This is a genomic window from Bacillus sp. FSL R12-0074 (assembly GCF_038005725.1).
Taxonomy (GTDB): Bacteria; Bacillota; Bacilli; order Bacillales; family Bacillaceae_G; genus Bacillus_A; species Bacillus_A mycoides.
Window position 1 is genome coordinate 3,578,467 of record NZ_JBBOTR010000001.1, and the last position, 57,671, is coordinate 3,636,137.

56 protein-coding genes and 1 pseudogene (1 of these 57 running past the window's edge) are annotated in these 57,671 nt (G+C 36.3%); 11 read left to right on the forward strand and 46 right to left on the reverse strand.

The features are described 5' to 3' along the window. Positions 1-196: 196 nt before the first annotated feature. From NSS97_RS18530 to NSS97_RS18600, 15 genes and pseudogenes are all read right to left on the reverse strand, one after another. Positions 197-952, reverse strand: a complete 756-nt coding sequence (locus NSS97_RS18530; protein ID WP_002128564.1) for a sulfite exporter TauE/SafE family protein — start codon at positions 950-952, stop codon at positions 197-199. A 108-nt stretch (positions 953-1,060) separates the two neighbouring features. Next, on the reverse strand, positions 1,061-1,207 hold the full coding sequence (locus tag NSS97_RS18535) for a BC1881 family protein (protein WP_002014405.1): 147 nt from the start codon (positions 1,205-1,207) through the stop codon (positions 1,061-1,063). Positions 1,208-1,373: 166 nt separating this feature from the next. Continuing rightward, entirely contained in the window at positions 1,374-3,101 is a 1,728-nt protein-coding gene (locus NSS97_RS18540) for an S-layer homology domain-containing protein (RefSeq protein ID WP_002128565.1), read from the reverse strand. A 220-nt stretch (positions 3,102-3,321) separates the two neighbouring features. After that, positions 3,322-3,891: a hypothetical protein gene (locus tag NSS97_RS18545; protein ID WP_107886486.1), complete on the reverse strand. Its 570-nt coding sequence runs from the start codon at positions 3,889-3,891 to the stop codon at positions 3,322-3,324. A 53-nt stretch (positions 3,892-3,944) separates the two neighbouring features. After that, positions 3,945-4,979 (reverse strand): NERD domain-containing protein, encoded by a 1,035-nt coding sequence (locus tag NSS97_RS18550; RefSeq protein ID WP_107886485.1) that lies wholly within the window; start codon positions 4,977-4,979, stop codon positions 3,945-3,947. 139 nt (positions 4,980-5,118) lie between these two features. After that, positions 5,119-6,165 carry a GH25 family lysozyme gene (locus NSS97_RS18555; protein ID WP_107886484.1) on the reverse strand — a complete coding sequence of 349 codons (1,047 nt, stop codon included), beginning with the start codon at positions 6,163-6,165 and terminating at the stop codon, positions 5,119-5,121. A gap of 139 nt (positions 6,166-6,304) precedes the next feature. After that, positions 6,305-8,068 carry an ABC transporter ATP-binding protein gene (locus NSS97_RS18560; protein ID WP_044443688.1) on the reverse strand — a complete coding sequence of 588 codons (1,764 nt, stop codon included), beginning with the start codon at positions 8,066-8,068 and terminating at the stop codon, positions 6,305-6,307. Next, complete coding sequence (locus NSS97_RS18565; RefSeq protein ID WP_341113741.1) at positions 8,068-9,819, reverse strand: ABC transporter transmembrane domain-containing protein; 1,752 nt, start codon at positions 9,817-9,819, stop codon at positions 8,068-8,070. Before NSS97_RS18565 ends, NSS97_RS18560 begins: the two co-directional genes overlap by 1 nt. Positions 9,820-9,943: 124 nt before the next feature. Further along, positions 9,944-10,165 carry a YneF family protein gene (locus tag NSS97_RS18570; RefSeq protein WP_001132292.1) on the reverse strand — a complete coding sequence of 74 codons (222 nt, stop codon included), beginning with the start codon at positions 10,163-10,165 and terminating at the stop codon, positions 9,944-9,946. Positions 10,166-10,243: 78 nt separating this feature from the next. Continuing rightward, positions 10,244-10,684 (reverse strand): sporulation inhibitor of replication protein SirA, encoded by a 441-nt coding sequence (gene sirA, locus NSS97_RS18575; RefSeq protein ID WP_002014415.1) that lies wholly within the window; start codon positions 10,682-10,684, stop codon positions 10,244-10,246. Positions 10,685-10,840: 156 nt separating this feature from the next. Beyond that, entirely contained in the window at positions 10,841-12,841 is a 2,001-nt protein-coding gene (tkt, locus tag NSS97_RS18580) for a transketolase (RefSeq protein ID WP_016092115.1), read from the reverse strand. Between the two features lie 301 nt (positions 12,842-13,142). Continuing rightward, a pseudogene (gene phnE, locus NSS97_RS18585) lies at positions 13,143-13,945 on the reverse strand (phosphonate ABC transporter, permease protein PhnE). Then, a complete protein-coding gene (gene phnE, locus NSS97_RS18590; RefSeq protein WP_341113742.1) occupies positions 13,945-14,739 on the reverse strand; it encodes a phosphonate ABC transporter, permease protein PhnE in 795 nt (264 codons plus the stop codon). Before phnE (NSS97_RS18590) ends, phnE (NSS97_RS18585) begins: the two are co-directional and overlap by 1 nt. Then, positions 14,736-15,509, reverse strand: coding sequence for a phosphonate ABC transporter ATP-binding protein (gene phnC / locus NSS97_RS18595; protein ID WP_002033479.1), 774 nt, complete (start codon positions 15,507-15,509; stop codon positions 14,736-14,738). Before phnC ends, phnE (NSS97_RS18590) begins: the two co-directional genes overlap by 4 nt. A gap of 95 nt (positions 15,510-15,604) precedes the next feature. After that, positions 15,605-16,543: a phosphate/phosphite/phosphonate ABC transporter substrate-binding protein gene (locus NSS97_RS18600; RefSeq protein WP_002137777.1), complete on the reverse strand. Its 939-nt coding sequence runs from the start codon at positions 16,541-16,543 to the stop codon at positions 15,605-15,607. Between the two features lie 185 nt (positions 16,544-16,728). Between NSS97_RS18600 and NSS97_RS18605 the strand changes: the two genes are divergently transcribed. Then, positions 16,729-18,312, forward strand: a complete 1,584-nt coding sequence (locus NSS97_RS18605) for a bifunctional metallophosphatase/5'-nucleotidase (RefSeq protein ID WP_341113744.1) — start codon at positions 16,729-16,731, stop codon at positions 18,310-18,312. Positions 18,313-18,352: 40 nt separating this feature from the next. Here NSS97_RS18605 and NSS97_RS18610 read toward each other — a convergent pair whose 3' ends face one another. Further along, entirely contained in the window at positions 18,353-18,592 is a 240-nt protein-coding gene (locus NSS97_RS18610; protein ID WP_002014431.1) for a DUF896 domain-containing protein, read from the reverse strand. A 45-nt stretch (positions 18,593-18,637) separates the two neighbouring features. After that, positions 18,638-19,294, reverse strand: coding sequence for a YneB family resolvase-like protein (locus NSS97_RS18615; RefSeq protein WP_002128580.1), 657 nt, complete (start codon positions 19,292-19,294; stop codon positions 18,638-18,640). Positions 19,295-19,435: 141 nt separating this feature from the next. Between NSS97_RS18615 and lexA the strand changes: the two genes are divergently transcribed. Further along, positions 19,436-20,050: a transcriptional repressor LexA gene (lexA, locus tag NSS97_RS18620; protein ID WP_002087894.1), complete on the forward strand. Its 615-nt coding sequence runs from the start codon at positions 19,436-19,438 to the stop codon at positions 20,048-20,050. Between the two features lie 103 nt (positions 20,051-20,153). Here lexA and NSS97_RS18625 read toward each other — a convergent pair whose 3' ends face one another. The 7 genes from NSS97_RS18625 to hflX form a co-directional block, all read right to left on the reverse strand. Then, positions 20,154-20,957 carry a DUF4097 family beta strand repeat-containing protein gene (locus tag NSS97_RS18625; protein ID WP_341113747.1) on the reverse strand — a complete coding sequence of 268 codons (804 nt, stop codon included), beginning with the start codon at positions 20,955-20,957 and terminating at the stop codon, positions 20,154-20,156. Next, a complete protein-coding gene (locus NSS97_RS18630) occupies positions 20,958-21,500 on the reverse strand; it encodes an HAAS signaling domain-containing protein (protein ID WP_107886480.1) in 543 nt (180 codons plus the stop codon). Then, positions 21,493-21,816 carry a PadR family transcriptional regulator gene (locus NSS97_RS18635; protein ID WP_002066545.1) on the reverse strand — a complete coding sequence of 108 codons (324 nt, stop codon included), beginning with the start codon at positions 21,814-21,816 and terminating at the stop codon, positions 21,493-21,495. The genes NSS97_RS18630 and NSS97_RS18635 overlap by 8 nt, the downstream gene beginning before the upstream one ends. Positions 21,817-22,109: 293 nt before the next feature. After that, the gene (gene glnA / locus NSS97_RS18640) at positions 22,110-23,444 is read right to left on the reverse strand and encodes a type I glutamate--ammonia ligase (RefSeq protein WP_002014472.1); all 1,335 of its coding nucleotides are present in this window, start codon (positions 23,442-23,444) and stop codon (positions 22,110-22,112) included. A gap of 48 nt (positions 23,445-23,492) precedes the next feature. Then, positions 23,493-23,882 (reverse strand): transcriptional repressor GlnR, encoded by a 390-nt coding sequence (gene glnR / locus NSS97_RS18645; RefSeq protein WP_002014475.1) that lies wholly within the window; start codon positions 23,880-23,882, stop codon positions 23,493-23,495. 174 nt (positions 23,883-24,056) lie between these two features. Beyond that, positions 24,057-25,328, reverse strand: a complete 1,272-nt coding sequence (locus NSS97_RS18650) for a methionine gamma-lyase family protein (RefSeq protein WP_107886478.1) — start codon at positions 25,326-25,328, stop codon at positions 24,057-24,059. Further along, positions 25,321-26,592 (reverse strand): GTPase HflX, encoded by a 1,272-nt coding sequence (gene hflX, locus NSS97_RS18655; protein WP_002069969.1) that lies wholly within the window; start codon positions 26,590-26,592, stop codon positions 25,321-25,323. Before hflX ends, NSS97_RS18650 begins: the two co-directional genes overlap by 8 nt. 92 nt (positions 26,593-26,684) lie before the next feature. Here hflX and NSS97_RS18660 point away from each other — a divergent pair, with 92 nt between their 5' ends. Both NSS97_RS18660 and NSS97_RS18665 read left to right on the forward strand, forming a co-directional pair. Further along, positions 26,685-27,308 carry a trimeric intracellular cation channel family protein gene (locus tag NSS97_RS18660; RefSeq protein WP_002014478.1) on the forward strand — a complete coding sequence of 208 codons (624 nt, stop codon included), beginning with the start codon at positions 26,685-26,687 and terminating at the stop codon, positions 27,306-27,308. 99 nt (positions 27,309-27,407) lie between these two features. Continuing rightward, positions 27,408-27,545 (forward strand): hypothetical protein, encoded by a 138-nt coding sequence (locus NSS97_RS18665; RefSeq protein ID WP_165927665.1) that lies wholly within the window; start codon positions 27,408-27,410, stop codon positions 27,543-27,545. A gap of 31 nt (positions 27,546-27,576) precedes the next feature. Here the strand turns inward: NSS97_RS18665 and spoVK are convergent, their stop codons facing one another. Further along, entirely contained in the window at positions 27,577-28,533 is a 957-nt protein-coding gene (gene spoVK, locus NSS97_RS18670) for a stage V sporulation protein K (RefSeq protein ID WP_002014481.1), read from the reverse strand. Between the two features lie 113 nt (positions 28,534-28,646). Between spoVK and NSS97_RS18675 the strand changes: the two genes are divergently transcribed. Beyond that, positions 28,647-29,609 carry a tyrosine-type recombinase/integrase gene (locus NSS97_RS18675; protein WP_107886477.1) on the forward strand — a complete coding sequence of 321 codons (963 nt, stop codon included), beginning with the start codon at positions 28,647-28,649 and terminating at the stop codon, positions 29,607-29,609. 116 nt (positions 29,610-29,725) lie between these two features. Next, on the forward strand, positions 29,726-32,890 hold the full coding sequence (locus tag NSS97_RS18680; RefSeq protein WP_341113757.1) for a Gly-Xaa-Xaa repeat protein: 3,165 nt from the start codon (positions 29,726-29,728) through the stop codon (positions 32,888-32,890). A gap of 80 nt (positions 32,891-32,970) precedes the next feature. On the opposite strand, the gene hfq is transcribed toward NSS97_RS18680, so the two are convergent. Then, entirely contained in the window at positions 32,971-33,195 is a 225-nt protein-coding gene (gene hfq, locus NSS97_RS18685; protein ID WP_000813896.1) for an RNA chaperone Hfq, read from the reverse strand. 21 nt (positions 33,196-33,216) lie between these two features. Then, entirely contained in the window at positions 33,217-34,170 is a 954-nt protein-coding gene (gene miaA, locus NSS97_RS18690) for a tRNA (adenosine(37)-N6)-dimethylallyltransferase MiaA (protein WP_044439810.1), read from the reverse strand. A gap of 181 nt (positions 34,171-34,351) precedes the next feature. Between miaA and NSS97_RS18695 the strand changes: the two genes are divergently transcribed. Beyond that, on the forward strand, positions 34,352-34,597 hold the full coding sequence (locus tag NSS97_RS18695) for a hypothetical protein (RefSeq protein WP_002014695.1): 246 nt from the start codon (positions 34,352-34,354) through the stop codon (positions 34,595-34,597). A gap of 62 nt (positions 34,598-34,659) precedes the next feature. On the opposite strand, the gene NSS97_RS18700 is transcribed toward NSS97_RS18695, so the two are convergent. From NSS97_RS18700 to gabP, 8 genes are all read right to left on the reverse strand, one after another. Continuing rightward, the gene (locus NSS97_RS18700; protein ID WP_341113763.1) at positions 34,660-35,625 is read right to left on the reverse strand and encodes an SH3 domain-containing protein; all 966 of its coding nucleotides are present in this window, start codon (positions 35,623-35,625) and stop codon (positions 34,660-34,662) included. Positions 35,626-35,973: 348 nt separating this feature from the next. After that, the gene (locus NSS97_RS18705) at positions 35,974-37,830 is read right to left on the reverse strand and encodes a fructose-specific PTS transporter subunit EIIC (RefSeq protein ID WP_107886475.1); all 1,857 of its coding nucleotides are present in this window, start codon (positions 37,828-37,830) and stop codon (positions 35,974-35,976) included. A 13-nt stretch (positions 37,831-37,843) separates the two neighbouring features. Next, positions 37,844-38,755, reverse strand: coding sequence for a 1-phosphofructokinase (gene pfkB / locus NSS97_RS18710; protein WP_107886474.1), 912 nt, complete (start codon positions 38,753-38,755; stop codon positions 37,844-37,846). Further along, positions 38,752-39,504: a DeoR/GlpR family DNA-binding transcription regulator gene (locus tag NSS97_RS18715; protein ID WP_044439820.1), complete on the reverse strand. Its 753-nt coding sequence runs from the start codon at positions 39,502-39,504 to the stop codon at positions 38,752-38,754. Before NSS97_RS18715 ends, pfkB begins: the two co-directional genes overlap by 4 nt. A 158-nt stretch (positions 39,505-39,662) precedes the next feature. Continuing rightward, complete coding sequence (locus NSS97_RS18720; protein WP_002128630.1) at positions 39,663-40,826, reverse strand: iron-containing alcohol dehydrogenase; 1,164 nt, start codon at positions 40,824-40,826, stop codon at positions 39,663-39,665. 116 nt (positions 40,827-40,942) lie between these two features. Then, positions 40,943-41,485 carry a DUF420 domain-containing protein gene (locus NSS97_RS18725; protein ID WP_000228315.1) on the reverse strand — a complete coding sequence of 181 codons (543 nt, stop codon included), beginning with the start codon at positions 41,483-41,485 and terminating at the stop codon, positions 40,943-40,945. Positions 41,486-41,801: 316 nt separating this feature from the next. Continuing rightward, the gene (locus NSS97_RS18730; RefSeq protein ID WP_078175321.1) at positions 41,802-42,140 is read right to left on the reverse strand and encodes a hypothetical protein; all 339 of its coding nucleotides are present in this window, start codon (positions 42,138-42,140) and stop codon (positions 41,802-41,804) included. Positions 42,141-42,273: 133 nt separating this feature from the next. After that, the gene (gene gabP, locus NSS97_RS18735) at positions 42,274-43,668 is read right to left on the reverse strand and encodes a GABA permease (RefSeq protein ID WP_000360102.1); all 1,395 of its coding nucleotides are present in this window, start codon (positions 43,666-43,668) and stop codon (positions 42,274-42,276) included. Between the two features lie 269 nt (positions 43,669-43,937). On the opposite strand from gabP, the gene NSS97_RS18740 reads away from it, so the two are divergent. Beyond that, entirely contained in the window at positions 43,938-45,020 is a 1,083-nt protein-coding gene (locus tag NSS97_RS18740; protein ID WP_002087965.1) for a chitinase, read from the forward strand. 54 nt (positions 45,021-45,074) lie between these two features. Here NSS97_RS18740 and NSS97_RS18745 read toward each other — a convergent pair whose 3' ends face one another. Beyond that, positions 45,075-46,286 (reverse strand): M20 metallopeptidase family protein, encoded by a 1,212-nt coding sequence (locus NSS97_RS18745; RefSeq protein WP_044439826.1) that lies wholly within the window; start codon positions 46,284-46,286, stop codon positions 45,075-45,077. A gap of 124 nt (positions 46,287-46,410) precedes the next feature. After that, a complete protein-coding gene (locus NSS97_RS18750; protein WP_107886472.1) occupies positions 46,411-47,304 on the reverse strand; it encodes a metallophosphoesterase in 894 nt (297 codons plus the stop codon). 196 nt (positions 47,305-47,500) lie between these two features. Here NSS97_RS18750 and NSS97_RS18755 point away from each other — a divergent pair, with 196 nt between their 5' ends. Both NSS97_RS18755 and NSS97_RS18760 read left to right on the forward strand, forming a co-directional pair. Continuing rightward, on the forward strand, positions 47,501-48,316 hold the full coding sequence (locus NSS97_RS18755; RefSeq protein ID WP_002087973.1) for a formate/nitrite transporter family protein: 816 nt from the start codon (positions 47,501-47,503) through the stop codon (positions 48,314-48,316). A 141-nt stretch (positions 48,317-48,457) separates the two neighbouring features. Next, complete coding sequence (locus NSS97_RS18760) at positions 48,458-48,730, forward strand: HU family DNA-binding protein (protein WP_002033657.1); 273 nt, start codon at positions 48,458-48,460, stop codon at positions 48,728-48,730. A gap of 19 nt (positions 48,731-48,749) precedes the next feature. Here the strand turns inward: NSS97_RS18760 and NSS97_RS18765 are convergent, their stop codons facing one another. The 6 genes from NSS97_RS18765 to NSS97_RS18790 form a co-directional block, all read right to left on the reverse strand. After that, entirely contained in the window at positions 48,750-49,229 is a 480-nt protein-coding gene (locus tag NSS97_RS18765; protein ID WP_044439832.1) for a GNAT family N-acetyltransferase, read from the reverse strand. A 218-nt stretch (positions 49,230-49,447) separates the two neighbouring features. After that, on the reverse strand, positions 49,448-51,868 hold the full coding sequence (locus tag NSS97_RS18770) for a heavy metal translocating P-type ATPase (protein ID WP_044439834.1): 2,421 nt from the start codon (positions 51,866-51,868) through the stop codon (positions 49,448-49,450). Positions 51,869-51,962: 94 nt separating this feature from the next. Beyond that, the gene (copZ, locus tag NSS97_RS18775) at positions 51,963-52,169 is read right to left on the reverse strand and encodes a copper chaperone CopZ (RefSeq protein ID WP_002033654.1); all 207 of its coding nucleotides are present in this window, start codon (positions 52,167-52,169) and stop codon (positions 51,963-51,965) included. A gap of 195 nt (positions 52,170-52,364) precedes the next feature. Then, on the reverse strand, positions 52,365-52,667 hold the full coding sequence (locus tag NSS97_RS18780) for a metal-sensing transcriptional repressor (RefSeq protein ID WP_002014668.1): 303 nt from the start codon (positions 52,665-52,667) through the stop codon (positions 52,365-52,367). Between the two features lie 292 nt (positions 52,668-52,959). Further along, on the reverse strand, positions 52,960-53,187 hold the full coding sequence (locus tag NSS97_RS18785; protein WP_002190443.1) for a hypothetical protein: 228 nt from the start codon (positions 53,185-53,187) through the stop codon (positions 52,960-52,962). A gap of 308 nt (positions 53,188-53,495) precedes the next feature. Further along, positions 53,496-54,566, reverse strand: coding sequence for a helix-turn-helix transcriptional regulator (locus NSS97_RS18790; protein WP_044439838.1), 1,071 nt, complete (start codon positions 54,564-54,566; stop codon positions 53,496-53,498). Positions 54,567-54,653: 87 nt separating this feature from the next. Between NSS97_RS18790 and NSS97_RS18795 the strand changes: the two genes are divergently transcribed. Then, positions 54,654-55,343: a class I SAM-dependent methyltransferase gene (locus NSS97_RS18795; protein WP_044439841.1), complete on the forward strand. Its 690-nt coding sequence runs from the start codon at positions 54,654-54,656 to the stop codon at positions 55,341-55,343. Positions 55,344-55,380: 37 nt separating this feature from the next. Here the strand turns inward: NSS97_RS18795 and NSS97_RS18800 are convergent, their stop codons facing one another. The 3 genes in view from NSS97_RS18800 to NSS97_RS18810 are tightly spaced (at most 16 nt apart) and all read right to left on the reverse strand, a layout consistent with a single transcriptional unit that may run on beyond the window. After that, positions 55,381-56,199, reverse strand: a complete 819-nt coding sequence (locus NSS97_RS18800) for an alpha/beta hydrolase (RefSeq protein ID WP_044439843.1) — start codon at positions 56,197-56,199, stop codon at positions 55,381-55,383. Positions 56,200-56,215: 16 nt separating this feature from the next. Further along, complete coding sequence (locus tag NSS97_RS18805; RefSeq protein WP_002014663.1) at positions 56,216-57,037, reverse strand: ABC transporter ATP-binding protein; 822 nt, start codon at positions 57,035-57,037, stop codon at positions 56,216-56,218. 14 nt (positions 57,038-57,051) lie between these two features. Further along, a protein-coding gene (locus NSS97_RS18810) for a FecCD family ABC transporter permease (RefSeq protein ID WP_044439847.1) crosses the window boundary here: on the reverse strand, positions 57,052-57,671 show its 3' portion. Its footprint extends 403 nt past the window's final position; the window shows 620 of its 1,023 coding nt (coding positions 404-1,023); its start codon lies off the right edge, out of view; the stop codon is at positions 57,052-57,054.

The following is a 57,671-nucleotide window of genomic DNA, read 5'->3' on the forward strand; positions in this document are numbered from 1 at the left end:
TACAATAAACTATTGAATAGAATAGGGCAAAACTTGTTCGCATTTTTAGAAAAGGGATAGGGATATAATTCAAGTAATACTTCGAATACTCGAACTTTATACTCATTATATTAAAGCAAATCCTTTTATATGAGAAATATGAATTACTTACATAATTCATTCGTAAAATATATTAATAGATTTCTATATATTCTCTTTAATCTACTAACAACATACATCCAGCTAATATTGGTGTCATAATCATCGAAAACCTTAGAAGCATGCGAGGTGCATAATTTGTAAACTTAGCTCCTATATATGCTCCTAACATTGTCCCGATTAAAACTTGTACTAATAATACATAATCTAAATACCCTTCCGAACTATATCCAAACCCACCTCCAATTGCGATTGGTAATATAACGAGCATTGTCGTCCCTACAGATTGACGGATTGTTAAACCTAATAGAACCATTAATCCGAGTTGGATAAAAGGTGCTGAGCCAATACCAAATGCACCTGCTAAAATTCCAGTCACCAATCCGAGGAATATACATTTAATCACGTTATCTTTCGAAAGTTCTTTATGCCCTTTTAAAGACGACTGTGATCTTTTTTGAAACATAATCAACCGAATAAACATAAAAATTGCCGATAAAAATAACATACCAGCTGTAAACCAATGCAACAGATGTGCTGGTATTAACGAACCAAACTTTGAACCAATATAGGATCCAAACGCGCCAAATCCCCCAACAACTCCGCCTATTACAAGCACAACATTCCCTTCTCGGTAATGACTTACTACTCCAGATAATGTCGTAAATGCCATCGCAGTTAAAGATGTTGCAAGAGCAACATGAATAGGGATATGGAATACTAGAGTGAGTATCGCGATGATAAATCCTGCTCCCCCTGCTCCGACAAATCCTAATAAAACTCCCATTAATAACATTGTTATAATAATTGCCACATAATTCCCCTCCAATATCCCAATTATCTATCATATACACACTTCTATACAAACAAAAAGCACCCTAAGCGGATGCTCTGACTACTTTTCTTTATTGATAATATGTATTTAATCTTGATTAATTAAAATAACAGCTGGACCAGAAACAACTACTCCGGCCACTTCTATCTTTTCAAATTCCATCACTGTAATAGATATAACCCCTTCTCTTTCCATCAATTCCTTACTCAGGACTTCAGTCGGTATTGATTTCACCGTCCTACCTCCTTTTCATTTTATACAAAATTACAAAAAACTACCCAATGCATCTAAATATATGCATCACCTCCGCTTTCATTCCTTATTCCAGTCAAAATTCACATCCCCTTTCTATAACATATTGAAAAATAAAAAAGCACTCGCCAAAGCGAATGCCTTTCCATTATTTACTCTCTATTACTTTTAACATTCTATTAATAAATGCTGCCGATTCCCCACGTGTTGCAGAACCTTTTGGCATAAACTCATTATTCTCATTCCCTTTTACAATACCTAACCCATAAACACGTTGAACCGCCTGTTTATCATACGCTAAATTTTGATCCGTAAATGGTAATGAAACTAAATTACCTTTTATATTTTTGTATTGCAATGCACGATCAATCATAATAACAGCTTCATCACGTTTAATCGTATCATTCGGAGCAAATATATCATTTCCTCGTCCACTTATAATCCCAGCACTAGCTGCACGATTAATACCATCTACTAACGATGGATGGGCTGTGCTTAAATCTTTGAAATTCGATTTCCCCTCTGGTAATTGCAATGATCTTGAAACTAAATTCGCAAATTCACCACGTGTTACAAGACGTTCTGGCCAGTAAGAACCCTTCCCGTCTCCAACCATAATACCTCTTTTATCTAATTCACGAATATCTGCTTCATACCAACCGCCAGTTATATCATCTTTATGATTCGTATCATAATAAGCTTTCGTTCCCTGCAAAAATGGCTCCCACGCATTATTCCTTATCATAATGGCCGGACAATTCTTTCCGCTCCAAAATTGATGTTTTTTCACATTTTCTAAAGGAATATTTAACTCCCCCATTAAATAGGCTGCTAGTTTGCGAGCATTTTCCACAGCTTTATTATAATCACCATCTTGATTGACAGCAATTTCAATTGCAATTGATTCTCTGTTACCAGTTCCTTCTGCTCCATCTCCAGCATGCCAAGCATTTTCATTTAATGGTAGATGTTGATAAATTTCTTTATCATCTACTGTAAAATGCCAAGATGCTGAACGATCAGTCGTTCCTGTTGCTTGGCTGTATAAATATTGTGCATGGTTTCTAGCATTTGCTCCAACACTATAATTATCTGTCTCATGAATTGTAATGTATTTTGGTTTCATCGCATAACCTGGACGAATATTTTCATTACCTGTTGGTACAATCATTTCCTTTAATGGTACACCGTAAATATCCGTTGTTTTCTCTTCTATTGGTGCAGTATACATAACCGCTGCACGTTTCGTACGAGTTGGAGTTGTACTTTGAATAAGAGATGCTTTTGTACCCTCAAATTTTGCTGAAGGTGCATAAATCCATTTCACCTCATTATCTATTTGGACTTGGAACCACTCTCCAACTTGTCCAATTGCAATAATTGTTTGCGGTTGTAACACTTTCTCGTCTTTATATGAATTAAATGGTGCGGAATATGTAGCTGTCTCTTCATTAATTACTAATTTTTCGTTTGCCAAGTGATAAACTTCCTTAACCTCTACATTTCCTTCACTACTTTGTATCCACCCAGCTCCAGATTCTGTTTGTATATAGTAAGCGTTTCCTTTTTGTTTTTCGGCTTTCACTACTTGATTAGAAAGCTGAACACCTGTCGCTTTTTGTAACTCAGCAGAATCAAATAAAGATGCTGAGCCTATTATATGTACAAAAAAATCTCCTTGTACTTCATTTGTTATTCCTTTGCTCTCTCCACGTCCATCTTCATCTTTCATATGGCTTTCAATACTTTTTAATGCTTGCTCGTCTGTTGAAATCGTTACGGTCTTTTCTACTGTGTCGGCATAGGAAAAACTTGGAATCGTTACCATACTAAATACAATTGATGCAGCTAAAACATTATAAAATTCTTTTTTCATACTAATTATTTAACACGTTTATATCTTAATTCGTGTTAACTTCCCTCCCTAATCTAAAATATTTAAGGCTATCTAGCAGACTTCTAAACTAAATAACCCTTTACAATATAACAAACTCTATCTCATTCGTATAGATAGGAATGACTACTATTTGCCTACTTTTTCTATATTGGAATATAGAAAAGAAGCTATAAAAGATATAGCTTCTCCTCTCACTATTTCAATCTCGTTGTACCTTATACTCTATAACTCTACCATCTTTATCAAATTGCAAAACAAGACATTCACTATCTATAGGAATGAAACCACGTTCATTCCCAAGATAGTACAAAGTAGTAATTCCCTCTGCCCAACTTCTCGTTTTCATAGGGGTCCCTAACAATTTTGTAATTTCCTCGTTTGATTTCCCTATCAATTTATGCTCCTGTAATAGGTCATCTACCATATGTACTCGTTTTTCTTCATAATTTAACCACCGATCCTGATTAAAATTTGAAGTGTATTTATTTATACTTAATTGTACGGTGCATACTAGCAATGGAATGAAACCCACCATAATTATAGTGAACAGTTGTTTCTTACCTTTATCACGTCTTGCCGAAACATGTAAGATAGACTTTTGAATAATAACTAATAAAATAAAAGGCATTACTACCACCAAAATACTCATTACACTCAATGGCACATGAACCATATCTATAACAAAGATAAACACAAGATACATTAATATATACAAACAAAAATAAATGTACAATATTCCCCACAATATAGAGCTTTTACCTTTCTCCACCTAACGCACCTCGCTATTTACACACTTCAAGCCTTGCTCTGCTAATTAAAGTTTCATTTCGAAACATAATTCATCTGACCAATCATATCTCTAATCTTTCTTAGTTCTTGTGCTGTATATATTACTTTACTTGTTAAAACTTCATTTCTGAAAAACGTTACAATTTGCTCTCTATCTTTAAATCTCGGCAATTCTTCATTAGAAAGATCAATAACTTCTTTTCCACTCTCATTTTCAAAATATACAATTGGTTTTACTTTTTCCTTTACAATATCTACTTGCATTTCTTCCAAACAATTATATAAAGTTTGAGATAGCATTTTCGCTTTATACGCTGGATTCCCTTCATTTCTTACTTGCAAAGTTAATGAAGTTCCATCCGTAATAAATTCAAATGTCTCTTCTTTTTCAATTTCATATTGATACTTACCAATTTCCTCAATCATAAATGAATATATACCCGCATTTTCTCTCGTTAAGCCATGGATTAATTTCCCTGTCCATTCTTTCGTCTCAAGTAGATAAATACCAGCTTTACATAAGATAAGGTGATGAATTCGATTATCATTTATGTCACGTTTATCTCTATATTTATTGCGTATCATAAAAACGTTCGGTATAATATGAAACTCTTCTTCTAGTATTATTCCTTGCTCAACGAAACCTCGCTTCATATAATGTAATGTTTCATGCGCATTCACTTCAGCACCATTTTTGGTATATTCTCGTAAATCCGCAATTAAATTTTGAAACATATGTATTTCACTACTATGCTTATCTTGCATTTCACTACGTTCTTTACTATGTTGAACAGCCAATTGATTTTTCATCATACGCATATTTTCAAGTTCTCTAGCTGTATTCACTTGTAAATCATTATATTTTTTCTGTTCCATATTCTTTAAAGTATCCTGTTGTTCTTTATGCCCTGTAATCGTAGCTGCAATCTCATTTTCATACGTTTCAATCGCTTGTTTCTTTTCAAACTCTACTTGCTGACTCTCTGATTCTAACTGTTTATTTTTATAAAACAGTACAAACACTACAGCTAATAATATTAAAATCCCACCTATTAGCACATACTCCATATTATTACTCCTTTATTTCATTTCCGATTATTTTTAAACATATATCAATTACATTATACTATGCTATCAATATATACTTTGTAAAAATTATATATTTTTCATAAAAGGCACCTCAGTCGAGATACCTTTTAAGTTCACTTTATTGTACACCATACTGAATATAACTTGAATCATAGTATACCCATTGATTTGTCCCTAAGCAAAGCCATCCATCTAGCTTACTCCATACTCGATATGATTCACCATGATGTAACTGTCTTATAACATTCCCGTTTAATGATGGAGCATCTCGCAGATTCACATTATCACCAGTAATAGTTGCTACATAATGTTTATACTGAATATAACTTGGATCATTATATACCCACTGATTTGTCCCTAAGCAGAGCCATCCATTTTGTTCTCCCCAAACTTCATATGATTCGCCACGATTCAATTGGCGAATTACACTAGACTGTAAAGATGGTCCACTTCGTAAATTCACATTATGTCCATTAATTACAGCAACTCCGTATACTGGAGTCGCATTATTAGGCGTGGAAACATTACCTCCACCACTTGCTCCATTTCCTTGTAAAGCTTCTAATGAAACAGCTGCTGATACATCACAATTTCCTACACCTGAAATTTGACCAGAATCTGTGTACTGCCATGCTGTCCACTCTGTCCATCCACCAGCATCAGCAGGCGGTATACTAGAATATCTGGAAATCCATAGTGGAATGTCACTTAACCCGCTAATTCCAAATTCATTAATATACCAAACTCCTGTATATAACATTACATTTTTCCCAGTAGCTTGTTTCACATAATTTACGAAACTTCTTGCCCAATTCGATATAGTCGCACCCGTTAAACTACTATTGCTAGTATCCGCTGGCGATTCTAAATCTAAAACAGGGATTAAGTCCGTCTGATTACTCTGTAATATATTCACAAAATATTTCGCTTCTGAAATTGCATCATTTTGTTCTGGATGAGCAAAATGATATGCACCAATTAATACATTCGCATTTCTCGCAGCTTGTACATTTTGAACGAAAGTCGGGTCAATATAGTTCACACCTTCCGTCGCTTTTGCGTACGCCGCTGGAATGCCAGATGACTTCACAGCATTCCAATTAATGTTTCCTTCCCAATGAGACACATCAATAAACGTAATATTTGAACTGGATCTATTTTGCATATAAAAGCTCCTATCAAATTTTGTTATTCTATATACAATATGTACAACTCTAGTTAAAGGACACGACAAACCTCTCACATATTTCGAAAATTTTATTACATTTTAATATCTGAGAGAATAGAAAAAAGACCTTGTAATTTTACAAGGCCTGTTGCAAACTCCCTTTATTTTGTAGCAAGTACATATTGTAGTAAAGTCCTTGTTTACTAAGTAACTCTTGATGTGTTCCGCTTTCTACAATTTCCCCTTCATGCATAACAAATATTTGATCCGCATCTTGGATTGTAGACAATCTATGCGCAATCGCTATCGTTGTTCTACCTTTTCGCATTTGCTGCAATGCCGTTTGGATAGCCTCCTCTGTTTCTGTATCAATATTTGCCGTCGCTTCATCTAACACTAATACTTTCGGATTGGTTGCTATCGTTCTAGCAAAAGCAATTAATTGCCTTTGACCACTAGAAAATGCAGCTCCTCTTTCGACAACTTCTGTATCATACTGCTCTGGTAATTTTTCAATAAACGTATTCGCTTGCACAAACTTTGCCGCTTCCTCTATCTCTTCATCCGTAATCTCTTCATTATACATACGAATATTTTGCTTTACATTTCCAGCAAATAAAAATGCATCTTGCAGCACAAGACCAATTTTCTTTCGAATTTCTTGTTCTTCAAACTGCTCTAAATCTACTCCGTCTATTACAATATTTCCTGATTTAATATTGTAAAATCTCATTAATAAATTCATAATCGTACTCTTTCCGCTACCAGTATGCCCTACGAAAGCAACCGTTTGCCCTGGCTTTACGTGAAAAGATACATTTTTTAAAACATCACGCTTTCCATCATATGAAAAAGTAACATCTTTAAACTGAATTTCCCCGTTAGCTACTCGTGGCTGTTCACTCCCCATTTGAACAGGAGCTAAATCTTTATCATCCATTAAATGAAATACACGCGATGATGAAACAAGCGCTTGCTGGAAGAAAGATAGTTTCATCATCATCTCATTTACCGGCTGGAAGAAACGATGAATATAGTTAACGAAAGCATATAAAACCCCTACTTCAACAGGACTCTTTAAAGCATCGATTCCGAATAAACCAAGTACTAACGCAATTGCTACAATATGAACAAGATCTGTTGCTGGACGTAAAAGTAATGCATCTAATTTCAATGTACGACGTCCAGCACTAAAATGTTTATTGTTCACTTCTTCAAATTCTTTTCTCATCCGCTTTTCTTGCCGGAACACCTGAACAATATTCATACCTTGAATGGACTCATTTAACTTTGCATTTAATATACTCAGCTGATTACGTACCTCTAAATAAAAAGCTGCACTTTTCCGTTGATACAACACCATAATTGCAAACATTACCGGAATTAATATGAGCGAAAATAGCGCTAATTTTACATCTAATAAAAACATCGCTACTAAAATCCCTACTAAAAAGACTACATTTTTCACGAATGTTGATAGTACACTAACATAAAAATCCTTAATCGCTTCTGTATCATTCGTTATGCGAGATACGAGCGTACCAATCGGCGTACGATCAAAGAAGCTTAATGACAATTTTTGAACATGTTCATACACTTCAACTCGCATATCTTGGACAATCTTAAAAGCGATATTTTGAAAGTACAATAAGTCTAAATAAGTAAATAATACTTTTAATAAATGAGCAATAATATACACTACAAATAGGGTTACAAGTGCTGATTGTTCAAAGTTACCTGGCACTAAGTGTTCATCAAGAAATTGTTTAATTAAAAAAGGACCCATCATTTCAGTTACAGTTGCACCAACTAGAAATAAAAATGCTAACGCCAATAACCCTTTATAGGGCCTCATATAAGAAAGCAACCTTCTTAAATCACTCCGTTTTTTCTCAGCCATCATACGCCTCCTTTCTCTACTAATGCCTCTAACTGCTGGCTTTCGTACATTTCTTTATACCAACCATTTTCTTTCATTAATTGTTCATGTGTCCCTCGCTGCATAACCCTACCTTCATCAATAACAAGAATAAGATTTGCATGCTGAATAGCACTTAAACGATGGGCAGTAATAATCGTCGTTTTCTCTGCCCTTTCTCGTTTCAATGCAGTTAAAATAGTTTCTTCTGTTTTTGCATCTACGGCTGATAAACAATCATCTAATATTAAAATTTCAGCATTTGTTAATAATGCACGCGCAATAGAGATTCTCTGTTTTTGACCTCCTGATAGTGAAACGCCCCTTTCACCTACTACAGTGTCATACCCTTCTGGAAATTGAAATATATCATTATGAATACAAGCAATATCAGCAGCTCGGCTAATTTCTTTATATGTAGCATCGGCCTTTCCAAAAGCAATGTTCTCCCCAATACTCGCTGAAAATAAAAAGTGATCTTGCGGTACATATGAAATTGCAGAACGCACACCGTGAAGTGTTAAATCTCGAATATCCCGCCCCCCAACTTTTAATTCACCATTAAAATGATCATACTCTCGAATTAAACATTTTAATAACGTCGTCTTCCCTGCACCGGTACGCCCTACAACTCCTAATGTTTCACCTTTTCTTAAGTTAAAGTAAATATCTTTTAAGTTTAATAGTTCATTCTTTTTATAAGAAAACGAATCAACAGCAAACGAAACATCACCACTTGCTATAGTATTTATAGCATTGTCCCTATTCACTACATCTGAAGTTTGTGAAAGTATTTTCTCCACACGATCATACGAAGCACGTCCACGCTCCATAATATTAAATAGCCATCCAAACGCTAACATTGGCCATACAAGTGTCCCTAAGTACGTTGTAAATGTTACTAATTCCCCTACAGTTAATTCACCTCGTACAACTAATAATGATCCGTAACAAATTGCGATCAAAAATGAAAATCCGACAATTAGGGAAATCGTTGGATCGAATAACGAGTCAATACGTGCAACTAGCATATTTTTATGTACGACATCTTCAGATTTCTTCCGAAACGCTTGTAAATCCTCTTTCTCTTGTCCAAGTGAGCGAATTACCTTCATCCCACTCATACTTTCTTGTACTTTATCATTGATTTCAGAAAACGATTGCTGTGCCTTATGAAATCTTCTATGCAATAAAGTTCCATAATAATTTGTAGAAATAGCTACAATTGGCATCGGAATTAAACTTAATAACGTTAACTTCCAACTAATTGTAAATCCCATCGCTACGAGTACACATCCTCCAACAGCTAATGAATCAACGAGTGTTAAAACACCGGCCCCCGCAGTTTGCTGAATCGCCTGAATATCATTTGTCGCATGTGCCATCAAATCGCCTGTGCGACGTGATTGATAAAAGGATGGGCTCATCTTAGTAAAATGTTCATATAGATTCTTTCGCAGTTGACGAGCTAGTTTTAAAGAAGATCCAAAAATCATAATACGCCATAAGTAACGTAATATATACATCGTAATTCCTACAACTACTAATAGAATAACCCAGTTCAACAATTTTTCAGACGTTAATGTTCCATTATTAATTTCATCTACTACAATGCCCAGTACTCTTGGCGCTACAAGTTCAAGAAGCGCGACACCAAATAACATAATAATTCCGATTATGTACGCTCGTTTTTCTTGCTTAAAAAACCAAGCTAAATTAAAAAACACTTTCATATTTATCCTCCTCCCTTAAAATGAGCGATGTTTTCAGTTTACCAAAAACACAGAATTTTTAAAAGTTTTAAATATCTTTTATAACCAAAAGAAAAGGGCACTCGGTAAGAGTGCCCTTTGGCGCTTATTTCGTTTGTTGCTTGTTCATCGCGCTCATCATTTGATTGATTTTCTTTTGGGAAGGTTTTTGTCCCATTTGCATCATCATCATTTTTAACATTTGTTCGTTAATTGGTGGATTTTTTTGTAAGTAATTCATCATGTATTTGCGGGCAATGAAAAATCCTAACGCCACGCCTGCTACTAGTGCTACTACGCCCACTAGAATACCTAACCACATTGGCATATCTTTTCCTCCTTCATGTTGTCTACCTTACAGTGTACTAAAACCTTTTCAATAAGACAAGATACTATTCGACATTTTTTACACATATGTTCGTACTTGTTTGAGAGGATTTAACCAACCGTACTTTTTATTTTCATAATCCATCGCTAAAAATGTTAACTCACACTTTCTAAGCACCTCAAAGAAAGTTGTTTCCATGGATACATTTCCAGAAGTATTTATTCGAATATATTGTGGTTTCACCATTATTTCTCCGTATTCGGCTCCTGTATAAAGCGTATGAGTATGATTTGTTCTTTCATATTTACCAAGAACACGCAAAGCTTGTTCTAATTTATGATGAATTTTCATTACTTGTAACGGCATCGTAATATACGTCATTTGTTTATATAATACTTTCTTCTCCGAAAGGAACCCAGATTCTGAAAATCGAGCAAATAAATCAAAAAACAAATATTCACGACCAAAGTAAGCTTTCGCAATATCCTCTTGAATTAAATACAATTCATACGTTTTCATTTTTCCCCTCCCGATCTGGACAACCTTTTCCCTACATTATATAAGAGAAGATTTGCAATGATTGTCTGACTACGGAGAGAGAAAAAACTTTTCCTGTCGAAAAAACTCAATTACATAGAAAAATCTCCCCATGCTGGAGAGATTTTTCTAAAATCATTAAAGCATTTCTTTTACTTTACGAACAACGTTCTCTACAGTAAATCCATACTCTTCCATAATCTTCTCACCAGGAGCAGAAGCACCGAATGTGTCAATACCTAGTACATCTCCATCAAGACCTACATAACGGTGCCATCCCATTGTAGCACCCATTTCAATTGCGAAACGTTTCGTTACTGCTTTTGGTAGTACAGATTCTTTGTACTCAGCAGTTTGAGCTTCAAAGCGATCCATAGATGGCATGCTAACAACAGCTGCATCAACGCCGTCTGCTGCTAGAGCTTTTTGCGCTTCGATTGCTAAGCTTACTTCAGATCCAGTTGCAATTAAGATTACATCAGCAGTTTCTTTCTTGCTTGCAGAAACTACATATGCACCTTTTGCTACTTTTTCATAAGTATCGTCTTTTGCACCTTCTAATGTTGGAAGATCTTGACGAGTTAACACTAATGCAGTTGGTGTTTTTGTTGATTCTAGAGCTAGTCTCCAAGCTGCAACTGATTCGTTACCGTCTGCTGGACGAATAACAGAAACGTTTGGCATTGCACGAAGTGCTGCTAATTGTTCAACCGGCTCATGTGTTGGACCATCTTCACCAACAGCGATACTATCATGTGTGAATACATACGTTACAGGCAATTGCATTAATGCTGCAAGGCGAATTGCTGGACGTAAGTAGTCAGAGAATACGAAGAACGTACCACCGTAAGTTTTTAAACCGCCATGTAGTGCAATACCGTTCATTGCTGCACCCATCGCAAACTCACGAACACCGTACCAAATGTTTTTACCGCTGTAATCAGCTCTTGTGAAGTCTTTTTCGTTATTCATATATGTTTTGTTAGAACCAGCAAGGTCAGCTGATCCACCAAAGAATGATGGTACAGACTCTGCAATTGCATTAATTACAGCACCTGAAGAATTACGTGTTGCTGCTTTTGATCCTAATTCATAAGTTGGTAAGCTTTGTTCCCAACCTTCTGGAAGAAGACCGTTCATTGCTGCTTGCAGTTCGTTTGCTAATTCTGGATATGCTTGTGCATATTCACCGAGCATCGTATTCCACGCAGCTTGCGTCGTTTCACCAACATCTTGTACTGTTTTACGGAAGTTGTCATATACTTCTTCTGCTACATGGAAGTCTTGTTCAGCAGTCCAAGCGTATGCTTCTTTCGTTAATTTTGTTTCGTCTACACCAAGTGGAGAACCATGTGAAGCTGATTTTCCTGATTTGTTTGGAGAACCGAAACCAATTGTCGTTCTTACTTCAATTAGCGTTGGGCGTTTTTCGTCAGCTTTCGCTTCTTCAATTGCTTTTGCGATTGCTTCAATATCGTTTCCATCCTCAACACGGATTACTTGCCACCCGTATGCTTTGTAACGATCTTCTACACTTTCAGAGAATGAACGATTTAAATCGCCATCTAATGAAATATCGTTTGAATCGTAAAGTACTACAAGACGACCTAATTGTAAATGAGCAGCTAATGAAGATGCTTCAGCAGAAACGCCTTCCATTAAATCTCCATCACCACAAATAGCGTATGTATGATGATCTACTACATTATACGCATCACGGTTGTATTTAGCCGCTAAATGTCTTTCAGCCATCGCCATACCAACAGCAGTTGCAATACCTTGTCCAAGTGGACCAGTTGTTGCGTCTACACCTGCTGTGTGACCGTACTCAGGATGTCCTGGAGTTTTGCTTCCCCATTGACGGAAGTTCTTTAAATCATCCATTGTTAAGTCATAACCAGATAGATGAAGTAGGCTGTATAGTAACATTGAACCATGACCTGCAGATAATACGAAACGATCGCGGTTAAACCACGTTGGGTTATTTGGATTGTGTTTCATAAATTGAGTCCATAATGTATAAGCCATTGGTGCTGCACCCATTGGCATTCCTGGGTGACCAGAGTTTGCTTTTTCAATCGCATCAATGGATAATGTGCGAATCGTGTTGATAGAAAGTTGTTCGATTGAATGTGACATGCTATTCTTCCCTTCGCGTATGTTAGTAAACGTTTTATACATTTATATGATAGCTTCCCACGCAAGATTATACAACATGTATCGACAAATATGTTGATGTTTTTTTGATTTTTCATAAAAAATACAGTGATTCAGGGAATGTATGGGCATTCAATATGACATACTTTTTAATTGTTTTTATTTTAAAAATAAAGATAATTATCTGTATATTTATACACATATACTAATTTCTGATATTTCTCTTTTTTGATAACCTTTAAAAATACAAAAAAGCATCTGAATTAGATGCTTTTAAAACAAATTAAATAATCCGCTTACGAATAGAACTTGAAATAAAATCAATTATAATTACCATTAAAATGATACCTAATAAAATAATTCCCACACGAGACCAATTACGTGAACTAAGCGCAAAAATTAATGGCGTACCAATACCACCTGCTCCAATAACACCTAAAATCGCAGCGGATCGTACATTAATTTCAAACCTGTATAACGTATACGATAGAAAATCCGGTAACACTTGTGGTAATACGGCATACCAAAGTATTTGAAACCGATTTGCACCCGTTGCTATTAACGCTTCCGTCGGTCCCTTATCTATATTTTCAATTCCTTCCGAATATAGTTTCCCTAACATTCCGATAGAGTGTAACCCTAAAGCTAGAACTCCGGCAAAAGAGCCTGGACCAACAGCTTTTATAAATAAAAGAGCCATAACTAATTCAGGAAATGTACGAACAAAACTAAGTACAAATTTCCCAGTTCCTGAAGTTATTTTCCACTACTCATATTCGTTGCCGCCCAAAAAGCAAATGGAACAGATAAAAAAGCAGAAATAAATGTACCTAATATCGCAATTGCCAACGTATCAATTAAACCGTGTAATAAATCTTCACCATCTGGCAAAGATACATACGACCAATCTGGGTTCAATACGCCTGTCATAATGGCTTTTGTAATTTCTCCCGCCGTATTCTTTATTCCCTCTAACGGGAATCCTGAAAAGGCCCATACATATACAACTGTAAGTGCTATAAAAATAATCCAGCGATTTACACTCAGTTTCTTCGGTTTTGGTATGATTATCATCGTTTTACTCATTATAATTTCTCCCGCAACAATGTACTTATATAATCAATTAGCAATACAACAACAAAGGTATAAATAATAATAGAAGCAGTTTGTTGATATTGTAAAAATCCAAGTGTACGATCATAATATAATCCAATCCCACCTGCTCCTACTAAACCTAGAACAGCTGCTGCACGTACATTCACCTCAAATGTATAAAGTACATAGGAGACGAAGTGCGCTTTCACTTGCGGAATGACCCCATAAACTATCCATTGCACCTTATTCGCTCCTACAGCTGTCATTGCTTCTAATGGACCTGGATCAATTGATTCAATTGACTCATACAATAATTTCGCTACGAGTCCAACGGAGAAACAAGTAAGAGCCAAAATACCTGGAAGTGGTCCTATTCCAAAAATCGCTACAAAAATAGCCGCTAATAATAAATCTGGTATTGTTCGTATAAAATTTAAAATCAATCGAGCTGGACTGTACAAAAATACACTAGTAAATACATTACTTGCCGCAAATAGTGCAAGTGGAATGGCTAAAATCGCCCCTAAAGTCGTTCCAATAATCGCCATACGTATTGTATCTAACATTGCTGTTGTAATAATTTGAAAATAACTCCAATCTGGTGGCACCATTTCCTTCAATAAATCCATCATATTCGGAAAACCAACTACTAGTTTTGAAAATGATGCGTCGACCTGTACACTACTACCCCACAACAGTAAAATAACTAAAATAACCGTTAACATATGTTTCAATTTACTCGGCGGCTTCGGTATCGATTTCGAATATATCGTCACTTCATTCATTTAGCTGCCACCTCTAATAATGCGCTTTTCTGTGCTACGTCCCCATAAATTTCAGCGAATTTTTCATCCGTTGCCTCTTCTACTAATCCATCAAAAACAATTTCACCAGCATGTAATCCAATAATACGAGTAGCATATTGCCTCGCTAAATCAATAGAATGTAAGTTTACAATTGTCGTAATTCCAAAATCTTCATTAATTTTCTTCAAATCATCCATTACTTGCTTTGTTGTCAGAGGATCTAACGAAGCAACAGGCTCATCTGCCAATATGATTTTCGCTTCTTGTGCCAATGCTCTAGCAATTGATACACGTTGCTGTTGTCCCCCTGATAATTCATCAGCTCGTGCATATGCTTTTTCTGAGATATTCACTCTATTCAGCGCCTGGAATGCAAGCTCCACATCCTCTTTCGGAAACAGACCTAACGTTGTACGCAATGTAGAATGATATCCAACCCGCCCAGCTAATACATTCTTCAGTACCGTTGATCGCTTCACAAGGTTAAAGCTTTGAAAAATCATACCAATATCTCGGCGCATGCGTCGTAATCCTTTTCCTTTTGCAGCAGTAATAGACTCCCCTTCAATAATGATTTCTCCTTCTGTGATTTCATGAAGGCGATTTACCGATCTGAGAAGTGTTGATTTTCCAGCACCGGATAGCCCGACCATTACAACAAACTCACCTTTTTGAATTTTCAAGTTTATATTATTCAATCCTTTTGTACCATTCGGATACACTTTGGAAACATTTCGAAACTCTATCACACATCTTACCTACCTTCTATGTATTATCAATAACTGAAAAACGGCAAACTAACTGAAATCACACACTTTCCAGTTAGTCGCCATTTCCATATGTATTATTGCGTTTTCACTTTCTTTCCATATTCACGAACGATATCAAATTTACTATCATCAGATTTAACGTATCCTTCATGTGAGTATACTTCTTTAATGATTTTGTGCCCTTCCTCATTCTTTCCTATTTCAATGAAAGCATCCTGTAATTTCTTGCTCCACTCTGCATCTAAATCAGAACGTACAGAAATCGTATCGTTTGGAATTTTCTCCGTAAATTTTACTATTTTCGTTTGATCGAATATATTCGGATAATCTTTTTTTACAATATTGCGAGCATCTTGGAATACAACAGCTGCATCTACATCACCATTTAAAAGAGCAATAAGTGACTGATCATGACCCTTTAATGTAACAGGTTTCACATCCTTTAGCGGATCGATTCCCTCTTTTAACAATACAGCCGCAGGCCATACATAACCCGCTGATGATGTTACATCTTGATAGCCAATTTTTTTACCTTTTAAATCTTTTACACTATTAATATTAGAATCTTTCTTAACAACAAACTCTGATTTATAAACATCTACTAAATCCTTTGTGGGAGCTCCAGTTTCATCATCTACCCCAAAACGTTGCGCCTGTAAAATTACGTTTGCAGCCTTTTTCTCATGCGCTAACACATACGCTGTTGGAGGTAAAAAACCTACATCTACTTGCTTAGATGCCATCGCTTCTACAATTGTATTGTAATTCGTTGAAATACTAACTTTTACCGGAATGTTTAATTTATCACTTAATAGCTTTTCCAATGGTTTTGCCTTCGCCTCTAACGTATCTGCATTTTGAGAAGGAACAAATTGAACATTTAGCGTCTTCGGTACATAACCTTTTTTCGTATCTTCATTTTTACTTGCACTTGATTCCTTCGTTCCACATCCACTTAATAATCCCGCTGCTAGTACAACTGTTGTGCTCATTGCAAAAACTTTTTTCAACATGTTAATGCCTTCATTTTTCGTTGTTATAAAATAACCTTCCATAAACATGAAGAAATATATCACATATTTTTACAAATAATTTCTTATTTACAGAATCTTTACACATTCTATACATTCACATTAAAATTCTTTTCATATATTTGATATGATTAATTGAAAGATAACTATAGAAAAGGTGAATGGCGTTGAATCAAAATCAAATTGTAACTTTAAATATTTTATTAACAAGCGATGTACATGGTACTGTGTATCCAATTCACTACCAAGATAACTCCAAAGCAGAAATTGGTTTAGCTAAAATTTCTACTCTCATAAAAAAAGAACGTTCTCAAAATGCAAACGTTCTTCTGATTGATAACGGGGACTTCATTCAAGGAACACCATTTACTTATCATTACGCTACATACGAAAAAGATATGGAAAACCCAATGTCCTTATTAGCCAACTACTTAGAGTATGACATTGCAATTATCGGAAATCATGAATTTAATTACGGAATGGATATATTAAATAATGCTGTGACTACTGCAAATTCCCCTTATCTATCAGCAAACATTTTAGATAAAAACAGAAAAGAACCTTATTTCGGGAAACCATATATAATAAAACATATTGAATCAAATATAAAAATTGCTATTTTAGGGGTGACAACGCATTACATCCCCCATTGGGAACAAGCACATCATATTAAAGATTTACAATTTGAAGATGCATTTGAAACAACAAAAAAATGGGTTTCTTACATCCGTAAACATGAAAAACCAGATTTACTAGTCGTAGCCTATCACGGGGGATTTGAACGTGATTTACAAACCGGAGTACCGAATGAAGTTTTAACAGGTGAAAACCAAGGATATGCAATGTGCCATGAAATTGAAGGCATAGATATTTTACTAACAGGCCACCAACACCGAGAAATCGCTCACACCGTGATTAATGGTGTAACAATTTTACAGACCGGATGCAATGGACACTCAGTTGGAAAAGTAACAGTAACATTCGAAAAAGCAGAACAAAAATGGGTGAAAAAAGAGAGTTATTCAGAGTTATTGCCTGTACAAGGAATTGTGGCAGACCAAGATGTTCTTTCCTTGGTTGCCAATTATGAAGAAAAAACACAAAATTGGCTTGATAAACCTATTGGAATAATTTATGGGGATATGCAAATTTCCGATGCTATGCAAACACGTTTGCAAGACCATCCTTTTATTGAATTCATAAATAAAATACAGATGGATATAGCTAATGTTTCAATTTCTTGTACAAGTTTGTTTCATAATACATCTCCAGGTTTCCCGAAACATGTAACAATGCGTGACATCGTTTCTAATTATATTTATCCAAATACATTAAAAGTAATTAGAATAACCGGAGCGGATATAAAAGATGCTCTCGAACTCTCTGCTTCTTATTTCACATTAAAAGCAGATGGAACCATCATCGTAAACCCTACCTATATAGAACCAAAACCACAACACTATAATTACGATATGTGGGAAGGGATTTCGTATGTATTAAACATTTCAAAACCAATTGGAGAGAGAGTAGAGTCTTTGCAGTATAAAGGCGCTCCTCTTAATATGAATGAAGAATATGACGTTGTTATGAATAATTATCGTGCAAGCGGTGGCGGGAACTTCTTTATGTTTCAAAATAAACCAGTAGTAAAAGACATACCAACAGATATGTCTGAACTTATCGCTAACTATATATTGAAGCATAAAAGGATAGAAGCAACAAAAAATGAAAACTGGAAAGTTATTAAATAACAATTTTAACAAATAAAAAAAGATGGGCTATGCCCATCTTTTAATTTAATTTTGCATTATCCTGCTTTTTTAAAGCTTTTAATTTCGCCGGTGTAACGTCCGTGCCTTCTTCGTTAACGACTTTAATTCCTTTTAATTCGTTTAACATATTTTGACGAAATCCTTTTAAATATTGTTCACGAAGCGATTGGCGCTCACGTTGTTCTTCTTCAGTTAAGCCTTCAGCTTTTGCTTTTTTCGCTAAGAAGTTAATGCGTTCAATGAGTTCTTGACTTGGCATCTCGAATCCCCCTTCTACTCAAAACTGATTATTATCATACAATAGTTAGTCCTCTTTATCAAGCAATTGCTTTGTATATTCTACATACCTTCGATGTACAGTTGCTTTTGAAACATCATGACCAAAACCACGAAGTGTTGCTGCAATTTCTTCAAAAGTTAATTCATTCCGGCGCAAACGTACAATTTCCTCAATTGGCACTTCTTTTTTCTCACGTCCTACGCTTAAATGACGATTTTTCAAATTATTTTCTGGACGAAATCCTTTCTCCACTGCTCTTTGCATGCCACGTTTAATTTTTAAATTGTGGATCTTTCTTTGATACTCTTCAACAATCCCAATTATATTTAGCACCATCGAATCAGAATCTGAAAGCTGTAATTCACCACTATGCGTGTGCGTATAAACTTTTATCCCCTCTTTATGTAAACAATGCATTAATGCAATCTTTGCATTTCCTCTACCAAGACGCGTTTCATCTTGTATAAGTAGTACATCAACTTGTTCATCTCGAATTGTATCTAGCACTTCTAATATGCCATCACGTTCAATTGTATAACCGCTAGCCTGCTCCTCAATTACCTTTGTAACATCCATTTGATAGCGCTCAGCTAAATGCAATAATTCATCTTTTTGACGCAATAATGATGTTTCCTGTTCTTCTTTTGTTGTGCTCACACGTGCATAAATAATTGCATTCATTTTGAACCCTTCTTTCTCACTATATTTTCCTTATAGTGTATCATAAATTTGCCTTTCGTTCGAACTTATGTTTGTAGAATGTTTTTTCGCATGTTATACTTAATAATAAGAAAAATGAAAGAAAACGAGGTGTTAGAAAACATGGAAAAGTTAACGAAACGCCAGCAAGACATTCTCGACTTTATTAAGCTAAAAGTACAAGAAAAAGGATATCCACCTTCCGTACGTGAAATCGGTCAAGCAGTCGGCCTTGCTTCTAGTTCTACAGTGCACGGACATTTATCACGACTAGAAGAAAAGGGATATATTCGACGCGATCCAACAAAACCACGCGCAATTGAAATTTTAGGTGACAACCGAACGGAAACACAATCTGTTATTCAAGTTCCAATCATCGGAAAAGTTACTGCCGGTTTACCGATTACAGCAGTCGAAAGTGTAGAAGATCACTTCCCACTTCCAGCTAGTATCGTTGCTGGAGCAGATCAAGTGTTTATGTTACGCATTTCTGGAGATAGCATGATTGAAGCCGGTATCTTTGATGGTGATTTAGTTGTTGTTCGCCAACAACAGTCTGCATACAACGGTGAAATTGTAGTTGCTTTAACAGAAGATAACGAAGCAACTGTTAAACGTTTCTATAAAGAAAAAGATCATTTCCGTCTACAACCGGAAAACTCTTCACTAGAACCTATTATTTTAAAACAAGTGTCAGTTATTGGAAAAGTAATTGGCGTATATCGTGATTTACATTAAAAATAATAAAAAGAAGATAATTCCCTTATTTATATAGGTAATTATCTTCTTTTTATATTTTGATAGATTTCCGTTCATTCAAAAGAATGCGTTTCATTAATTATTAACGCGTTTCAATAGTAACATCTCCAGCAGCGGTTTTACCGCTAATCTTTTTACTACCATTACCAATCGTTATATTTTTATTGTCTTCATTAAAAATTGTCACGTCTCCAGCAGCAGTTTGCCCAGTTATAACTGCATCTTGTGGTTTTTCCAATAAAGTAATATCTACATCTCCAGCAGTTGAACTTACCTCTAAATCATATTTAGAATCATGATCAATAATATCTATATCCCCACTAGCCGTTTTTGCTGTTACTTTCCCTATTACTTTTTTAAAATTCACCTCACCAGCTTTTGTAGACCCCTCCACACTCTTTGCTGTTACATGTTTCAAATCCACTTCTCCGGCGAGTGTTTCAACACTTACGCGGTCACTTTTCACATTACTTATTTCTATTTGTCCAGCGGATGAATTTACTTTTATCTCTTGATAAGAACGTTCAGGTACTAATATAGTCAATGTAGGCGTTTGAAATCCGAAATTGTAAAATGAAAAATCAAATGAAACACCTTTTTCTATTTCCCCTATGATTTTTAATGTATCACCATCTTCAGCAATACGAATCTCCTGTTTACTTACGTCTCCTTTTTGCTTTACATAAAAAGAGGAATCAGGAGATTTTTGGACAACAATATCTCCTGCATCTAACTTAACTTCTACATTTTTTAGCGTTTCGTTTTTAATTACGTCCTCTTTATCTCCTTTTTCTGCAGTTTGTACTGCTTTTGCATATGTTTGTGAAATCCCTATTACTCCAATAATGATACAAGCGATAGCTACTAATAATATCTTTTTCATCATCTACTCCCCTTTTATCATTTTGAAGTTCCAGACTACATAGCGTACACATAATCTTTTAAACCACTTCGTACTATAATAAGCTACAATACATAACAACAAACCTACTCCGACAAACGTTATACTAACGAAAAGATCCAACCATATAAAAGTGCCCATAAATACTTTTACAATAACGAAAAATGGTGTCACTACACTAGCAATCCCACCGACCCAAAAGGAAAGTATAAAAGCTATAATTGCAACTAACGGGCCTAACACAATAATAAAATTAAACAAACTAAGTCCAACCGCTGCCATGACAGCTCTTGTCACATTTGAAGTCGACGGATCTTTTTTCATTTCATCAAATCGATACATCGCAAGTAAGTCTTTCGCAATTACTTTCGGAGAGCCAAGTCCCTTTATTATTTCTGATTCAGTTTTCCCCTCTTCCATCCCAAACTGAAAGTGCTCTTCATAATCAAATAAAATATCTTGTCGCTCTTCTTCTGGTAACTTTCTAAGATGACTTGATAATTCTTTAAGAAACCGTTCTTTACTCATCCCATTCCACCCCTTCAATAATTTCTTGAACACCTTTAGCAAAATCACGCCACTCTGTCACTAATAAAGTAAGTTGCATCTCTCCTTGCTCTGTTAGTTGATAATATTTACGGGGCGGTCCTTCCGTGGATTCTTTTAAATACGTTTGAAAATATCCCTCTTTCGTTAAACGACGTAATAACGGATATACAGAACCTTCCGATATTAAAAATTTATTAGAGATTTGCTGAACAAGTTCATATCCATAACAATCCTTACGTTTTACAAGTGCCAATACACACAGTTCTAACACACCTTTTTTAAACTGAACGTTCAAGGACAATCCCCCTTTCTCATTTTAGTACTGTTCAATAAACGGTAGCTATTTTATCCATAATATACCACTTAGTATTGTTTATTGCAAGGTACTATATTTTTCAATACTTAATTTTCGAATTAAATACATCCACACCATATTTCAACTTCCACATTTTCATTCATAGCTAGCACGCATTTTAAATAATCCACATGACTTTTTGTGGGCACCCATCCAATTCATTTCACAAGCCTTTATATTTGCCCATAAATAAAAAAAGCCCTGATACCGTAGTATCAAGGCTTTTTTCTCTCTTAGTATAGAGACATATATTGATCGCGTTCCCATTGGTGAACTTGAGTTCTAAAAATATCCCACTCAATTTCTTTTGCTTCAATGAAGTGCTCAAGTAAATGATCACCTAATGCGCCACATACGATTTCATTAGATTGTAAAGTAACTAACGCTTGCGCTAATGTTGCTGGTAAGTCAACGATACCTGCTTCTTCACGCTCTTCTTTTGTCATTACGTAGATGTTACGGTCTACTGCAGCTGGTGGAGTTAATTTATTTTTAATTCCATCAAGACCTGCTGCTAATAATGTAGCCATTACTAAATACGGGTTTGCAGCTGGGTCAACACTACGTACTTCTACGCGTGTGCTAATACCACGAGATGCAGGAATACGCACTAATGGACTACGGTTTTGTGCAGACCATGCTACGTAACATGGAGCTTCATATCCAGGTACTAAACGCTTGTAAGAGTTTACAGTTGGGTTTGCTACCGCTGTAAATGCTGGCGCATGTTTTAAAATACCTGCGATGAAGTGACGAGCATCATCACTTAATTGTAAATCACCGTTTTGATCGAAGAATACGTTCTCACCATTTTTAAATAGTGATAAGTTACAGTGCATACCTGAACCGTTCACACCGTATAATGGTTTCGGCATAAATGTTGCGTGTAAACCATGTTTACGAGCAATCGTTCTTACAACAAGCTTGAATGTTTGAATGTCATCACATGAGCGAATTGCATTTGCATATTTAAAGTCAATTTCATGTTGACCTGGCGCAACCTCATGGTGAGATGCTTCAATTTCAAAGCCCATTTCTTCAAGTTCAAGAACGATATCACGACGACAGTTTTCCCCTAGATCCATCGGCGCAAGGTCGAAGTATCCACCGTTATCGTTCAATTCCAGTGTTGGATTTCCTTTTTCATCAACTTTAAATAGGAAGAATTCTGGCTCTGGTCCAAGATTGAAATCTGAGAATCCTAATGCTTCCATTTCTTTTAACACACGCTTTAAGTTGTTACGTGGGTCGCCATCAAATGGAGTACCATCAGCATTGTAAATATCACAGATTAAACGAGCTACTTTACCTTTTTCAGCTGTCCAAGGGAAAATTACCCAAGTATCTAAATCCGGATATAAATACATATCAGATTCTTCAATACGTACGAAACCTTCAATAGAAGATCCATCAAACATCATTTTGTTATCAAGAGCTTTTGTTAATTGGCTCACTGGAATTTCTACGTTTTTAATTACCCCTAAAAGGTCCGTAAATTGCAGACGTATATACTTTACATTCTCTTCTTTCGCCAAACGGAAAATATCTTCTTTTGTGTACCTAGCCATTATAAATTCCTCCTTAGTCCCTCTAAACACCTTCAGAATCAGTTATCTTTAGTGAAAAAACCTTGAAATGTCACCTTGTCGCAATGAGGTCCGATTAAATCTACCTGTATGTTGTAGTTCATCTCGAAGAATTTTGCGAAGCTCGGATTTTGAAATTTCTTTCGTTTCTTCTTTTACTTTCACTGCTTCTGTTTGATTTTCTTTCATTTGCAATACTTGTTTAATTCCGGCCATATTTAAGCCTTGATCTAACAAATCTTTAATTTCCAACAATTTATCTACATCGTTAAATGAAAATAATCTACGATTCCCTTTTGTACGGGTTGGAAAAATAAGATTATGCTCTTCATAGTAGCGAATTTGACGTGCAGATAATTGTGTTAAATCCATTACAATACCAATTGGAAACAGCGGAGCAGAACGTCTATCTTCTTTCATTGTTTCAGTTCCTCCTTCGCCTTAACTGTTTCTCATTTTATACCATGTTATGTTTAGTGTCAATAGATGTTAGATTTTCTTACATGATTTTTTTGTAAATTTTTTCGTTTTTTTTCTAATGGTACAAATCATTACTTTAACACGAAAAAAGCTGCCGAAATCGACAGCTTTCCTTTAAGAAATTGTTAATAGTTTTTTTTCAATTAACGCATCAATCGCAGAACAAATCGCAATCTTTACATGCGAATAAGTTAACCCACCTTGCACGTAAGCAACATAAGGCGGACGAATCGGACCATCAGCCGACAGCTCAATACTTGCACCTTGAATAAACGTCCCCGCAGCCATAATTACATCATCTTCATAACCCGGCATATAGTTTGCATATGGAGTGAAATGAGAATTAATTGGAGATGCATATTGAATCGCTTGACAGAACGCAATCATACGATCTTTATCATCAAATTGAACAGACTGAATTAAATCTGTTCTTGGTGCATTCCAAGCTGGTGATGTATTCATCCCTAACTTTTCTAAAAATGCAGCTGTAAAAATCGCACCTTTTAGCGCTTGTCCCGCTACATGCGGCGCTAAGAAGAAACCTTGATACATTTCTTGCAAACTGTATAAAGATGCCCCTGCTTCCGCACCGATTCCTGGAGATGTTAGACGATATGCACACGCTTCAACATACTGCTCTTTACCAACAATGTAACCACCAGTTTTAACAATTCCACCGCCAGGATTCTTAATAAGAGAGCCTGCCATTAAGTCCGCACCAACATGACAGGGCTCTTCTTCTTCAATAAATTCGCCATAGCAGTTATCTACAAATACAACAACATCAGGTTTAATCTCTTTCACAAACACAATCATCTCTTTAATTTGTGAAACAGTAAACGACGGACGAGTAGCATATCCTTTTGAACGCTGAATACCAATCATCTTCGTATTACTATGGATCGCAGCTGCAACAGCTTCAAAGTCCACAAATCCCTCTTCAGTTAACGGAACTGCGTTATAACCAATATTATATTCTTTAAATGAGCCTACACCTTTTCCGCGTACACCAACGATTTCTTCTAACGTATCATATGGTTTTCCTGTTATGTATAGCAGTTCATCTCCTGGACGTAAAATACCGAATAGAGCTGTCGAAATTGCGTGAGTACCTGAAATAATTTGCGGACGAACAAGACCCGCTTCTGCCCCAAATACATCAGCATACACTTTTTCTAACGTGTCACGACCAATATCATCATACCCATAACCTGTCGTCGGAATAAAATGCGAATCGCTAATTTTGTGTTTACGAAAACTTTCTAATACACGAAATTGGTTACTCTCAATCACCTCATCCGCACGTTTATGTACTTCTGTAATTTGACTTTCTACTTCTTTTACGATTGGAGCAATTTTTTCTCCATTTTTCAAACGATCAAACATTATTTTCTCCTTCTTCCACTAAAAATCTCTTTAATTGCCCCTTAAGCGATGAATGAGCAAATATATACCCTGTACAATCATATACAAATTTATCTTCTAGAAACTCCATTTTAGTTAATATTGTTTCTGTCTTTAAAAGCGTTAATAACCTACCTTCACTCGGAGGGATTTCCACTTGATAATCATCCATTTCTTCCTTCATCTTCGTTTCTAGCGCTTCTTTTATACGCAATAAATCACTTTCTTCAAAAGCACTAGTCATTAAGAAATCACTTTTCGGAAATGGAATGAAGTTTTGATGCAATTTATCTTTTTTATTATATAACGTAATAATAGGAATACGATTAATTTCAAGGTCCGACAATAATTGTTTTACTGTCTGCTCATGCCCTACATAATTAGGATCTGCAGAATCAACAACATGTAAAATAACATCCGCTTCCCCAGCTTCTTCTAACGTAGATCGAAAAGCAGCAATTAGTGACGTAGGTAAATCTTGTATAAAACCAACCGTATCAGTCAAAAGCACTGTATAACCAGAAGGTAACGGCATCTTTCTTGTCGTCGGATCTAGCGTTGCAAACAATAAGTTTTCTTCAAACGTATCAGCTTCCGTTAATCTATTAAACAACGTAGATTTTCCTGCATTTGTATACCCAATTAACGCAACTTGAAACACTTTATTATCTTTTCTTCTCTCACGATATCTCTTTCGATGCTCCACAACAACCGCAAGTTGTCTCTTTATTTCATCAATACGAGATCGAATATGACGACGATCTGTCTCAAGCTTCGTCTCTCCTGGTCCCCTTGTACCAATTCCACCACCAAGACGTGATAAAGCAAGACCTTGTCCCATAAGGCGCGGCATTGTATACTGCAATTGAGCTAATTCTACTTGAAGCTTACCCTCTCTCGATTTCGCACGTTGCGCAAAAATATCTAGTATTAACTGCGTTCGGTCAATCACTCTCGCATCTAATACTGAAGATAAATTCCGAATTTGACTTGGTGTTAACTCATTATTAAAAACAATAACAGCTGGTTCTAATTCTTCCGTCAACGCTGCAAGCTCTTCTAGTTTACCTTTTCCTATATAAGTCGCCGGATGAAACTTCGGGCGCTTTTGCGTCGTTGATACTAACACTTCCGCTCGCGCAGTTTTCGCTAGCGATGCAAGCTCTTTCATGGAATGCATAAATTTTTCATCATCATCTTGTGGCAATTGACAGCCAACTAATATGATTTTTTCTTTTTCTTCCATCAAATATGTTCACTCATCCTTTTCGAAATTTAAACCTTCTAATATAATAGCAGAGGAAGCACATTTCATCTAGTTAGCGGGGGAGAAAATTCATGGCATGGGAGATTTTTAGCATCATAGGCACAATCGCTTTCGCACTAAGCGGAGCCATTGTTGCAATGGAAGAGGATTATGATATTTTCGGGGTATATATTTTAGGAATGGCAACCGCATTTGGGGGAGGTGCCCTTCGTAATTTATTAATCGGTTATCCAATCGTCGCGTTTTGGCAACAAGACATGTTATTCCAAATCGCACTATTATCAATGACGATTATTTTTCTTTTTCCTAATAAATTAATTAAGCATTGGAAAAAGTGGGAAAACATCACAGATGCCATCGGCTTATCAGCGTTCGCCGTACAAGGAGCTCTATACGCCCAAAAATTAAATTTACCAATTAGCGCTACAATTGTAGCTGCTGTTTTAACTGGCATTGGCGGCGGTATTATTCGTGATCTTTTAGCACGTAGAAAACCTCTCGTCCTTCGAGCTGATGTATATGCGTTTTGGACGATTTTAGCCGGTTTTTTGATTGGCGCTAAAGTCATCGTTAGCGATTGGGCTCTATACACCTTATTCATTTTAATTGTTTGCTTCCGCATGGTTTCTATTCATTACAAATGGCATTTACCGCATAGACGCATCGATACAAAGGAGCGCTCAATGCATAAATAGCAATCTAACCTCTTTACATATCGTAAAGAGGTTTTTCTTTTCTAACGAGTTTTTCTTTACATAATGTTTATACTAATTTTTAAAGCGAGGTGAATGCAAATGACAAACCATGTTAATAAAGGAGCTCAAAAAAGCTCAGTAAACCAATTTGGACATGATTCAAATTCAGCGCACGAAAAGAGCGCTAAAATGGAACGTCTTCATAAAACTCACCAAGAAAAAGCAAAAAAAGAGTAAACGAACTTATGCATAAAAACAGACGCACAGTTTACGTACTGTGCGTCTCCTCTTCAAGCATTAAATCCATACTTGATATCCCAATTAAATCATATTTATCATACGTATCCTCTTGTAACAATCGCATAGCTTGTGTACGAATCGATTTTTCAACAATATTCCGTACGTATCGCCCATTACTAAACGATGTAATTTGCGACGAATACTTTACCGCATGTAAATGATCTCGAAATTTCCACTCCGCTTCTTTAGATAACTGATATTCACGCTCCTCATACATTCTCTTTCCAATTTCCAACAGCTGATTTACCGAGTAATCCGCAAATTCAATAATAAATGGAAAACGAGATTGTAACCCTGGATTTAATGAAAGAAAATGATTCATCTCTCTTGAATATCCAGCTAAAATTAATACAAAACCGTGCTGCTTATCTTCCATATGCTTCACAAGTGTATCAATAGCTTCCTTCCCAAAATCCTTCTCTCCCCCCCGCGCTAAAGAATACGCCTCATCAATAAACAAAATACCTCCCATGGCCTTTTTTATTAAATCTCTCGTCTTTTGCGCTGTATGACCGATATACTCCCCCACAAGATCAGCACGTTCTGCTTCAACTAAATGCCCCTTCGATAAAATATTCATCTCAAACAACAATTTCCCTATCATTCTAGCAACGGTTGTCTTCCCAGTACCGGGATTCCCCCTAAATAACATGTGAAGCACTTGCTTCTCAGATTTCAACCCCATCTCTTGTCTTTTTTTATTTACATAAATCCAAGCATAAATTTCTTTTATTATCTTTTTTATTTCATCCATCCCAACAAGCTTTCCCATCTCTTCTTCAATTCTCTGCAACATCTCATGTTTAGTAGTGGTTTCACTTGAAATTACCGTTTTATTTTCTGATGCCGGTAACGAAATTTTCTTTCGATGGTTTAATACAATATTAATTTGATTGTTATTTTTCTTACGCATCGATTGTTCCATACAATCACCTCATTTTATCCACTCACCAAATATTATTATTCCAGTCCCTCTTGCAAATGCCTATTTTCAGAAAAGTTTGCTATAATATAAGAAATAATCAAGGTGGTGGGACTATGGAAACAACGGAATTCCATGATACAATACAAGCCTTTTCTATTTTTTTATTGAATAAAGGCCGAAAGTCTTCAACCATTAAACGTTATGTTTATGACATTGAAGATTTTGGACATTGGTTAGAAAAAAACAAAAAGCTCCCTTCCAGTAATATATGGGCAACACTTTGTACAAAAGACTATGAAGATTACTTTTCAGACTTAAAAAAGAATCGACACTACTCTGAGAAAACAATGCATCGTGTATTTATTGTATTAAATAGAATGCATCATTTTCTTAACATTCCAAATCCATTGAATGATATGGAAATTACTATTCAACCAAACCGTGCATTGCGTAATGAAGATTTCATTTCATCCGATGAAGAAAAAAGATTAAAGCATATAGTCACTTCATTAGAAGGACTTTCAGAAAAACAACGTCCCGTTCGTCCGTTATTAATGGATCGTAATATCGCCATTTTAAGTATATTAATCGACTACGGACTATCCTTACAAGAGCTTACAGCATTAACTATGCATCACGTTCATTTTGAAACTAATACACTTTCTATTCCAGCAACCGCAGGAGTAGAAAGAACAATCACATTAACAATCGAAGACAAAAAACAACTGTACACATATTATAAAAGTATTCCAGAACCAGTTCGTCCTAAATACCATAGTAATGACCCGTTGTTTGTTGCATTCGATTTTAACCGCGGAACATACAGATGGGTATACGAAAACGATGCACCAAAAGCACTAACAGAAATCGCTATCCAAAAAATGATTCGACTTGAAGTAGCAAGAGCGAATTTACGTAAAGGCATTTCTGGACAACATTTCCGGAACACGTTTATTTTACGCCTAATAAAAAAACAAACCCCAGAGCCAGAAATCATAAAATTAGTTGGCTTCAAATCAAAAATTTCACTAAAGCGATATTATCAATATGCTGAAAATAAAAAAAACGCCCTATAATAAGGCGTTTTTTTATTTTTTTCTCGAAACACTCAATTTCACTATGACCATTTAGCTATTCCCTGCATCTACTATGATGAGTTTCGTTCACATTCTTATTAGAAAGGAGAGATTTAATGTCTCGCTTTAACGACAATCAAAATAAATACTCCAATCCCTGCTTTCCAACTAGCGCTGGACGAATTCCAACTACCCCAACGATTCCAATTACTAAAGCGCAAATTAGAACATTCCGTGCAATCATTAACGATTTAATAAAAATAATCCCTAAACTTTTCGCCAATCCATCTCCCAAAAACATTGAGAATCTAATAGATACATTGCACCTACTAAGCAAATTCATCTGTTCACTAGACACTACTTCCGCTCTGAAAGCACAAGGATTAGCCATCATTAAAAACTTAATAACTATATTAAAAAATCCAACCTTCGTAGCAAGTGCTGTATTTGTTGAACTTCAAATTTTAATTAATTTTTTACTTTACATTACAAAGTTATTCCGAATTGATCCTTGTACACTCCAAGAACTCCTTAAATTAATTGCAGAGTTACAAACTACTCTAGTTAATTCAGCTTCGTTCGGCAGAGGACCTACTGGACCTACTGGACCTAGAGGTAACACGGGCGCTACTGGTGCTACCGGACCTAGAGGTAACACGGGCGCTACTGGTGCGACCGGACCTAGAGGTAACACGGGCGCTACTGGTGCTACCGGACCTAGAGGTAACACAGGTGCTACCGGTGCTACCGGACCTAGAGGTAACACGGGCGCTACTGGTGCTACCGGATCTAGAGGTAACACAGGTGCTACCGGTGCTACCGGACCTAGAGGTAACACGGGCGCTACTGGTGCTACCGGACCTAGAGGTAACACAGGTGCTACCGGTGCGACTGGACCTAGAGGTAACACAGGTGCTACCGGTGCTACTGGACCTAGAGGTAACACAGGTGCTACCGGTGCTACCGGACCTAGAGGTAACACGGGCGCTACTGGTGCGACCGGACCTAGAGGTAACACAGGTGCTACCGGTGCGACTGGACCTAGAGGTAACACGGGCGCTACTGGTGCTACCGGTGCGACCGGACCTAGAGGTAACACAGGTGCTACCGGTGCTACCGGACCTAGAGGTAACACAGGTGCTACCGGTGCGACTGGACCTAGAGGTAACACGGGCGCTACTGGTGCTACCGGACCTAGAGGTAACACAGGTGCTACCGGACCTAGAGGTAACACAGGTGCTACCGGACCTAGAGGTAACACGGGCGCTACTGGTGCTACTGGACCTAGAGGTAACACGGGCGCTACTGGTGCGACCGGACCTAGAGGTAACACAGGTGCGACCGGTTTGACCGGACCTAGAGGTAACACAGGTGCGACCGGTTTGACCGGACCTAGAGGTAACACAGGTGCTACCGGTGCGACCGGACCTAGAGGTAACACAGGTGCGACCGGTGCGACCGGACCTAGAGGTAACACGGGCGCTACTGGTGCGACCGGACCTAGAGGTAACACGGGCGCTACTGGTGCGACCGGACCTAGAGGTAACACGGGCGCTACTGGTGCGACCGGACCTAGAGGTAACACAGGTGCTACCGGTGCTACTGGACCTAGAGGTAACACGGGCGCTACTGGTTCCACTGGACCTCAAGGTAACACGGGTGCTACCGGTGCTACTGGACCTCAAGGCGTTCAAGGTAACACGGGCGCTACTGGTTCCACTGGACCTCAAGGTACGCAAGGTAACACAGGTGCTACTGGACCTCAAGGTCTTCAAGGTAACACGGGTGCTACTGGTTCCACTGGACCTCAAGGTACGCAAGGTAACACAGGTGCTACTGGACCTCAAGGTCTTCAAGGTAACACGGGTGCTACCGGTGCTACCGGTGCTACTGGTTCCACTGGACCTCAAGGTCTTCAAGGTAACACGGGTGCTACTGGACCTCAAGGCGTTCAAGGTAACACGGGTGCTACTGGACCTCAAGGTAACACAGGTGCTACCGGTTCCACTGGACCTCAAGGTGCGCAAGGTAACACAGGTGCTACCGGTGCCACCGGACCTCAAGGTGCTCAAGGTAACACGGGTGCTACTGGTTCCACTGGACCTCAAGGCGTTCAAGGTAACACAGGTGCTACTGGTTCCACTGGACCTCAAGGCGTTCAAGGTAACACAGGTGCTACTGGTTCCACTGGACCTCAAGGTGCGCAAGGTAACACAGGTGCTACTGGACCTCAAGGTCTTCAAGGTAACACGGGTGCTACTGGACCTCAAGGTCTTCAAGGTAACACGGGCGCTACTGGTTCCACTGGACCTCAAGGTGCGCAAGGTAACACAGGTGCTACTGGACCTCAAGGCGTTCAAGGTAACACGGGTGCCACTGGACCTCAAGGTATCCAAGGTAATACAGGTGCCACTGGACCTCAAGGTATTCAAGGTAACACGGGTGCTACTGGTTCCACTGGACCTCAAGGTACGCAAGGTAACACGGGTGCTACCGGACCTCAAGGTCTTCAAGGTAACACAGGTGCTACCGGACCTCAAGGTGCTCAAGGTAACACGGGTGCTACTGGACCTCAAGGTGTTCAAGGTAACACGGGTGCTACCGGACCTCAAGGTGCTCAAGGTAACACAGGTGCTACTGGACCTCAAGGCGCTCAAGGTAACACGGGCGTTACCGGACCTCAAGGTGCTCAAGGTAACACGGGTGCTACCGGACCTCAAGGCGCTCAAGGTAACACGGGCGCTACCGGACCTCAAGGTGCTCAAGGTAACACGGGTGCTACCGGACCTCAAGGTGCTCAAGGTAACACGGGTGCTACCGGACCTCAAGGTGTTCAAGGACCAACGGGTGCTACTGGTATAGGAGTTACCGGACCTACTGGGCCTAGCTTCCCAGTAGCAACAATCGTTGTAACAAACAACATCCAACAAACAGTACTCCAATTTAACAACTTTATTTTTAGTACTGCAATTAACGTAAACAATATTATCTTTAACGGCACAAATACAGTTACTGTTATTAACGCTGGTATTTATGTAATTAGCATATCTATTTCTACAACTGCGCCAGGATGCGCTCCACTTGGAGTAGGAATTTCAATTAATGGAGCAGTTGCTACTGACAACTTCTCTTCAAATCTAATAGGCGACTCACTTTCATTTACTACAATCGAAACATTAGCTGCTGGAGCAAACATTTCTGTCCAATCTACTCTTAACGAGATTACGATCCCTGCAACAGGAAACACTAACATTCGTCTTACTGTATTTAGAATCGCTTAAATTTCACTATTTATTGTTTATGGCAAATAAAAAAAGAGCGAGAAACTCGCTCTTTTTTTATTATGTACAATAATTCATTACTACTCTAATTCAATTGAAACATTTTTTTGTGGTACAAATGTAGAAATTGCATGTTTATAAATAAGCTGTTGCTTACCTTCTGTTTCCAGCAGGACTGTAAAGTTATCAAATCCTTTAATTAATCCACGAAGCTGGAAACCATTTAATAAGTACAGCGTAACGAACGTATTCTCTTTACGGAGTTGATTTAAAAACTGATCTTGAATATTGATTGATTGCTTCATGTCGAATCCTCCTCTTTTTCTCTACTTACTATTATTCGACTTTAGTTGTAGCTTTCCTTCTATGTATCGTAAAATTTCTGACGTTTTTTCACCATCAGTAACATCGAACCACGCGACATCCATCTTATTACGGAACCACGTTAATTGACGTTTTGCATAACGGCGTGAATTCGTCTTTAATTGTGATACCGCTTCTTCTAAAGATACACGATTCTCAAAATAATCATATATCTCTTTATAACCAATCGCTTGAATAGATTGACAATCTCGCACTCCTCTTTCATGTAAACCTTTTACTTCTTCTAATAAACCTTGTTCAATCATTAGGTTAACACGTAAGTTAATGCGATCGTATAGCATTTCTCGATCCATTGTCAAGCCAATTAATGAAACATCGTAGAGTAACTCATTTTCTTGTTTTTCGAGCTGGTTACTCATTTTTTCACCCGTCGTGTGAAAAATTTCTAACGCCCGAATAACACGCCTTACATTATTGGCATGAATACGCTCCGCACTTTCTGGATCTACTTCTTGTAACTTTTTATGTACATATTCCACACCGTGTTCTAATGCTAACTTTTCCATCTGTTCTCGGTATGTAGCATCCCCAGCCTCATCTGCAAACTGGTAATCGAATAGAACAGATTGTATATAGAGACCGGTTCCACCAACAATAATTGGTAATTTCCCGCGCTCTGTAATTTCTCGAATGCACTTACGGACACGTTCTTGAAATTCCGCCACAGAAAATGAATCTTCCGGATCTTTTATATCAATCATATAATGCGGAATTCCGTCCATCTCATCTATCGTCACCTTTGCAGTCCCGATATCCATCGTACGATAAATTTGCATGGAATCACCACTAATAATCTCACCATTCAACGCTTTTGCAAGATCGATACTTAATTTCGTCTTTCCGACAGCAGTTGGCCCAATGATGACAGCAACTTTTTCACGTTGCACTTCTCCCATATCATTCAACTCTCTTTATGTAATATACTCCATCTATTGATTATACCCAATCTTACCAATTTTAACGGCATGATTGCAAGTTCTTTGAATCCAGTACATGAAATTACACAAAAAAAAGAGCATAGCTTGTCCAATTCTGCATATACATGATAAAAAATAGCTCGGAGAGGGTGCAATGACTATGAAACAAGCGACTATCGATTTTCCATTATTAATAAAAGACCTTATTTTAGCTACTGCTACAAAAGAACAAAATTGTTCACAAGAAGAATTATACTTCGCACTAAATTGTTTACTACGTTCCTTTCATTCTACTCTTCAAGAAACAACGTTACATCCAGAAAATAAAAATACAGAGTATATGCAAACTCAATTTTGCACCGCGTATAAAATTATTACAGGTAAAACAATTTACCCTTTTCAATAATTCTTATATAAAAAAAGCGGCCGCTTAGACATTTTCAAGCAGCCGTTTTTTATTTTAATAAATTATTTTATAACTTTCACTTTAACGGATTTACGACCCCAACTATCAGCAGTACTATCTGAACCAACTAAAACATCAATACGGTTTCCTTTAATCGCGCCACCAGTATCTCCAGCAATTGCTTCTCCATATCCTTCCACCCACACTTTTGATCCGAGAGGAATTACTTTCGGATCAACAGCAATGACTTTCATATTTGGATTCGCTGTTAAATCATGCCCCATCGCAGTTAACACACGACCACCATATGTGCCATTTTCACTCGGGTGAGCTGTGTAAGCTGTCGCTTCTACCGTTATTTCACGACCAGCAGGTTCACTTGTTTCAGTAGATTTTGCCACTGGCTTAGTTGCCGGCTTCGCTTGCGCTACTGGTTTACTTGATGCTCCACTTTTAACTGATTCTTTTCCATTAACTGCCGTATCATTTTTAGCCGGCGCTTTCTCCTTAACTGATGTATCATTTTTAACCGCCGTTTTCACCTTAGTTGGCGCTTCATCTTGAGCTGGAACTTCTTTTCTTTCAATAACAGGTGCTGTACCTGTTAAAAATGGTATGTGAACATACGCCGCTTTCCCGCGATATTCGAATTGTAACCATTCGTTTTGTACTTGATTTGTCGTTTCAATCAAGTCATCTTTTTTAAGCGTGCCAAGAATTTCTGAATCAGTATTCGCTCCAGCACGAATGTTTAATACGTTTGCTGTTACATAATAAGAACTTTTCGTAAACTCAGCACTTACAAAAGCTTCTTTACCATCTAATTTAATTTTGGACCATCCGTTTTCTGTATTTATAACATCTAATTTATTTCCACTTAACATTTTACCTACAAGTTTTGATTCTACAGTTGGGTTTTCTCTAACGTTTAATACATCTGTTGTTACAATCGTTTCCGCTTTAGCAGAACCTGCAAAAATCCCAAGACCAAAAACTGCTGCTGTTGCTATACCTAATAATTTTTTCATGAATAGCCTCCATTTGCTTTGTTTTCGTGTTCTCATTATAGCAACAGTTTTTTGTAGAATTTCGAAAATCACACAATTACAAAGCATTCGTAATAAACGATTAATGATTTGTAACATAAATTTCCATATTAAAGAATTGTATTTCTACCAAAATTAGCAATAGTTTTCATATATTTCTCACAAAATAGTATAAGAATTTTTTTCCAGAAAAAATTACAGTATTACTTTTTTGTTACAAAAAAATCACTTTTTATTACATCTTTTACCAAAATCCATCATAATCCAATTATTAAATCACTTTTTGTAACGAAAAAGGAACAACTCCTATTAGCTGTCCCTTTTTATCTTTTATTTAACTTTCTTCTTCCAAACACCTATCATAATAGCTGAAACAATCGTCCCAATTAATATAGAGAAAATGTATAGCAACGGTTTATTCACTAATGCGATAACAAACAATCCACCATGCGGTGCCGGCAATGTAATTTGGAATAACATAGATAAGGCACCCGCGATACTTGAACCAACAACACAACTTACTATTACTCGAACCGGATCGGCAGCTGCAAATGGAATCGCACCTTCTGTAATAAACGATGCTCCCATAATATAATTTGTTAAACCAGATTTACGTTCTGCTTCTGTAAATTTTGTTTTAAAAAATGTGGTTGCGAATGCAATCGCAAGTGGCGGTACCATACCACCAGCCATAACTGCTGAGTGCACTCCAAAATTCTGTGCTTCTATTGCAGCAATACCAAATGTAAATGCAGCTTTATTAATTGGACCGCCCATATCAATTGCCATCATACCGCCTAAAATAAGTCCTAATAATATAGCATTCGTGCCACTCAAACCATTTAACCATCCTGTTAACATTTCATTTAATGCTACTACAGGCGGATTTACTACTTTTTGCATAACAACTCCTGTAATCAACAATCCAAAGACTGGATATAACAAAACAGGTTTAATTCCTTCTAACTGTACTGGTAATCCTGAAAATAATCTTTTCAATCCTAAAACAACATATCCAGCTAAGAAACCAGCAATTAATCCACCTAAAAATCCCGCATTCGCTTGTGCTGCTAAAAACCCACCTACAACACCAGGCATAAAACCAGGACGATCAGCAATAGAACTTGCAATAAATCCAGCTAAAATAGGTACAAGGAATAAAAAGGCTCCTTTTTCTCCACCGCCAATATTCATTAATATTTCAGCAATAGGACCTTCCGCCTTAATTCCACCGAACATAAATGCTAATGCAATTAAAATTCCGCCACCAACAACGAACGGAAGCATATTACTTACACCGCTCATTAAATGCTTATAAATTCCTAGCCCTTTTTCTTTCTCTATATTTTCTGCCTTCCCATTCTCTTTGACACCTTTAAAGATTGGCGCATCTTGTTTTACAGCTCTATTAAGAAGGACTTCAGTTTTTCTAATACCATCAGCTACTGGCACTTGAATGACATACTTCCCAGCAAAACGATTCATTTCTACTTGTTTATCTGCCGCAACGATAATCGCTGTTGCGCGTTCAATATCCTCTTTCGTTAAACCGTTCTTTACACCTGTTGATCCATTCGTTTCAACTTTAATCGCAATCCCTAACTCTGCCGCTTTTGCTTTTAAACTATCCGCAGCCATATATGTGTGAGCGATACCAGTTGGACAAGCTGTAACAGCTAATACGTATGGTTCATTCCCTTCTGGCTTTACTACTTCAACTTCTTCTTCTTTTTCACTCTCTTTTTCATCAAATAAACGAAGAAGCTCCTCTTCATCCTTTGCTTCTAATAATTGTTTACGAAAACCTTCATCCATTAATAATGTAGATAGACGAGACAACGTTTCTAAATGAGTATTATTCGCCCCTTCACTTGCAGCAATCATAAAAAACAGATGTGCAGGCTGTCCATCAAGCGACTCATAGTTGATACCGCTTACACTTCTACCAAAACAAATCGATGGTTGTTTAACGGCATTCGTCTTCGCATGAGGTATAGCAATACCTTCACCAATTCCAGTTGTACTTTGTGACTCTCGCTTTAGAATAGCTTCTTTAAATTCAGCTTTACTATTTAAACGATTAGCACCATTTAATTTCTCAACTAATTCATCTATGACAGCTTCTTTATTTGAAGCTGTCAAATTCATAATGACTGTATCCCTTTTTAATAGTTCTGTAATTTTCATATGTTGCTTCCCCCTATCGCTTAGCTACAATTACTTGCGACAATAATTCTTCTACTTTTTCCTTTGTACATAAATCCGCCGAAAATGCTGTTGCACTTCCTGTTGCAACACCATATTGAAATGCTTTTTCAATATCTTTTGTCTGTTCATATTTACCTACAAATCCAGCAACGAGAGAATCTCCTGCCCCAACCGAATTAATAACAACACCTTTTGGAACAGTTGCTTCATATATACCTTCTGCCGTAAATAATAAAGCTCCATCTCCTGCCATTGATACGATGACGTGCTCTACACCTTGTTCGATTAATTTTCTTCCATACGGTAAAATGTCTTCTACTGTTGAAAGCTCCACTCCGAATAACTCACCAAGTTCATGATGATTTGGCTTTATTAAAAATGGCTTATTTTTAGTTACATGCTGCAGTGCACTTCCACTTGCATCTACTACTACACGAATACCTTTTTCGGCTCCAAACGCTGCGATTGATTCATAAAAGGTATTTGGAATAGAAGCTGGTACACTTCCAGCTAGTACAACACAATCTCCAGATTGCATACTTTCGATTTTTTTCATCAATTGTTCAAATTGCTCATTTGTCACAATAGGACCCTGTCCATTTAACTCCGTTTCTTCTTGCCCTTTTATTTTCACATTAATTCGAGAATCTCCACCTACTTGGACGAAGTTTGTTGTTACACCTTCATCATGTAATACACCTTTAATAAATTGACCGGTAAATCCACCCGTAAATCCAAGCGCTACATTTTCGAAACCTAAACGATGAAGAACGCGAGAAACATTAATCCCTTTCCCTCCAGGAAACTTCATATCTTTCTCTGCTCGATTTACTGTTCCTAAATCGAAAGAATTAACTTGTACTACATAATCAATAGATGGGTTTAAAGTAACTGTATAGATCATTGTTTATCAGCCTCAATCACATTTGTTTGTCTTCTATATTTTTCTAAATCAATTTCTAAATGGTTTGTAATAATACTTGCATCTTCAACATTTGCAATTTTTGCAAATGCAACTTCTGAAAACTTACTTTCATCAATTAAGAAATATCCTTCATTTGCTAATGTTAATGCCAGTTGCTTCAAGAGCGCTTCTTCTGGATCTGGTGTTGTAAAACCAAGCTGTTCGTGTACACCATTCGCTCCTAAAAAACATTTATCGAAGCGATACTTCTGCATACTTTCCTGTGCCATAGCACCAATTAAAGCTTTCGTCCTACTCTTCATCATCCCGCCTAGTAAATACGCACGAATATTATTTTCAACTAAAGCTTCAATATGCATAAGTCCATTCGTTACGACAGTAACATCTTTGTTTATTAAAAATGGAATCATTTCAAATGTTGTACTTCCTGCATCTAAATAAACGCAATCCCCTTGTTCAACAATACTAGCCGCATACTTGGCAATTTGTTGTTTTATTTGAATGTTTTTAGATGATTTTTCAATCATCGTTGGCTCCTGTCCTTTTCCTGTTAAAACAGAGGCACCACCATGAACTCTTTTTAATAACCTTTGTTTTTCTAATTGTGCTAAATCACGACGAATTGTCGATTCAGAGCTTTCTGTTCTTTCAACTAATTGCTGCAATTTAACAACTTTTTGTTCTTTTACAAGTTGCAATATCATTTGATGACGTTCAGGAGTTAACATTTTCTTCACCTCTTCTTTGATTACAGTATAATGAAAACGATCACAAAAATCAACCACAAACAGTCAAAAATAATCAATAGCAATCAAAACCAGTTATAAACAACAAAAAAGAAACCTATTTGATACAACAATCAAATAGGTTTCTTCTCTCGCTTCACTTATAAAGAAGCTTTATAAATTGCAAGAACATCATCTTTATTTAATTTTTTAAAGTTACCGAATTCACCATAAGCCATCGCTTTATCCGCCATTAAGTCAATTTCACTTTCTCTAATAGCGTAATCAGCTAATGTTACTGGAGCTTCAATTGAAGTCCAAAATTGACGTAACGCCTCAATTCCCTCTAATGCAACCTCTTTATCTGTCTTCCCATCTGTTTCTACATCGAATACACGAATAGCGAACTGTTTAAAGCGACTCACATTTTCATCTATAACATGCTTCATCCAATTTGGGAATAGAATCGCGAGTCCGCCCCCATGCGGTATGTCATGAACAGCAGAAACTGCATGCTCAATATTATGAGTTGCCCAGTCTCCTTTTACTCCCATCGCTAAAATGCCGTTTAACGCCATAGTACCGCAATATAAAATTGTTTCCCTATGCTCATAATTTTCTAGATCACTTAAAAGCTTAGGAGCTGTTTCAATTACTGTTCTTAAAACAGATTCACAATAACGATCTTGTAATTCTGTATTCATACCGTGATGGAAATATTGTTCTAATACGTGCGACATAATATCGACCATACCATAAATCGTTTGATCTCTCGGCACAGACGAAGTATGTAGTGGATCTAAAATTGAAAACTGAGGGAATGTAACTGGACTGCCCCAGCCGTACTTTTCATTCGTTTCCCAGTTTGTAATTACAGATCCTGCATTCATTTCAGAACCTGTTGCCGCAAGAGTGAGTACAGTACCGAACGGTAACGCCTCGCTAGCAAATGATTTTTTCGTTACAATATCCCATACATCTCCATCATATTTACTACCAGCAGCAATCGCCTTCGTACAGTCGATTACACTTCCTCCGCCAACCGCTAAAATAAATTCGACTCCATTGTCTTTACAAATTTGAATCCCTTTCTTTACTGTTGATAAACGAGGATTCGGTTCAACACCTGTCAACTCAAACACTTCCGCATTTATATCCTTTAAAATAGAAATTACATTATCATAAATACCGTTTCTTTTAATACTGCCCCCTCCATATACGAGAAGGACCTTTTTACCGAACTGTGGAATTTCAGTTTTTAACTGCTCTAATTGTCCTTTACCAAAAATAAGTTTTGTTGGATTACGAAATACAAAATTTTGCATATACCTTTACCATCCCTTCCATATGAAAAGCAACTATACTTTTGTATACCACACTTTTTTAATTTCACAAACAAATTTGCTTAACAAAAAAATCCCAGCCTTTAGGCTGAGATTTTTTATTGATAATAAGGTGAGATCATTAAGTAAACAATAACCCCAGATAAGCTTACATATAACCAAATCGGCATCGTCCAACGTACAATTTTACGGTGACGTGTTAATTGATTCGTAAAACCAAATACAAGTGCGAACAATGCAAGGGGTACAATAATCGCCGCAAGGATAATATGTGTAATTAAAATGATGAAATACACATATTTAATGAATCCTTCTCCACCGAAATGTGTTGCCGGTGCCAAGTAATGGTACGATAAATATGACACACAAAATAATAAAGTCGTTGTAAACGCTGCAAGAATAAAACCACGGTGCATCTTTACATTCTTTTTAATAATAGAGAATAAAGCTGCTAATAAAAATACAAACGTAAAACTATTAAAAATTGCGTTTAACATTGGTAAGATAGTTACATCAAAATGTACTTCCCCTTCATAGCCAACAGGTCCAAAGAACAAAAACAAAATAATCGCATTTACAATTACAGAAAGCGTTATCACAATAGGAGCATAGCTTTTCTGATTCGTTGATTGATCCACCAAATTGGTCACTCCTCTTCTTTCAAATATGTATAATTAACCTCACTATTTTAACATATTATTCACGGTGTAAATGTGACAATAGTTTGACACAGTAAGACAGGGCAAAGAAAAAATCCTTCTTAACAATACTTCTTAAGAAGGATTTTTTCGCTTTATTATTCAAATAGCAATGCGATTAGTTTTTGTTAAAAAACGTACTGCTATACGCTTGATATATTTCAGACACTTGATATCCCATTAATGAAATTGCTGTTAATGAAAAGAAACCAATCATAAGAAATCGAAACCACATATAAATCTCCTCCTTGTATTTAGCTTAAAAAGCAGTCGCTATATTACAAGTTGAGTGGCACTCTTCATCGTCACTTTCCTTTTTCTTTACAATTGCTGTTATAAATCGAATCATAAAGAAAATCACAAAAGGAAATTGTTCGTAATTTACCTTGGCATAGTTTGGCAACGGCTCGCGCTGCACATCGAACGGAGATGAGAAGGAATAGAACATACCTTGCTCTTCCATATATACAATTACAATTTTCATACAAAACATTATTCCTAGAAATGAAACAATATCTTGCCATTCTGTCGTATATAAAAAGTTATACAGCTCTAATACGTACTCTTCCATCGTCATCCCCCCTTCCTTTTTTACCATTTTGCTCGCCTTCATATAAAAAGTCAAGAAAAAAGTTTATATTCACTATGACAATAGTAATTACTTGTTTCTATGATTATATATGATTCTTTTATAGCAATGATTGGGTGTAACTCTCTTCTAAAACAAGAAATTAGAATCGAACAGATTCCTCATTCTTACTTTTAGGATTCAACAATGTACTATTTTTATTTCTATTAAAAATAAAATAAGAAATTATTATAAGAACAGTAACAAGCATTGTTAAAAGCGCTTGTGAACGTAAAGATTCAATTGCGAGCATGGCAACTAAAACTGCTATAATCGCAGCAATTGTAACATATGTTACATATGGAAAAAGCCACATTTTCACTTTCAAATTTTGTTGTTCCGCTTTCCCCATTTTTTTACGTATCTTGAAATGTGAAACTGCTATAACGAGATAAACGAGTAACGCAATCCCGCCAGATGCATTCACTAAAAATAAAAATACTTTATCTGGAGATATGTAACTAAAAACAACTCCAATGTAAGCAAAGAAAGTTCCAAATAAAACCGCCCGAACTGGAACACCACTACTATTCAATTTCAAAAATGCCTTTGGCGCATCTCCTCTTTCTGCCATTGAAAAAAGCATTCTTGAGTTCGTATATAAACCCGAATTTAAACAAGAAAGTACAGCTGTTAAAACGATAAAATTCATAATTTGCGCTGCCGCTGGTATCCCTATATGTTCCAGTACCGCCACAAATGGGCTTTTTAGTATGTTCGCCGAATTCCACGGAAGGAGTGTAACAACTACAGCGATCGATCCAATGAAAAATACGAGAATACGCCAAATTACACTATTTGTTGCTGTTTTGACTGCCTTTACAGGTTCGGCAGACTCTCCAGCGGCCACTGCAACAATCTCAGATCCCATAAATGAAAATATAACGACGGTGATTCCAAGTAACACCGAACTTATACCATTTGGCATAAATCCTCCTTGACCTACCAAATTCGAAGTGCCAGGTGCTTCCGTTCCTGGTACAAATCCTAAAATAACAGCTAGTCCAAGACAAAGGAACAAAACAATACTTATTACTTTAATAAATGAAAACCAATATTCAAATTCTCCAAATGATTTCACCGAGAAAACATTCGTCAACGTTAATAAAATCGTTAATATTAAGCTTAATAACCAGAGTGGGATTTCTGGAATCCAGTATTGAATAATACCAGCACCTGCTGTAGCTTCTATTGCAATAACAATTACCCAGAAAAACCAATATAGCCACCCAATTGTATAACCTGCCCATGGACCAATTGCCTCTCTTGCATATGTTGCAAATGAACCACTTGTTGGATTAATAGCTGCCATTTCTCCTAGCATTCTCATAACGAAAATAACTAGAAGTCCTGCTAATGCATATGAAACGATAGAACCTGGACCTGCTGAATGCACAACCGCACCACTTCCAACAAACAAACCAGCTCCTATTACGCCACCAATGGAAATCATTGTAATGTGGCGTATTTTGAGGTCTTTCTTAAGATTTTTATCCAACTCTTGTACATCCCCTTCCAAACTTAATTTTGAAATTTATGTAAGAGTATTATGTGAAAAATCTTATCCTATACTTTAAAATATATCAAAATATTCTGAATTTAACAATCGTAATTCTACCTCCTTCAAAAATTATTTCATTAGGTTTAATAATTTCCCATACACAATTGTTGAGAAAATTATAGTCACCTTACAAAAGAATGAATTTTCAGATATCATTAAATGAACAAGATTATACATCTAGACAACTTTTGTATAGGAGTGTTGATATGTTAAACAAGTTTAAATTCATTTGTTGTACTTTAGTAATTTTCTTACTGCTACCGCTAGCTCCCTTTCAAGCACAAGCAGCAAACAATTTAGGGTCAAAATTACTCGTTGGATATTGGCATAACTTTGATAACGGTACTGGCATTATTAAATTAAAAGATGTTTCACCAAAATGGGATGTAATAAATGTATCTTTCGGTGAAACTGGTGGTGATCGTTCCACTGTTGAATTTTCCCCTGTGTATGGTACAGATGCAGAATTCAAATCTGATATTTCCTATTTAAAAAGTAAAGGAAAAAAAGTAGTTCTTTCAATAGGTGGACAAAATGGGGTCGTTTTACTTCCTGACAATGCTGCTAAACAACGTTTTATTAATTCCATACAATCTCTAATCGATAAATACGGTTTTGATGGAATAGATATTGACCTTGAATCAGGTATTTACTTAAACGGTAATGACACTAATTTTAAAAACCCAACAACTCCTCAAATCGTGAATCTTATCTCAGCAATTCGAACGATTTCAGACCATTACGGTCCAGATTTCCTATTAAGCATGGCTCCTGAAACAGCTTATGTTCAAGGCGGCTATAGCGCATATGGAAGCATCTGGGGTGCATATTTACCGATTATTTACGGAGTGAAAGACAAACTAACATACATTCACGTTCAACACTACAACGCTGGTAGCGGGATTGGAATGGACGGTAATAACTACAATCAAGGTACCGCAGACTACGAAGTCGCTATGGCAGATATGCTCTTACATGGTTTTCCTGTAGGTGGTAATGCAAATAACATTTTCCCGCCTCTTCGTTCGGATCAAGTCATGATTGGACTTCCTGCAGCACCAGCGGCCGCTCCAAGTGGCGGATATATTTCTCCAACTGAAATGAAAAAAGCTTTAGATTATATCATTAAAGGAATTCCTTTCGGAGGAAAGTATAAACTTTCAAATCAGAGTGGCTATCCTGCATTCCGTGGCCTAATGTCTTGGTCTATTAATTGGGATGCAAAAAACAACTTTGAATTCTCTAATAACTATAGAACATATTTTGATAGTCTTTCCTTGCAAAAATAATAAAAAACAACAATAGGTTTTATATGACCTATTGTTGTTTTTTATTTATGTAAATTACTTTTTCACTTCTACATGATGAAGAAATTCTTTTCCATCTCTTGAATAACTATTCACAAGACTTAAAAGCAACTTCCCACCAACCAACATCGCACGTTCATCAAAATCGAATTGAGGATGATGGTGTGGATATGTTGCCCCTATTTCTTCATTACCGGCACCTGTGAAGAAAAATGCTCCTGGAACATGTTCTAAGTAATATGCAAAATCTTCTCCGCCCATAATAGGTGGTACTTCCATGACCCTTTCTTTGCCAAAATCGTGTTCCGCAACCGTCATAAAATGACGTGTTTCAGCTACATGATTTATTAATATTGGATAGCCTCGTTTATATTGAATATTAACTTCAGCATGAAGGGACTGACAAATCCCCTCAACAACTCGTCTAAATTCCTTCTCCATATATTCTCTCACTTCAGGATCTAACGTTCGAATGGTTCCTGTAAACGTAGCAGTATCCGCAATAATATTATCGGCTTGCCCGGCATGGAATGTACCAACTGTTAAAACTGCTGATTGAAGTGGATCGACTTTTCTACTCACTAAAAGTTGCAACTGATTAATAACTTGTGTTGCAACGATAATAGCATCTACAGTATGATGTGGCATACCGCCGTGACCACCTCGCCCTTGAATCTTCACTTCAAAAGTATCAGCTGCCGCCATCATTGCTCCAGCTTTCGTTCCAACAATTCCTAAAGGCATCTGAGAAGATAAATGTGTACCAAAAACAACATCTACTCCTTCTAAACAACCATCCTCAATCATGGCAATTGCTCCGCCAGGCTCTTTCTCTTCTGCATGTTGATGAATAAGGACTATTTTTCCTGAAAGTTGGTCTCTGTTATCACTTAATATTTTTGCAACTCCTAAAAGTGTTGCTGTATGTCCATCATGGCCACAAGCGTGCATTACACCAGGAACCTTTGATTTATATGAAACTTTCTTTTCATCTTGAATAGGTAGTGCATCAAAATCAGCACGTAGCGCCATCGTCTTCCCAGGTATTCCACCTTCAATTACGCCGATTACCCCTCTTCCCCCGACATCTGTTTTCACATCAATATGAAAACTTTTTAAAATTTCAGCTATTTTTTTCGGTGTTTCTATTTCTTGAAACGATAGCTCTGGGTATTGATGAAAATCTCTTCGCCACGAAACCATTTGATTATATAAACTTTCCAATTCTTTATGCCATGTTTCTATCATAGAAATTCCCCTTTCTTTTTAACAGTTTAAATAAAAAATACATAATATTCTGTATTTAATCAATAAAAAAAGAGAACTTTCTTTAAAAGTACTCTTAATTCTTCAAAATATTAAACGTTCTACTTCAGTCACTACTTTGCTTCAATACAAATAGTGAAAGTTCCGGTACACTCAAAAATCTAACAGGCATTCGGGTTGTCCCAATACCACGATTTACGTATAAATGTAACAGCTTACTCTTCCCTTCTAATTCATACATACCTTCAACATGACTCTCAGCTAGTTTTGTAGTAATTAAAGGACCTACAAAAGGAATTTGAACTTGTCCTCCGTGACTATGTCCTGACATTTGAAAATCGACTGGATAACGAGATACTTTATCTACAACATCCGGCTCATGTATTAATAGCATATTGAAATCTTGTTGTCTTAAGTTTTTTAAAGTCGAGTCTATTTGTGGCTTCCCTAATAAAAAATCATCCAAACCTGATATTATAATATACTTGCCGTTTTCCCCTTTAATTTTCTGCACTTCATTTACTAACACAGAAAAACCAGCTTCCTCCATATACTTTTTGTAAAATAAACTACCGCCCCCACCTCTATCATGATTCCCAAACACAGCATATTTTCCTAGGGGAGCTTTAATTTTCTGCAAAATAACCTTTGCTTCTTCTCTTTCCGCACTATAGGATCCAAACTTATCTATTAAATCTCCTGTAAAAACTACTATATCTGGATGTAATTCATTCATCTTCTCCACCAAATTTTCTAGTTGTTTCAATGTAAAATCTGGTCCTAAATGTAAATCTGAGAACTGCAATATTTTTTTATTATTAAACTCTTTAGGAATTGTAGGAGCTTCTATTTCATTCCACGTAACTGTTACTAGTCTTCTTTCTATTTCAGTCGCATAGAAATACAAACTTACTGGTATCATTAATATACTTATGAAACTAATAATAAATATCTTTACGATTGATTTTTTTCGTTCTTTTTTTACATGATGCGTATTCATGTTTTCACCTCTAAAATCACTTTAAATCCTTATTGTTACATTAATGTGACAACATGAACAATGTTCGTTATATCCAATTTCAGCCCCACTCACTTTGACAAATTTATACAGAAATCATATCATGTTTTTATCATACATAGATTCTTTAAAATGTTTCTTCTATTCATTCCATCATTCTATTAAGGAGAGGTTATTCATGTCTGTATTTACACCAGAAGAAATTACGGAACTTGCTGCTAATTCTGGAAGAAAAAAAGCTCATTTATCATTGCTCCCTATGCTAATTCTCGGTTTTTTTGGTGGTGCTTTCATAGCATTAGGATATTTACTTGATATCCATGTTATCGGAACAATGCCAAAATCTTGGGGATCATTTACTAGCTTTTTAGGTGCTGCCGTATTCCCTATCGGTCTTATACTCGTTATCCTTGCAGGCGGTGAATTAGTAACTGGCAACATGATGACCGTTTCAATGGCATGGCTTCACAAAAAAATCGACTTATTTCACTTCATACGAAATTTAGTTATTGTTACGTTTAGCAACTTCATAGGTGCTATATTCGTCGCTTATTTTTTTGGTCATATCGTCGGCTTAACGGAGGGAGCTTTTTTAGCAAAAACAGTTACTATTGCACAAGCTAAACTACAAGATACACCACTGCAAGCCTTCATTTCTGCAATCGGGTGTAATTGGCTCGTTTGTTTAGCTGTTTGGCTCAGTATGGGAAGTAAAGAATTTATCGGAAAGATTGTCGGTATTTGGTTCCCTGTTATGACTTTTGTTGCGATTGGATTTCAACACGTTGTAGCCAATATGTTTGTCATCCCAGCTGCAATTTTTTCTGGTCATTTAACTTGGGTTGAATATTTTCCAAACTTCATTTTTGTTTTCTTCGGAAACTTAGTAGGGGGTATGTTATTTGTAGCATTACCTTATTTCATATCTTATAATAAGAAACTACCTTCCAATAAAGAGCAAACTGCATTAAAGAAAAAATCTGTATCCGCTTAAATTGAATGTCTATAAATTGGTCCTAAAAAATATTACAAATTTCATTTTTTTTGCGAATATATGTACGTACACTTGTTCTCGAATGTTTTATACGTTATAATAACAACTTAAATAGCATTATTTACATATGAGGTGAAAAACATGAATAAGACAGAATTAATTAAAAACGTAGCACAAAACGCTGAGATTTCTCAAAAAGAAGCTACTGTAGTTTTACAAACTGTAGTAGAATCAATCACTAACTCTTTAGCTGCTGGCGAAAAAGTACAACTTATCGGATTCGGTACATTCGAAGTTCGTGAAAGAGCTGCTCGTACAGGCCGTAACCCACAAACGGGTGAAGAAATGCAAATCGCAGCTTCTAAAGTACCTGCTTTTAAAGCTGGTAAAGAACTAAAAGAAGCTGTAAAATAATGAAAAATAGCCTTCTCATTTATGAGAAGGCTATTTTTTTCATGACATAATTAATAAAAATCTGACCATTACGCTGCTTATTTTGTTCCTTTATGCAAATAAAACCTTTGCTTTCAAAGAAAGGTTTTGCTGTAATACTCGCCTCTGTATATATATCCCTATGCTGCAAGTTCACTGCTTCTTTTTCTAACTTCTGTAGTATGTATGATGCTATCCTTTTTCCTTGATAATCTTTATGCGTAAATAAGCGATCTACGTAATGATCATCATTATAATCCCCAAATCCCACTATCACACCTTTATAATCAGCAACGTAACAAATATTCTTTTCTAAAGACTGTAGCCATCTCTCTCTATCTAGTCGCTCTGGGGCCCACGCCTGTAGCTGTAACTCGTTATAATCTTTTGCATTCACCGTATGAACCGTTTCATAGAACAATTGTAATACTTGCTCTAAATCCTCCTTCTGGAATGTTCTAATTTTAATATCTTTAAACATATGTAAAACTCCTTATCAAACTAACTCTTTTATTTCGGTTATCCGGATAATTATTTCGTGTTTATTTTCGAAGCAGTTTCTTCCACTATATATGATTCTACTTCTGCTCTTTCTATATTATATCGACTTTTCCTTCTAAACGAACAATAAACAATACTTATACAAAGTATTGTTTATTGTAAAAAAGCATATTAAATTCGCTTTATAGCTGAAAGTGTTTAAGATTTCAATTTAACTCTTTGTAATCTTAATGCATTTAATACGACTGATACAGAGCTAAATGCCATTGCTGCACCTGCAACCCAAGGTGCTAAGAAACCGAGCGCCGCAATTGGAATTCCTAGGCCGTTATAAGCTAACGCCCAGAATAGATTTTGCTTAATATTTCTAATCGTCATTTTACTCATAAAAATTGCATCAGCAATACTATTTAAATCACCACGGATTAACGTAATATCTGCCGCTTCCATCGCTACATCCGTTCCGGTTCCAATTGCCATACCGATATCCGCCGTAGCCAGTGCAGGAGCATCATTTATTCCATCTCCAACCATTGCTACTTTCTTACCTTGCGCTTGCAGTTTTTTCACTTCTTCTGCTTTTCCTTCTGGTAATACTTCTGCAATTACGTGATCAATACCAACTTGCTTAGCGATTGCCTGAGCAGTTTGTGTATTATCTCCTGTAATCATAACAACGTCTAGACCCATTTTCTTAAGTCTTGCGATAGCTGCTTTTGAAGTATCTTTTACAGTATCCGCAACAGCCACTATACCAGCATATTCTTTATTAATCGCAATAAGCATTGCTGTTTTTCCTTCTCGTTCTAGCGCTTCCATCGATTTAGAAACTTCTTCAATATCAATATCGAATTTCTTCATTAATCGACGTGTACCAATTAATAATTGTTTCCCTTCTACAACTGATTCGATGCCGAATCCCGGAATCGCTTCAAATGTTTCTGAACTTGGGATAACAATTTTCTTTTCTTTAATTCCTTCTACAATCGCTTCTGCAAGTGGGTGTTCAGAATTTTTTTCTGCCGCACCTACTAAACGTAGTATTTCTTCTTCATGGAATCCATCTGCTACAATTACATCTGTTAACACCGGCTTCCCATTTGTCACAGTACCTGTTTTATCTAGAATAACTGTATCTAATCGGTGGGTTGCTTCTAAATGCTCCCCGCCTTTAAATAAAATGCCATACTCAGCCGATCTTCCTGATCCAGCCATAATAGATGTAGGTGTCGCAAGACCTAATGCACACGGACAAGCGATAACAAGTACTGCTATCATTTTCTCAAGTGCTCCGCCAAAATCACCAGGTGTAACAAATAGCATCCACACTGCAAATGTGATAATAGCAATTACAACTACAACTGGTACGAAAATACCAGAAATTTGATCAGCTACCCTTTGAATAGGAGCTTTTGAACCTTGAGCCTCTTCTACTACTTTAATAATTTGAGCTAATGCAGTATCTCTTCCTACCTTAGTTGCTTTAACTTTTAAAAATCCATTTTTATTCATTGTAGAGCCAATTACTACATCCCCAATTGTTTTATCAACTGGAATACTCTCGCCTGTTAACATCGATTCATCTATCGCTGATTTTCCTTCTACAATTTCTCCATCTACTGGTATTTTTTCACCAGGCTTTACATAAACGATATCACCAGCTACCACTTCTTCGATTAAAATTTTCATCTCTGTTCCATCTCGCACAACTGTGGCAGTTTTCGCTTGTAGTCCCATCAACTTTTTAATAGCTTCTGATGAACGCCCTTTTGCTCTCGCCTCAAATAATTTACCTAAAATAATTAAAGTAATAAGTACCGCACTCGTTTCAAAATATAAATCTGTCATATGTTCTGAAGAACCAATCGACCTAATACTTAAATAAACACTATAGAAATAAGCTGCGGACGTTCCAAGTGCCACAAGAACATCCATGTTTGCACTTTTATTGCGTAGCGCTTTATAAGCACCAATATAAAACTGGCCTCCAATGATAAACTGAACCGGAGTTGCAAGAGCTAGCTGCACCCAAGGGTTCATAAGCACATCAGGTAAATAAATAAATGATGTAAATGAGAAATGACTTACCATTGCCCACAGTAACGGGAATGATAAAATAAACGAAATAATAAATTTCTTCTTTTGTCGTTCAATTTCTTGTAAACGATGATCAGTTGATCCATCTTGCTCATCTGATTTCACTTCCAATTTATATCCTAATTTCGTGATTGCACTCTTCATTTCATTTACATTAATTTCATCAGGATTAAAATCTACTGTAGCTGATTCCAAAGCGAAATTTACTGTCGCTCCGTTCACACCTTCTAACTTATTTAAACGCTTTTCTACTCTATTCGCACATGCTGCGCATGTCATCCCTGAAACAGTAAACTCAGCTTTATCACTTACAATTCCATATCCTAGCGACTCAACTTTTTCCTTAAATTGTTGTGGATTTGTTTTATGGGGATCATACATTATTTTTGTTTTTTCAAGTGCAAAATTTACATTTGCATCATGAACACCTTCTACTTTTTTCAGGCCTTTTTCAATTCTATTTGCACAGGCTGCACATGTCATGCCTGATATTTGGAGATTGGCCTCTTTTTTTTCATTCATGTCTCTCACCTCTATATACCCTTATAAGGTATAATTTTTAGCAAAATAAATCGTACTCCATATAAAGTACGATTTATTTCTATATTAAAAATTATTATTGAATTTCATAGCCTTGATCTTCAATTACAGCAACGATATCTTTTAACGTTACAACTGATGAGTCGATAGTAACTTCAACAGTTCCTTCTGCTAATTGAACTTTTACTTGTTCAACGCCGTTTAGTTCTTTCACATTACTTTCAATAGAATTTACACAATGCCCACAAGACATACCCTCAACTTTTAATGTTAACTGTTCCATTTAAAATCCTCCTCTTGTTTATTCATTGTTTATTAATCACAACTACATCTTACCATACCCCCCTAAGGTAATCAATGGTTTTGTATCATGATTTTTATTTTTTTCTAAAATCTTTATTTTTTTGCTCCAATTATGAATTTATATATCTTCTCCTATATAAACAAAAGCCAAGCTAGTCAAATACTAGCTTGGCTTTTATGCTTTTGAAAAACGTTCAAATACTGTCATTAATTCTTCAATTGCTTCGTCACCATTACCATTTTTAATAGCTCCTGAAACACAATGACTCGTATGATTTTTTAAGACACCCATTCCTACTTTTTTCATCGCTGCATTAATCGCAGAAATTTGAACTAAAATATCCACGCAATAACGATCATTTTCAATCATATTTTGAATACCACGGACTTGGCCTTCAATTCTCTTTAATCTATTTATAATTTGTTCTTTTTCTTTTTCTGATCTATGTGTTACTGATTCATGGTCCTTATGATCCATATTATCACCTTCTTAAAGTTTCTCTTCATCCAATAAAACAATTGCTTTTATGAGTATACCAATTATATCATCAAATATCTATGTAGGATACCCCATATGAGTATATTTTCGCTTTATGATTATTCTTAACACATCATTAGCTTCTCAGTCTCAATTAATATGATACCCTTTCTTTTTTTCAAAAAAACAATAATAAGCAGGGATTGTCCATCCCCGCTTATTATTCATCCACAAATATAAAAGTCTCAATTTTCACACGTGTAAATTGAGACTTTTTTCTTCCTATATATAATTATTGCTGATCACATACTTTTGTATCATTCACTACTGAAGTTCCTTCAACGGTTACCGTATGAAAACAGTCATTTACACGAACTGTCACAACATTATCTTGCCGATCAATGATATGATAGTCATTAAAATTTTTATTCAGAGCACTGCGAATTTGTTCTCCTTCATAAATTGGAATACCATGTGATAAAACCCAAATAAGCCCAGCGATAGCAAGAATAGTTTTCATACGATCTACCTCCTTGAGAATATAGTGAACTTTTAATCCATGCTTTTTCAGCTCTATTAATCATGAATGGAATGAATCAAGCCTTTTTGGAAATAAGTTCATTTCGTCTATTTTATGTTTATGCTAATTGTGACCGAATTGTGACAACTTTTTGTCTATTTAGACGAAAAGTTGAAACAAAACTTTCAAAAAGGACAATTCTACTGATAAAAAAAGGTTATGGAATGTTTCATCCATAACCTTTTTTCAGCCCTATTCTACAACTCATCCACCGTACTTCATGTGATTTTTGTAGAGTTATTTTATTTTTATTCATCGACATCAAAACAAAATCTTGAAAAAACTTCCCACACGAGTTCATTTCTACTACTTACCCCAGTCTTTTCAAAAATGGATTTTAAATGATCTTGTACCGTGTATATAGATATACAAAGTTCATGGGCTAATTCCTTTGTCGACATACCTGTAAGAATTTTACGTATTACTTGCTTCTCACGTGTTGTAAAACTATACACTTCCGTAATAAGCGGAAAGATTTCTTCCGGTCTTGCTCTTTCGAATAGAACAACATAACCACCCTGAAAACTACTTGTACGTTCTAACTTACTGGCCCGAATGATTAAAAAATGTCCATAGGCTAAAGGTATACAAACTTTTTCTTCTCTATTCATACAACCTACATTATATTCGTTAGCCTTTACTTTCGAACAAACCGCACGTATTGGCCTTGGTATTTCTTTTATATTTAACTGTTCATACTTTCTAAGATTTGAGAGCCAATCGCTGCCATCTTGATTCCAATATAATAAATTAAAATCCTCACTTAATATAATCGTGCCTGTCCCTATTACCTTCTCTTCTGAAAAAGGTTTAGGAAATGCCTTTTTTAAAGCCTCTCCAGCAATTGGGACTATCGTTGCCAAATACTTACAATCATCTATATAAAAAGCGGGACTTGTACTCCCTCGAAATAAACTAAGATGCCCAAAACAGTTCCCCTTACTCATACAAACGCCCCTTAATTCATCTCCAAAACTTGCTGGTTTTAAAATATTTCGGTATCTAGAGCTTTTCTTTTGTTCACCATTTGTCACCATACTAAGAGAAGCAACATGAGGATAGTGTTCTGATAAATATTTAAATTTATTAAAATCATCTTCTAGAAATTCATTCATAAACAATTGTGGATGAATCTTTTCAACACTTTCATCCGTAAATGCCCCAGTAGATAAAAAAGAAATTGGGTCTATAGCTGTAAAACAAGCGGCGTCAAAATCAATGACTTTACGTATTAAGTGGAGAAATGACTCTTGAAATGTCCTTATAGAACTTATACGATTCGCTACCATTGTAATTTCTTTCGTTATTTTTTCATACATCCTCTTCCCCCCAGATTTACGGGATTGTTACCCTTCATAATTTCATTCCATAATAAACCTATAATACACATACTTAGGAGGTTAAAAATGAATTGGAATGATACTACCGTAAATTCATATGAACAAAGAATTCCATGTAAAATCCCAGGCTACTACAACCTATATGAAATGATGAATCATTTCTTGTTTACTACACTCCCTAAAGAAAATATGAATCCAAATTTACTAGTTATAGGTGCTGGTGGTGGACAAGAAATTCTCTCAATAGGCAAACAAAATAGCAACTTATCTTTTACAGGTGTTGATCCATCTGAAAGCATGCTACAGCTAGCTAAAAAAAGAATTGAAAGCGAAGGCATACAAAATCAAATTCACTTTGTACATGGAACTGTCCATTCATTATTAACCAATCCATTATTTGACGCTGCTACTTGTATGCTTGTTCTTCATTTCATCCCAACTATTAAGGAGAAAAAAGAGCTTCTTAATGAAATTAGTAGTCGCTTAAAACCTGGTGCTCCATTCTTTCTCTCTACAATAAATGGTGTACCCCATACAAGTATGTTTTCTGCACAATTGAATGCTTGGCGCAACCACATGATGCAAAATCAAATTCCATTAGAAGATTGGAACCGATTTGAAAATTCTTTTGAAACAGAAATATTTCCTATTTCCGAAACAAATCTACTAACTATCATGAAGGAATGTGGCTTTATTCACATCACTCGCTTTTTCAGTAGCTTTTTAATTGATGGATACGTTGCCTTTAAACAATAATGAAAAAAGGTAAGCAATTGCTTACCTTTTCCCTCTTCTATAGGTGACTAATAAACCTTAACCCTTTACTTAAAGAAGTCGGCACAACTGACGCATGATTTTCCCCTTCAGCTTCATAAAACGTAAATCTAAACTGATCGTGTTTTACTTGGAGAAGGCGCTCTGACAATTCGTTTGCCCCTACAACCATATGCTCTCGTTCTAGTGCCCCAACTGTAAGGAACACTCCCGTTTCAAACTTGGCACTATTTAATTCACCTATAAGATTCTCTTCTTTTTCAAGCACAGATTGGTTATTCCACCAAATAGATGGACTACTTATAAAATAATTTTGAAAGGCATTTACGTTTGTAAATAGTATATGTAAAGCAAATAAACCACCTAGCGAATGCCCAAATAACGTTTGTTTTCCTTTATCAATCTCAAAATCATTTTCGATTTGAGGCTTCAGTTCTTCTTCTATAAAAGTAAAGAAGTTATGTGCTCCTCCTGTTTTAGGCCACGGTTTGCCATCCGGTTTTAAAGGCGCATCTTTTGAAATTACGCTAGGCGTAAAATCATAACATCTTTCTTCACCTGAAAATGCCCCTTCAATACGATAACCAATACCTACTATAATGGCTGGTGAAACACCTGTTTTCTCTGCTCTAACTGATTGTATTTTAACCGCTTCATGGAATGTTTGAAAAAAGGCATTGCCATCTAATACGTATATAACAGGATATCCTGACTCTGGTGCTGGCTGCCTCGGCTTTGAAATATGAATTTGATATTCTTTACCTTCTAATTTTGAATACATTTTCCACTGTTCTGTATTAAATGTAATAACCTGCTGTTTTTCAATAGTAGTATTCATCTTATATCCCCCCTTCTTAACTCGTTACATATATTTCTACTTTCTCTTCTTGAGATACAACGCTATCGTAACCGAAACAAACAGGAGACCCATTATACGGATCAATCATGACACGTGCATCAATATGAAATACTTCTTTTAACACTTCATTTGTAATTATTTCTTCTGGGCTACCAGTTGTAACGATTTCCCCTTCCTTCATTGCAATAATTTCATCTGAAAACCTTGCTGCATGGTTAATATCATGTAATACCATAACGACCGTACAATTATGTTCTTTATTTAACTTCTCCACAATTTGTAATACATCTAATTGATGAGACATATCAAGATATGTAGTTGGCTCATCTAATAGCAACACTTCTGTCTCTTGTGCTAAAGCCATCGCTAGCCATACCTTCTGTCGTTGACCACCTGATAAATTTGCAATTTGTCTCGTTCGAAATTCAGAAGTTTTCGTTATTTCTAATGCCCAATCAATCATTTCTTTATCTTTTGAAGTTAACTTATTTACGTTATTTCGATGTGGATAGCGTCCATAAGAAATTAACTCTTCTACTTTAAGCTCTCCTGGTGCAATTGGAGTTTGTGGAAGTAAAGCTAACTGCTTCGCAATTTCTTTCGTTGGAATTGTATTTAAATCCTGTCCTTGCAAATATACTTTACCGCTCTTTTGCTTTAAAATTCTTCCCATTGTTTTTAACAATGTCGATTTCCCGCACCCGTTTGGTCCTATAATTGTCGTTACTTTTCCTTCTTGTATTTCCACATTTAAATCGCGAAACACTGTAAGCTTTTCATAACTCGTTTCTAAATTTTTTGCACTTAAAATACTCACTTTTATTCCTCCTCTTACGCTTTCGCCTTATAAAGTAAATATAAGAAATACGGTACACCGACAATAGAAATAACGATCCCAACAGGTAACTCTACAGGGGTGAAAACTGTTTTTGCAATAAAGTCTGAAGCTATTACAAGGAACATTCCGATTACTCCACACGTAGGAATTATATATTTATGCTGAATACCGACGAGCCTTTTCGCTATATGCGGTGCCATTAATCCAATGAAACCAATACTTCCTGAAACAGCAACACATGCACTCACAAGTCCGATACTACTTAATAGTAAAATGGATTTCTCTCGTTCTACTGCAACACCTAAACTTGTAATACTCGTTTCTTCCAATTGAAATAAATCTAATAAATAAGCTTTCTTTTGTATAAGTGGAATTAAAATGATAAGCCACGGTAACATAGCAACAATATACTTCCAGTTTGCACTATATATGCTTCCAGACACCCAAACTGCAGCCATCTCGAAATCAGTTGACTTCATTTTGAGCGATAAATACATAGAAAACGCTCCAAATCCAGATCCAATTGCAATCCCTGTTAATAAAAGACGTTGCGAGTCTAACTTACCGTTTTTCCAAGAAAACAGATAAATTATTATAGCGGCTCCTAGCCCAC

Bases quoted from the DNA above. Each gene is read 5' to 3' on its own strand.
- NSS97_RS18790 (WP_044439838.1), bottom strand. From the start codon at position 54,566: ATGTATGAAAAAATAACGAAAGAAATTACAATGGTAGCGAATCGTATA.
- NSS97_RS18780 (WP_002014668.1), bottom strand. From the start codon at position 52,667: ATGGATCATAAGGACCATGAATCAGTAACACATAGATCAGAAAAAGAA.
- NSS97_RS18765 (WP_044439832.1), bottom strand. From the start codon at position 49,229: ATGTTTAAAGATATTAAAATTAGAACATTCCAGAAGGAGGATTTAGAG.
- NSS97_RS18700 (WP_341113763.1), bottom strand. From the start codon at position 35,625: ATGAAAAAATTATTAGGTATAGCAACAGCAGCAGTTTTTGGTCTTGGG.
- NSS97_RS18795 (WP_044439841.1), top strand. From the start codon at position 54,654: ATGAATTGGAATGATACTACCGTAAATTCATATGAACAAAGAATTCCA.
- NSS97_RS18610 (WP_002014431.1), bottom strand. From the start codon at position 18,592: ATGCCAAGTCAAGAACTCATTGAACGCATTAACTTCTTAGCGAAAAAA.
- phnE (WP_341113742.1), bottom strand. From the start codon at position 14,739: ATGAATGAAGTGACGATATATTCGAAATCGATACCGAAGCCGCCGAGT.
- NSS97_RS18800 (WP_044439843.1), bottom strand. From the start codon at position 56,199: ATGAATACTACTATTGAAAAACAGCAGGTTATTACATTTAATACAGAA.
- NSS97_RS18675 (WP_107886477.1), top strand. From the start codon at position 28,647: ATGGAAACAACGGAATTCCATGATACAATACAAGCCTTTTCTATTTTT.
- NSS97_RS18680 (WP_341113757.1), top strand. From the start codon at position 29,726: ATGTCTCGCTTTAACGACAATCAAAATAAATACTCCAATCCCTGCTTT.
- glnR (WP_002014475.1), bottom strand. From the start codon at position 23,882: ATGAAAGAAGATAGACGTTCTGCTCCGCTGTTTCCAATTGGTATTGTA.
- NSS97_RS18600 (WP_002137777.1), bottom strand. From the start codon at position 16,543: ATGTTGAAAAAAGTTTTTGCAATGAGCACAACAGTTGTACTAGCAGCG.
- NSS97_RS18550 (WP_107886485.1), bottom strand. From the start codon at position 4,979: ATGGAGTATGTGCTAATAGGTGGGATTTTAATATTATTAGCTGTAGTG.
- NSS97_RS18755 (WP_002087973.1), top strand. From the start codon at position 47,501: ATGTCTGTATTTACACCAGAAGAAATTACGGAACTTGCTGCTAATTCT.
- miaA (WP_044439810.1), bottom strand. From the start codon at position 34,170: ATGGGAGAAGTGCAACGTGAAAAAGTTGCTGTCATCATTGGGCCAACT.
- sirA (WP_002014415.1), bottom strand. From the start codon at position 10,684: ATGAAAACGTATGAATTGTATTTAATTCAAGAGGATATTGCGAAAGCT.
- NSS97_RS18730 (WP_078175321.1), bottom strand. From the start codon at position 42,140: ATGGTAAAAAAGGAAGGGGGGATGACGATGGAAGAGTACGTATTAGAG.
- hfq (WP_000813896.1), bottom strand. From the start codon at position 33,195: ATGAAGCAATCAATCAATATTCAAGATCAGTTTTTAAATCAACTCCGT.
- NSS97_RS18540 (WP_002128565.1), bottom strand. From the start codon at position 3,101: ATGAAAAAAGAATTTTATAATGTTTTAGCTGCATCAATTGTATTTAGT.
- hflX (WP_002069969.1), bottom strand. From the start codon at position 26,592: ATGGAAGAAAAAGAAAAAATCATATTAGTTGGCTGTCAATTGCCACAA.
- tkt (WP_016092115.1), bottom strand. From the start codon at position 12,841: ATGTCACATTCAATCGAACAACTTTCTATCAACACGATTCGCACATTA.
- NSS97_RS18760 (WP_002033657.1), top strand. From the start codon at position 48,458: ATGAATAAGACAGAATTAATTAAAAACGTAGCACAAAACGCTGAGATT.
- NSS97_RS18695 (WP_002014695.1), top strand. From the start codon at position 34,352: ATGAAACAAGCGACTATCGATTTTCCATTATTAATAAAAGACCTTATT.
- NSS97_RS18770 (WP_044439834.1), bottom strand. From the start codon at position 51,868: ATGAATGAAAAAAAAGAGGCCAATCTCCAAATATCAGGCATGACATGT.
- NSS97_RS18715 (WP_044439820.1), bottom strand. From the start codon at position 39,504: ATGTTAACTCCTGAACGTCATCAAATGATATTGCAACTTGTAAAAGAA.
- NSS97_RS18745 (WP_044439826.1), bottom strand. From the start codon at position 46,286: ATGATAGAAACATGGCATAAAGAATTGGAAAGTTTATATAATCAAATG.
- NSS97_RS18750 (WP_107886472.1), bottom strand. From the start codon at position 47,304: ATGAATACGCATCATGTAAAAAAAGAACGAAAAAAATCAATCGTAAAG.
- NSS97_RS18570 (WP_001132292.1), bottom strand. From the start codon at position 10,165: ATGCCAATGTGGTTAGGTATTCTAGTGGGCGTAGTAGCACTAGTAGCA.
- lexA (WP_002087894.1), top strand. From the start codon at position 19,436: ATGGAAAAGTTAACGAAACGCCAGCAAGACATTCTCGACTTTATTAAG.
- NSS97_RS18720 (WP_002128630.1), bottom strand. From the start codon at position 40,826: ATGCAAAATTTTGTATTTCGTAATCCAACAAAACTTATTTTTGGTAAA.
- pfkB (WP_107886474.1), bottom strand. From the start codon at position 38,755: ATGATCTATACAGTTACTTTAAACCCATCTATTGATTATGTAGTACAA.
- NSS97_RS18565 (WP_341113741.1), bottom strand. From the start codon at position 9,819: ATGAAAGTGTTTTTTAATTTAGCTTGGTTTTTTAAGCAAGAAAAACGA.
- NSS97_RS18650 (WP_107886478.1), bottom strand. From the start codon at position 25,328: ATGTTTGATCGTTTGAAAAATGGAGAAAAAATTGCTCCAATCGTAAAA.
- NSS97_RS18785 (WP_002190443.1), bottom strand. From the start codon at position 53,187: ATGAAAACTATTCTTGCTATCGCTGGGCTTATTTGGGTTTTATCACAT.
- NSS97_RS18665 (WP_165927665.1), top strand. From the start codon at position 27,408: ATGACAAACCATGTTAATAAAGGAGCTCAAAAAAGCTCAGTAAACCAA.
- NSS97_RS18630 (WP_107886480.1), bottom strand. From the start codon at position 21,500: ATGAGTAAAGAACGGTTTCTTAAAGAATTATCAAGTCATCTTAGAAAG.
- glnA (WP_002014472.1), bottom strand. From the start codon at position 23,444: ATGGCTAGGTACACAAAAGAAGATATTTTCCGTTTGGCGAAAGAAGAG.
- spoVK (WP_002014481.1), bottom strand. From the start codon at position 28,533: ATGGAACAATCGATGCGTAAGAAAAATAACAATCAAATTAATATTGTA.
- NSS97_RS18660 (WP_002014478.1), top strand. From the start codon at position 26,685: ATGGCATGGGAGATTTTTAGCATCATAGGCACAATCGCTTTCGCACTA.
- NSS97_RS18705 (WP_107886475.1), bottom strand. From the start codon at position 37,830: ATGAAAATTACAGAACTATTAAAAAGGGATACAGTCATTATGAATTTG.
- copZ (WP_002033654.1), bottom strand. From the start codon at position 52,169: ATGGAACAGTTAACATTAAAAGTTGAGGGTATGTCTTGTGGGCATTGT.
- NSS97_RS18555 (WP_107886484.1), bottom strand. From the start codon at position 6,165: ATGCAAAATAGATCCAGTTCAAATATTACGTTTATTGATGTGTCTCAT.
- NSS97_RS18740 (WP_002087965.1), top strand. From the start codon at position 43,938: ATGTTAAACAAGTTTAAATTCATTTGTTGTACTTTAGTAATTTTCTTA.
- NSS97_RS18560 (WP_044443688.1), bottom strand. From the start codon at position 8,068: ATGGCTGAGAAAAAACGGAGTGATTTAAGAAGGTTGCTTTCTTATATG.
- NSS97_RS18615 (WP_002128580.1), bottom strand. From the start codon at position 19,294: ATGAATGCAATTATTTATGCACGTGTGAGCACAACAAAAGAAGAACAG.
- NSS97_RS18625 (WP_341113747.1), bottom strand. From the start codon at position 20,957: ATGATGAAAAAGATATTATTAGTAGCTATCGCTTGTATCATTATTGGA.